Source organism: Tenacibaculum halocynthiae, assembly GCF_964512825.1.
Taxonomy (GTDB): domain Bacteria; phylum Bacteroidota; class Bacteroidia; order Flavobacteriales; family Flavobacteriaceae; genus Polaribacter; species Polaribacter halocynthiae.
This window is the reverse complement of sequence record NZ_CAZELG010000040.1, coordinates 1-57,671: the sequence shown is the minus strand read 5'-3', so window position 1 is coordinate 57,671 and position 57,671 is coordinate 1. Positions and strand designations below refer to the sequence as shown.

At 29.3% G+C, this 57,671-nt stretch carries 54 protein-coding genes and 3 tRNA genes (1 of these 57 running past the window's edge); 27 read left to right on the top strand and 30 right to left on the bottom strand.

Annotated elements, in window-relative coordinates; translation table 11 throughout:
• The 4 genes from ACKTTQ_RS15145 to ACKTTQ_RS15130 all read left to right on the top strand — a co-directional run.
• Positions 1–23, top strand: partial view of a dodecin family protein gene (locus ACKTTQ_RS15145; RefSeq protein ID WP_093869781.1) — the end only. Its footprint begins 178 nt before the window's first position; 23 of the gene's 201 nt are visible here — the last part of the coding sequence; its start codon lies beyond the left edge, outside the window; its stop codon occupies positions 21–23.
• Positions 24–304: 281 nt separating this feature from the next.
• The gene (locus tag ACKTTQ_RS15140; RefSeq protein WP_408049705.1) at positions 305–658 is read left to right on the top strand and encodes a DUF1304 domain-containing protein; all 354 of its coding nucleotides are present in this window, start codon (positions 305–307) and stop codon (positions 656–658) included.
• 73 nt (positions 659–731) lie between these two features.
• Positions 732–1,532: a mechanosensitive ion channel family protein gene (locus ACKTTQ_RS15135; RefSeq protein WP_408049704.1), complete on the top strand. Its 801-nt coding sequence runs from the start codon at positions 732–734 to the stop codon at positions 1,530–1,532.
• 32 nt (positions 1,533–1,564) lie between these two features.
• Positions 1,565–2,245: a hypothetical protein gene (locus tag ACKTTQ_RS15130; protein WP_408049703.1), complete on the top strand. Its 681-nt coding sequence runs from the start codon at positions 1,565–1,567 to the stop codon at positions 2,243–2,245.
• On the opposite strand, the gene tsaB is transcribed toward ACKTTQ_RS15130, so the two are convergent.
• The 10 genes from tsaB to cyoE form a co-directional block, all read right to left on the bottom strand.
• Complete coding sequence (tsaB, locus tag ACKTTQ_RS15125) at positions 2,238–2,918, bottom strand: tRNA (adenosine(37)-N6)-threonylcarbamoyltransferase complex dimerization subunit type 1 TsaB (RefSeq protein WP_408049702.1); 681 nt, start codon at positions 2,916–2,918, stop codon at positions 2,238–2,240. The genes ACKTTQ_RS15130 and tsaB overlap by 8 nt on opposite strands.
• A gap of 92 nt (positions 2,919–3,010) precedes the next feature.
• Positions 3,011–4,336 (bottom strand): TolC family protein, encoded by a 1,326-nt coding sequence (locus ACKTTQ_RS15120; RefSeq protein ID WP_093869777.1) that lies wholly within the window; start codon positions 4,334–4,336, stop codon positions 3,011–3,013.
• A gap of 220 nt (positions 4,337–4,556) precedes the next feature.
• Positions 4,557–4,775 carry a hypothetical protein gene (locus ACKTTQ_RS15115; protein WP_093869776.1) on the bottom strand — a complete coding sequence of 73 codons (219 nt, stop codon included), beginning with the start codon at positions 4,773–4,775 and terminating at the stop codon, positions 4,557–4,559.
• Complete coding sequence (locus ACKTTQ_RS15110) at positions 4,768–5,301, bottom strand: DUF420 domain-containing protein (protein ID WP_093869775.1); 534 nt, start codon at positions 5,299–5,301, stop codon at positions 4,768–4,770. The genes ACKTTQ_RS15115 and ACKTTQ_RS15110 overlap by 8 nt, the downstream gene beginning before the upstream one ends.
• Positions 5,294–5,941 (bottom strand): SCO family protein, encoded by a 648-nt coding sequence (locus tag ACKTTQ_RS15105; RefSeq protein ID WP_093869774.1) that lies wholly within the window; start codon positions 5,939–5,941, stop codon positions 5,294–5,296. Before ACKTTQ_RS15105 ends, ACKTTQ_RS15110 begins: the two co-directional genes overlap by 8 nt.
• Positions 5,942–5,951: 10 nt before the next feature.
• Complete coding sequence (locus tag ACKTTQ_RS15100; protein WP_408049701.1) at positions 5,952–6,599, bottom strand: hypothetical protein; 648 nt, start codon at positions 6,597–6,599, stop codon at positions 5,952–5,954.
• A 67-nt stretch (positions 6,600–6,666) separates the two neighbouring features.
• The gene (locus ACKTTQ_RS15095; protein WP_093869772.1) at positions 6,667–7,008 is read right to left on the bottom strand and encodes a cytochrome C oxidase subunit IV family protein; all 342 of its coding nucleotides are present in this window, start codon (positions 7,006–7,008) and stop codon (positions 6,667–6,669) included.
• A gap of 18 nt (positions 7,009–7,026) precedes the next feature.
• Positions 7,027–8,010, bottom strand: a complete 984-nt coding sequence (locus ACKTTQ_RS15090) for a cytochrome c oxidase subunit 3 (RefSeq protein ID WP_093869771.1) — start codon at positions 8,008–8,010, stop codon at positions 7,027–7,029.
• 56 nt (positions 8,011–8,066) lie between these two features.
• A complete protein-coding gene (locus ACKTTQ_RS15085; RefSeq protein ID WP_093869770.1) occupies positions 8,067–8,657 on the bottom strand; it encodes a cytochrome c oxidase subunit 3 in 591 nt (196 codons plus the stop codon).
• Positions 8,657–9,559 carry a heme o synthase gene (gene cyoE / locus ACKTTQ_RS15080; protein WP_093869769.1) on the bottom strand — a complete coding sequence of 301 codons (903 nt, stop codon included), beginning with the start codon at positions 9,557–9,559 and terminating at the stop codon, positions 8,657–8,659. The genes ACKTTQ_RS15085 and cyoE overlap by 1 nt, the downstream gene beginning before the upstream one ends.
• 167 nt (positions 9,560–9,726) lie before the next feature.
• On the opposite strand from cyoE, the gene ACKTTQ_RS15075 reads away from it, so the two are divergent.
• The 7 genes from ACKTTQ_RS15075 (at position 9,727) to ACKTTQ_RS15045 (ending at position 12,972) form a co-directional block, all read left to right on the top strand.
• Positions 9,727–9,798, top strand: a tRNA-Gly gene (locus tag ACKTTQ_RS15075).
• A gap of 23 nt (positions 9,799–9,821) precedes the next feature.
• A tRNA-Leu gene (locus tag ACKTTQ_RS15070) sits at positions 9,822–9,910 on the top strand.
• A gap of 67 nt (positions 9,911–9,977) precedes the next feature.
• Positions 9,978–10,063, top strand: a tRNA-Leu gene (locus ACKTTQ_RS15065).
• Between the two features lie 113 nt (positions 10,064–10,176).
• Entirely contained in the window at positions 10,177–10,884 is a 708-nt protein-coding gene (locus ACKTTQ_RS15060; RefSeq protein WP_113786116.1) for a DUF547 domain-containing protein, read from the top strand.
• 71 nt (positions 10,885–10,955) lie between these two features.
• Entirely contained in the window at positions 10,956–11,291 is a 336-nt protein-coding gene (locus ACKTTQ_RS15055) for an arsenosugar biosynthesis-associated peroxidase-like protein (RefSeq protein ID WP_408049700.1), read from the top strand.
• Positions 11,292–11,368: 77 nt separating this feature from the next.
• Entirely contained in the window at positions 11,369–12,421 is a 1,053-nt protein-coding gene (gene arsS, locus ACKTTQ_RS15050; protein ID WP_408049699.1) for an arsenosugar biosynthesis radical SAM (seleno)protein ArsS, read from the top strand.
• 26 nt (positions 12,422–12,447) lie between these two features.
• Positions 12,448–12,972, top strand: coding sequence for a rhodanese-like domain-containing protein (locus ACKTTQ_RS15045; protein ID WP_408049698.1), 525 nt, complete (start codon positions 12,448–12,450; stop codon positions 12,970–12,972).
• Here ACKTTQ_RS15045 and ACKTTQ_RS15040 read toward each other — a convergent pair.
• From ACKTTQ_RS15040 to ACKTTQ_RS15025, 4 genes are read right to left on the bottom strand one after another with little or no spacing between them, the layout of a single operon-like run.
• The gene (locus ACKTTQ_RS15040) at positions 12,969–14,231 is read right to left on the bottom strand and encodes a BamA/TamA family outer membrane protein (protein ID WP_113786522.1); all 1,263 of its coding nucleotides are present in this window, start codon (positions 14,229–14,231) and stop codon (positions 12,969–12,971) included. The two genes, ACKTTQ_RS15045 and ACKTTQ_RS15040, sit on opposite strands and share 4 nt — an antisense overlap.
• Positions 14,231–14,962 carry a hypothetical protein gene (locus ACKTTQ_RS15035; RefSeq protein ID WP_408049697.1) on the bottom strand — a complete coding sequence of 244 codons (732 nt, stop codon included), beginning with the start codon at positions 14,960–14,962 and terminating at the stop codon, positions 14,231–14,233. The genes ACKTTQ_RS15040 and ACKTTQ_RS15035 overlap by 1 nt, the downstream gene beginning before the upstream one ends.
• Positions 14,952–15,953 (bottom strand): glycoside hydrolase family 113, encoded by a 1,002-nt coding sequence (locus ACKTTQ_RS15030; protein ID WP_093869763.1) that lies wholly within the window; start codon positions 15,951–15,953, stop codon positions 14,952–14,954. The genes ACKTTQ_RS15035 and ACKTTQ_RS15030 overlap by 11 nt, the downstream gene beginning before the upstream one ends.
• Positions 15,954–15,976: 23 nt before the next feature.
• On the bottom strand, positions 15,977–16,846 hold the full coding sequence (locus ACKTTQ_RS15025) for a transporter (RefSeq protein ID WP_093869762.1): 870 nt from the start codon (positions 16,844–16,846) through the stop codon (positions 15,977–15,979).
• 141 nt (positions 16,847–16,987) lie between these two features.
• On the opposite strand from ACKTTQ_RS15025, the gene ACKTTQ_RS15020 reads away from it, so the two are divergent.
• The 6 genes from ACKTTQ_RS15020 to ACKTTQ_RS14995 are packed head-to-tail and all read left to right on the top strand — an operon-like array spanning position 16,988 to position 24,101.
• Positions 16,988–18,331, top strand: a complete 1,344-nt coding sequence (locus tag ACKTTQ_RS15020; protein WP_408049696.1) for an NAD(P)/FAD-dependent oxidoreductase — start codon at positions 16,988–16,990, stop codon at positions 18,329–18,331.
• 4 nt (positions 18,332–18,335) lie between these two features.
• The gene (locus ACKTTQ_RS15015) at positions 18,336–19,958 is read left to right on the top strand and encodes a 4Fe-4S binding protein (protein WP_093869760.1); all 1,623 of its coding nucleotides are present in this window, start codon (positions 18,336–18,338) and stop codon (positions 19,956–19,958) included.
• Positions 19,948–20,496: a toxin-antitoxin system YwqK family antitoxin gene (locus tag ACKTTQ_RS15010; RefSeq protein WP_233487117.1), complete on the top strand. Its 549-nt coding sequence runs from the start codon at positions 19,948–19,950 to the stop codon at positions 20,494–20,496. The genes ACKTTQ_RS15015 and ACKTTQ_RS15010 overlap by 11 nt, the downstream gene beginning before the upstream one ends.
• A 3-nt stretch (positions 20,497–20,499) precedes the next feature.
• Complete coding sequence (locus ACKTTQ_RS15005; protein ID WP_299133221.1) at positions 20,500–21,192, top strand: glycosyltransferase family 2 protein; 693 nt, start codon at positions 20,500–20,502, stop codon at positions 21,190–21,192.
• Positions 21,192–22,682 carry a cellulose synthase family protein gene (locus tag ACKTTQ_RS15000; protein WP_093869758.1) on the top strand — a complete coding sequence of 497 codons (1,491 nt, stop codon included), beginning with the start codon at positions 21,192–21,194 and terminating at the stop codon, positions 22,680–22,682. Before ACKTTQ_RS15005 ends, ACKTTQ_RS15000 begins: the two co-directional genes overlap by 1 nt.
• Complete coding sequence (locus ACKTTQ_RS14995) at positions 22,683–24,101, top strand: mannosyltransferase (protein ID WP_408049695.1); 1,419 nt, start codon at positions 22,683–22,685, stop codon at positions 24,099–24,101.
• Between the two features lie 65 nt (positions 24,102–24,166).
• On the opposite strand, the gene ACKTTQ_RS14990 is transcribed toward ACKTTQ_RS14995, so the two are convergent.
• From ACKTTQ_RS14990 to ACKTTQ_RS14955, 8 genes are all read right to left on the bottom strand, one after another.
• The gene (locus ACKTTQ_RS14990) at positions 24,167–24,751 is read right to left on the bottom strand and encodes an acyltransferase (protein ID WP_113786124.1); all 585 of its coding nucleotides are present in this window, start codon (positions 24,749–24,751) and stop codon (positions 24,167–24,169) included.
• Positions 24,752–24,796: 45 nt separating this feature from the next.
• Positions 24,797–25,552 carry an energy transducer TonB gene (locus tag ACKTTQ_RS14985; RefSeq protein ID WP_408049694.1) on the bottom strand — a complete coding sequence of 252 codons (756 nt, stop codon included), beginning with the start codon at positions 25,550–25,552 and terminating at the stop codon, positions 24,797–24,799.
• A gap of 110 nt (positions 25,553–25,662) precedes the next feature.
• A complete protein-coding gene (locus ACKTTQ_RS14980; RefSeq protein WP_093869755.1) occupies positions 25,663–26,385 on the bottom strand; it encodes an energy transducer TonB in 723 nt (240 codons plus the stop codon).
• Positions 26,386–26,446: 61 nt separating this feature from the next.
• The gene (locus tag ACKTTQ_RS14975; RefSeq protein WP_408049693.1) at positions 26,447–26,827 is read right to left on the bottom strand and encodes a VanZ family protein; all 381 of its coding nucleotides are present in this window, start codon (positions 26,825–26,827) and stop codon (positions 26,447–26,449) included.
• Positions 26,799–27,179 (bottom strand): glycine cleavage system protein GcvH, encoded by a 381-nt coding sequence (gcvH, locus tag ACKTTQ_RS14970; protein ID WP_093869753.1) that lies wholly within the window; start codon positions 27,177–27,179, stop codon positions 26,799–26,801. Before gcvH ends, ACKTTQ_RS14975 begins: the two co-directional genes overlap by 29 nt.
• Positions 27,180–27,209: 30 nt before the next feature.
• Complete coding sequence (gene sov / locus ACKTTQ_RS14965) at positions 27,210–34,295, bottom strand: T9SS outer membrane translocon Sov/SprA (protein ID WP_299133207.1); 7,086 nt, start codon at positions 34,293–34,295, stop codon at positions 27,210–27,212.
• A 20-nt stretch (positions 34,296–34,315) separates the two neighbouring features.
• Complete coding sequence (gene ruvA / locus ACKTTQ_RS14960; RefSeq protein ID WP_093869751.1) at positions 34,316–34,897, bottom strand: Holliday junction branch migration protein RuvA; 582 nt, start codon at positions 34,895–34,897, stop codon at positions 34,316–34,318.
• 80 nt (positions 34,898–34,977) lie between these two features.
• The gene (locus tag ACKTTQ_RS14955) at positions 34,978–37,260 is read right to left on the bottom strand and encodes an NADP-dependent malic enzyme (protein WP_299133204.1); all 2,283 of its coding nucleotides are present in this window, start codon (positions 37,258–37,260) and stop codon (positions 34,978–34,980) included.
• Between the two features lie 135 nt (positions 37,261–37,395).
• Here ACKTTQ_RS14955 and ACKTTQ_RS14950 point away from each other — a divergent pair, with 135 nt between their 5' ends.
• Entirely contained in the window at positions 37,396–38,004 is a 609-nt protein-coding gene (locus ACKTTQ_RS14950) for a PAS domain-containing protein (RefSeq protein ID WP_093869749.1), read from the top strand.
• A 106-nt stretch (positions 38,005–38,110) separates the two neighbouring features.
• A complete protein-coding gene (locus ACKTTQ_RS14945; protein WP_408049692.1) occupies positions 38,111–38,731 on the top strand; it encodes a PAS domain-containing protein in 621 nt (206 codons plus the stop codon).
• Positions 38,732–38,814: 83 nt separating this feature from the next.
• On the opposite strand, the gene ACKTTQ_RS14940 is transcribed toward ACKTTQ_RS14945, so the two are convergent.
• Positions 38,815–39,234, bottom strand: a complete 420-nt coding sequence (locus ACKTTQ_RS14940) for a prepilin-type N-terminal cleavage/methylation domain-containing protein (RefSeq protein ID WP_408049691.1) — start codon at positions 39,232–39,234, stop codon at positions 38,815–38,817.
• An 88-nt stretch (positions 39,235–39,322) separates the two neighbouring features.
• On the opposite strand from ACKTTQ_RS14940, the gene ACKTTQ_RS14935 reads away from it, so the two are divergent.
• Genes ACKTTQ_RS14935 through ACKTTQ_RS14915 form a run of 5 tightly spaced genes read left to right on the top strand, consistent with a single transcriptional unit; the run spans position 39,323 to position 44,296 of the window.
• Positions 39,323–40,051 carry a hypothetical protein gene (locus ACKTTQ_RS14935; RefSeq protein WP_408049690.1) on the top strand — a complete coding sequence of 243 codons (729 nt, stop codon included), beginning with the start codon at positions 39,323–39,325 and terminating at the stop codon, positions 40,049–40,051.
• A gap of 4 nt (positions 40,052–40,055) precedes the next feature.
• Positions 40,056–40,409, top strand: coding sequence for a hypothetical protein (locus ACKTTQ_RS14930; RefSeq protein WP_408049689.1), 354 nt, complete (start codon positions 40,056–40,058; stop codon positions 40,407–40,409).
• Positions 40,410–40,414: 5 nt separating this feature from the next.
• Positions 40,415–42,592 carry a type II secretion system protein GspD gene (locus ACKTTQ_RS14925; protein ID WP_408049688.1) on the top strand — a complete coding sequence of 726 codons (2,178 nt, stop codon included), beginning with the start codon at positions 40,415–40,417 and terminating at the stop codon, positions 42,590–42,592.
• Positions 42,592–43,785: a hypothetical protein gene (locus tag ACKTTQ_RS14920; protein ID WP_408049687.1), complete on the top strand. Its 1,194-nt coding sequence runs from the start codon at positions 42,592–42,594 to the stop codon at positions 43,783–43,785. Before ACKTTQ_RS14925 ends, ACKTTQ_RS14920 begins: the two co-directional genes overlap by 1 nt.
• Positions 43,778–44,296 (top strand): hypothetical protein, encoded by a 519-nt coding sequence (locus tag ACKTTQ_RS14915; protein ID WP_408049686.1) that lies wholly within the window; start codon positions 43,778–43,780, stop codon positions 44,294–44,296. Before ACKTTQ_RS14920 ends, ACKTTQ_RS14915 begins: the two co-directional genes overlap by 8 nt.
• On the opposite strand, the gene ACKTTQ_RS14910 is transcribed toward ACKTTQ_RS14915, so the two are convergent.
• Genes ACKTTQ_RS14910 through ACKTTQ_RS14880 form a run of 7 tightly spaced genes read right to left on the bottom strand, consistent with a single transcriptional unit; the run spans position 44,293 to position 49,758 of the window.
• A complete protein-coding gene (locus tag ACKTTQ_RS14910) occupies positions 44,293–45,426 on the bottom strand; it encodes a type II secretion system F family protein (RefSeq protein ID WP_408049685.1) in 1,134 nt (377 codons plus the stop codon). The genes ACKTTQ_RS14915 and ACKTTQ_RS14910 overlap by 4 nt on opposite strands.
• A complete protein-coding gene (locus ACKTTQ_RS14905; RefSeq protein WP_408049684.1) occupies positions 45,426–45,890 on the bottom strand; it encodes a prepilin-type N-terminal cleavage/methylation domain-containing protein in 465 nt (154 codons plus the stop codon). The genes ACKTTQ_RS14910 and ACKTTQ_RS14905 overlap by 1 nt, the downstream gene beginning before the upstream one ends.
• A complete protein-coding gene (locus ACKTTQ_RS14900) occupies positions 45,877–46,173 on the bottom strand; it encodes a hypothetical protein (RefSeq protein ID WP_093869739.1) in 297 nt (98 codons plus the stop codon). Before ACKTTQ_RS14900 ends, ACKTTQ_RS14905 begins: the two co-directional genes overlap by 14 nt.
• Positions 46,174–46,220: 47 nt before the next feature.
• Positions 46,221–47,474, bottom strand: coding sequence for a hypothetical protein (locus tag ACKTTQ_RS14895; RefSeq protein ID WP_408049683.1), 1,254 nt, complete (start codon positions 47,472–47,474; stop codon positions 46,221–46,223).
• Between the two features lies 1 nt (position 47,475).
• Positions 47,476–47,937 carry a hypothetical protein gene (locus tag ACKTTQ_RS14890; RefSeq protein ID WP_408049682.1) on the bottom strand — a complete coding sequence of 154 codons (462 nt, stop codon included), beginning with the start codon at positions 47,935–47,937 and terminating at the stop codon, positions 47,476–47,478.
• Positions 47,938–47,940: 3 nt separating this feature from the next.
• Positions 47,941–49,356, bottom strand: a complete 1,416-nt coding sequence (locus ACKTTQ_RS14885) for a GspE/PulE family protein (protein ID WP_408049681.1) — start codon at positions 49,354–49,356, stop codon at positions 47,941–47,943.
• A complete protein-coding gene (locus tag ACKTTQ_RS14880; RefSeq protein WP_408049680.1) occupies positions 49,357–49,758 on the bottom strand; it encodes a hypothetical protein in 402 nt (133 codons plus the stop codon).
• Between the two features lie 239 nt (positions 49,759–49,997).
• On the opposite strand from ACKTTQ_RS14880, the gene ACKTTQ_RS14875 reads away from it, so the two are divergent.
• From ACKTTQ_RS14875 to ACKTTQ_RS14865, 3 genes are read left to right on the top strand one after another with little or no spacing between them, the layout of a single operon-like run.
• Entirely contained in the window at positions 49,998–53,555 is a 3,558-nt protein-coding gene (locus tag ACKTTQ_RS14875) for a hypothetical protein (RefSeq protein WP_408049679.1), read from the top strand.
• Between the two features lie 7 nt (positions 53,556–53,562).
• A complete protein-coding gene (locus tag ACKTTQ_RS14870; protein WP_408049678.1) occupies positions 53,563–57,111 on the top strand; it encodes a DUF6443 domain-containing protein in 3,549 nt (1,182 codons plus the stop codon).
• Positions 57,111–57,464: a hypothetical protein gene (locus ACKTTQ_RS14865; RefSeq protein ID WP_408049677.1), complete on the top strand. Its 354-nt coding sequence runs from the start codon at positions 57,111–57,113 to the stop codon at positions 57,462–57,464. Before ACKTTQ_RS14870 ends, ACKTTQ_RS14865 begins: the two co-directional genes overlap by 1 nt.
• Positions 57,465–57,671: the final 207 nt, after the last annotated feature.

Sequence of the window (57,671 nt, the reverse complement as noted above, 5' to 3'; positions counted from 1 at the left end):
AAGTTACTTTTGAAGTAAAGTAACTACATAAATACTAACTACTATTGGTGCGATTTTGTATTTACAAGGTCGCATTTTTTTGTTACGAAGAATTTAATCTAGCTATTTGACTTCATAAATAAGTAAGCTCATAATATTTCTCTGACAAATATTATATAGAAATACAACTCAAAGTAATAACTCAATTTTAAAAAATCGTGACAAAATAACAAAAAGCTTTGTGTATGTTTGTATAAACAGCACTTACAAGCTTTTCTTCCTGAAAAATAAAAAAGCAACTATTTTAAATTAAAAACAATTAAAAATGAACTATTTATCACTCTTCTTAGTTGGCTTTATCGCCGTAATTCACATTTACATAGTAATACTAGAAATGGTACTATGGACAAAACCTAAAGGTATAAAGGCTTTCGGTTTAAAAAACAAAGAGTTTGCAGTAGAAACTAAAGTTTTAGCAGCAAATCAAGGTTTATACAATGGTTTTCTTGCCGGTGGTTTAATATGGTCTATAATCTCTCAAAGAACAGATGTAGCAATCTATTTTATAATCTGTGTTTTTATTGCTGGAGTTTATGGAGCGTATTCTACTAAAAAATCAAAAATATTTTTTATACAATCAATACCAGCTTTAATTGCTCTTTTAAGCATATTTATCTAAATTTTGAATATTACCTAACTACTACTATTCACTAAATATTATTTAAACTTAATTATTAAATTTATTAAAGAAAATGGAACAGTATACTGAAAAATTTAAAGAACTGTTAATTAACTACACTCCGAAACTTTTAACAGCACTAGCAATCTTAATTGTTGGACTTTTTGCTATAAAACTAATTGTAAAAGGGAGTAAAAAAATAATGAAGAAGCAAGATGTTGACATAACGCTTCAAAAATTTTTAGGCGACTTATTTAGTTGGGCTTTAAAAGCATTACTTTTCGTTACAGTTATTTCAAAATTAGGAGTAGCAACAACATCATTTGCTGCAATTATTGGTGCAGCTGGTTTAGCCATTGGTTTAGCTTTACAAGGATCTTTATCTAATTTTGCTGGTGGTGCCTTAATAATGATATTTAGGCCATTTAAGGTTGGTGACTTAATTGAAGCTCAAGGCATTGTTGGTGTTGTAAAAGAAATTCAAATTTTTACAACTCACATTAATACTCCAGGTAATAAATTAGCTATTATACCAAACGGCTCATTGTCAAATGGAAATATCATAAATTATACAGCTGAGGGAAAACTACGTGTTGATTTAACTTTTGGTGTTTCTTATGATGCAGATATTAAAAAAACCAAAGATGTTTTAATGAATGTATTAACTTCAAATCCAAAAACATTAAAAGATCCTGCTCCTACAGTAAATGTATCTGAATTAGCTGATAGTTCTGTTAACTTTGCAGTGCGTCCATGGGCAAATACAGCTGATTATTGGGATGTATATTTTGAAACTACTGAAAACGTTAAAATCGCATTAGATAAAGCAGGTATAGAGATACCATATCCACATGCTGTTGAGATACAGAAATAATTCTTACATTTGGTTAACTAAAAACATAAATTATGAAAAAAAGATATATACTATTTATTTATTTACTTTCATCTGCTTGTATTTGTTTTTCTCAAAATGAAAGTGACACCAGAACGAATTCAAATTTCTTTTCTGAAATGTCAAATAATTCATTGTCAACATTTGCAAACTACGACAAAAAAATCAAAGGCTCACCATATATACAAAAGCACTATTCTCCAATTAAAATAAGTGGTTTTTCTAATAATGATTTGTCAGCAAAATATAATGCTCATCAAGATTTTTTTAAAATAATTAAAAACGGAACTGTAAAACATTTCACAACAAATAACTCACAAACAATAACATTTACATCAAATAACAAATCTTATAAATCATTTCTTTTTGAAGATAAAAAAACTTTTTTCGTCTTGAATTATGAAGATTCAAACTTCATTGTTTTAACAAAAGAAACAATAAGTTTAACTGACGCTATAAAACCTCAAACAGGTTACGACTCATATACACCTGCTAAATTTCATAGAAAAAAAGATCGATACTATATGAAAATGAAAAATGAGGACGTCATTAAAATTGATCGAAGTAAAAAACGATTTTTAAAAAATTTTAAAGACAAAAAAAAGTTAGTGAAAAAATATATAAAAGCAAACAAACTTAACCATAAAAATGAAAAAGACTTAATTGGAATACTTAAATATTATTACACTATTTAAACTTTTTCTTTTCTGGTATGGCAACAAAATCTTTTAAATAAAAAGGTTCAAAATAAGCGACATCTTCGATGTCGTTTTTTTTATGCTTTTCAAAACTCAATAGTGCCATTTCTTTTGCTGAAGGGAACTTTTCATCAATAAAAATTGCATTTCTATGAGTTATGATATTTTTACATTTTTCTGAACCGTCTCCTAAAAAATAAACTTTATTGTCTGTTAACAATTCTTCGAATGAATTTTCATCAATAATTTCAGCCCTTATTTCACGTACTTGATTGTAATTTTTATCATAAATAGCAGAATATACTTCCATTCTTCTTGCATCAATCATGGGTACAATTAAGCCTTCATCTATATTAGCATTCATAGAAAGAGATTTTAATGTATCTATTGCAATAAGTGGTACATCAAAAGAAAAACATAAACCTTTAGTAGCAGAAACTCCAATTCTTAATCCAGTATATGACCCCGGGCCTTTACTTACTGCTACAGCATCTATTTCATCTATACTTATTGAAGCCTCATTTAAAACATCTTGAATAAAGGGGTGTAATTTTTCAGCATGAGAATAATTTCCATTATTTAATTCTTTACTTGCTAAAACATCTCCATTTTTTGCTATACTAACTGAGCAATTTTTTGTTGCTGTTTCTATGTTTAAGATTATTGACACGATAAAAAAATATTTTCAACAAAGATACATTATAATGAAAAACCTTACCAAATTGGTAAGGTTCTATATCAATAATAAATTATCCCCTGATATTAATCTAGAATTGATTCTCCAAAATAAAATTTTAACACTTTTGTTTTAAATACATAATCGTATTTAGCTCTTATCATGGCTCCTTCGGCATTTACTAATCTATTTCTTACTTGATCAAAATCAAACTGTGTCATAGAACCATAATCGTAACTTACTTGTGCGTTTTTAAAAGCTTCATTCTGTGCTTCTAAAGATATATTAGCTGCTTCATATGTTTTTGCTGCTGCTTTAGCATCTAAATAAGATTTTTCTATCTCTTGTTGTAATTGCAACTTCTGACTTTCTAATGCTATTTCTGAAATCTCTTTATTGATAACAGATTTAGCTACTCTATTTTTTGTTTGAAAACGATTAAATATTGGAATATTAAGTGATAAACCAGCGCTATAACTAATTCTATCGTTTATTTGTCTTAAAAAGTAATCATTAGGACGGATTAAATTATTAAACTGGTGAAAAAATGAACTACTAACACCTAATGAATAAGTTAAAGTAGGTAAGTACGCGCCTTTAGCTAATTGTAAACTTATTAAAGAATTTTCTACATTTAATTTAGCTCTTTCAATTTCTGGTCTATTAGTCAATGCTTTTTCATAAACTGCATTTGAAGAATTATATAATAAACTAAGAGATGGTGAGTCAATATTAATTTTTTCAACATCAAAGTTATCTGATGATATTTGAAGTAACTGAGCAAGTCTAAGCAATGCTAAATTCAATGTGTTTTCTTGTAAAACAACGTTTTGCGCATCATTTGATGCCGTTGATTGTACATTTAACAAATCACCTTTAGGAATTGCACCTGCATCAAATTGAGCCTTTGCCCTTGCTATTTGTTTTTTACTAATTTCAGCTTGAACAACCGCTACTGCCAAATTTTCTTTTGCAAATAACACATTTAAATATGTATTTACAACATTTAATGAAATGTCATTTTCAATTTTAGCTAAATCTAATTCATTTCCTTTAACCCCAAGTACAGCTTGTTTTTTAGAATTAATATTTCTAAACCCATTAAAAATTGTACCTCCACTTGATAAAGAAAACGATGAGTTAAAGTTTTGAGTATTCTGAAGTATTCCATTTCTATCTTGAGAAAGTCCTGATGAAAAATTTCCTCTTGAAGATCCATTTAAATCTGGTAAAAAATTTCCTTTAGCTATGTCAACATCTTTTTCAGCAAGTTTTACATTTAATTTATTTTGCTTAATTGTGATGTTGTTTTCTAATGCATAATTAACACACTCTTTAAGTGTCCATTTCTTTTGAGAATAACCTCCCAATGCTGATAATAAAGTAATTAATAATACAATTTTAGTTTTCAAGACGTTTATTTTTTATGTTCAATTAGTTATATTCAATTGGTATTCCAATTAATTAAGAAACAATAAATACCTGAATAACAAATACCTATAATTTAATTAATTAAAAAAACTAAAAAAAACGAACACAACATGTTTGATTATGAACAGTATTTTTTAAAGCTTCCTCGTATATGACGACTAAAATTAAAATATGTTACAAGAAAATAATCTTATTGAAGTGTTAATTTTTATTTTTTTTTCTATGTCTATAAATAAAATAGAATAATACCCCAACTAAGATATAAGGAAACACCATTAAATAGGTAATACCATTATTAACACCTTCAGCCATACTTACATCACCACCTTCAACAACAGCCTTACACATAGCACATTGTGAAAATGACTTCTTTCCTGTAAAAATAATTACTAAGAATGAAATTAATATCTTTTTATACATAATAAGGTGAAATCATTAAATACACTATTACTCCAGTTATCGCAACATATAACCATAATGGAAATGTAATTTTTGCAATTTTTTTATGTTCAGGAAAATTACCTAATCTAGCTCTCATAAATGTTATTAATACAAATGGTATAATAACGATCGATAATAATATGTGCGTTATTAAAATAAAAAAATACAGGTATTTAATAACTCCTTCTCCTCCAAACTTAGTAGAATTAGATGTCATGTGATAAGCTACATACATTACTAGGAAAAGTGCAGAGCAAATGATTGCAGTTGTATTTAATTGTTCGTGCAACTTTTTATTTCCTTTTTTTATAGCAACTATAGAAGCAACCAGTAAAACAGCCGTAATTCCATTTATACTTGCATATATAGGAGGTAAGAATGACAAAGGTTCTACATTAGGGATTTTTATCCCAAATAAAGCTGCTACTGCCAAAGGAATTACCACAGATACTATTGTAATTAACCTTTTATATTTTTTTTCTTCTAAATTATTAACCTTACTCATTTAATAATAATTTAATATCTTGTTTTAATTCTTGTATTTGATTTGAAAAACCGTGTTCATCTAAAGCTCGATAATACATAATTGGATTTCCATGCTCATCGTATCTTGAACGAATATATCCATCTTTATCAACTAAAGCAAATAACCCTGAGTGTTCAAAACCACCATGACTATCTTCCCCTTTACCTACAAATAATTTAAATCCTTCGTTAGATAAATCATACACAATACTCTCATCTTTACCTGTTAGTAAATGCCAATTTTTATGATTTATTCCATGTATTGCAGCATAATCTTTTAATTTTCTAGGAGTGTCAATTTCTGGAGTAATAGTAAATGAAGCAATTCCAAAATTAGGATTCCCCATAAATTCATTTTGTATATCAACCATTCTTCTATTCATAATTGGACAAATGGTAGGACAAGTAGCAAAGAAAAATTCTACTACATAAACCTTTCCTTTGAAATCATCATTTGTGATGGTTTTCTTTTCTTGATTTACAAATTCAAAAGATGGAACTTTATTAAATTTATGCAAATCTGCAGTTTGAAAATGTTTTACAATCTTTGGAACCGCATAAATTCCAAAAAGTAATATAATAAACGAAATCCCTATATATGAATAATCCTTTTTTTTCATTTTTTAATTATTAAATTTCTCTATCGGCATTATTTTTTTTGAGAGCTAAACGATACTCAGCTAAAACAACTTTAACATCATCTTTCATTTTATTATTTAACTCACTAACAGATTTCATATTATAACCAAATAACTTTCCTCCTGCTGCATCTTTATCATCATCTCTTCCTCTTAAACTGATATCTTTATCTATAATAAATGCTTTAGATGTATGCACATTAGAATCTAATGATTGATTCGTATTAAAACTTTCATACAATACCTTTATTTCAACCTCATCGGCAAAAATAAAATTCCACTTTATCATATTTGTAAAAGCTCCAATTTCTTTTTTAAGTTTTTCAACCTTTTGTTCTGTACCTTTTAAAGCAACAACAATCATTTGAAAATCTTTAAACCCATAAAATGGTTTGTATATTTTCTCAGTTAAATTAAATAACTCACCTTTTGCTAATTGAATATCATTACCTAAAAAAGTAACTATTGATATTTTCCTATCAAATGTAGCTTTTTTAGTAATAGCAGATATATCTGTTACATTTTTTGTTAAAACTGGTAGTTTAGCAAAGTTATTAATACCAAGTGACAAGAATATATAAAATAATAAAGGCACTATAAAAAGTGCAAACAATACTATAAACTTTTGTTTTTTACTCATAACAGTTCGTTCTTTTTAGAGATAAAAAAAGGTGGTTAAACACCACCTCTTTTTTAATTTTATAAAATTACCATTTTACTAATGGTGCTAATGTATCGTATAAATAGCCTCCTTCAATTAATATTAACGCTATAAGGTAGCATATTAAAAAGGTAGCTGTCCAAACTATAGATCGTCTAAACCATGTTTTCTCACCTTCTAAGTGCATAAATGCCCATGCTATATAGTATGCTTTTACAATTGTTAAAATGATAAACATCCAGTTTAACCAACTAGTTCCTATACCATGTAAATGTAAAGCATCTGGCTTAATAATACCAAAAGCTACTTCTACTGTTGTTACTATAGTTAAGATTGCTAAAACAATCCAAATTCTTTTTGTATTTGATTCGTGTGCGTGACCTGCCATTTTTTTAATACTTTAAAATTATACTAAGTAGAAGAATGTGAAAACAAATACCCATACTAAATCTACAAAGTGCCAATATAAACCTACTTTTTCAACCATTTCATAATGTCCTCTTCTTTCATAAGTACCTAATACGACATTAAAGAAAATAATAATGTTTATTAATATACCTGAAACTACGTGAAAACCATGAAAACCTGTAATAAAGAAAAAGAAATCTGCAAAAATAGGATTCCCATATTCATTTACATGCAAATTAGCTCCTTCAACCACCATATTAGCTTTGGCTAATTGAGCTAAACTTTCTTCTCTAGATAATACGATTTTTTGCTTTGTTTCAAGATTAATCTTTTCTGTTCTTATTAGTAAAGAAGGATTATTCTTAAATGCTTCCTGAACTTGTGCTACAGAATATTCAGAAATTGTTCCCTCTTTTTCAAACCATAATCCATTTTCTTTCGCATGCTGAACCCTACCATCTTTCCTGTCATTATGTACAAAATCTGCTAAAGCTATTTGATGACCATCTTTTACAAACTGTAAAATATGGTTGTCAGTAGTTTTAACAGCTCCATAAGAACCGTTAATAAAGTTTTTCCATTCCCAAGCTTGCGATCCTACAAAAATAATTCCAAAAATTATAGTTGCAAACATATACCAAGCTACCTTTTTCTTTTTCATTTGATGACCAGCATCAACTGCTAATACCATCGTTACTGATGATATAATTAAGATAAAGGTCATTAAAGCTACATAATACATTGGTGCATGTACCCCATGTAACCCAGGAAAGTGTGTAAAAACTTCATCGGCAATTGGCCATGAGTCAATAAATTTAAAACGTGTTAAACCGTACGCAGCTAAAAACCCAGTAAAGGTTAATGCATCAGACACGATGAAAAACCACATCATCATTTTACCATAACTAGCTCCAAATGGCTTTTCGCCACCTCCGCTCCAGGTTTCTTTTTTGTCAGAATTTACAGCAATATTTGCTTCCATAAATACTATTTAGTTAATTTTTGTTAAAACAGTGCGCCAAAATTAAGCATTTCTCATCATTTAATAAAATAGAAAAAGAAAAATAGATAAATCCACAAAACATCTACAAAGTGCCAAAAGATTGCACCTAGTTCAAACCCAAGCATATCAGTAGATGAATACTTCTTTTTAAAATGATTATAAATAACGACTAATAACACGACAACCCCTGCTAACAGGTGCAATACGTGCATAAATGTAATTCCTATAATAAAAGATGTAGAAACTGTACTTTCTGGTCCAGTAAAATATAACCCTACTTCTTTTAGTTGATTAAACCCTACATATTGATACCAAATAAAACCTAAACCAAGTATAAATGTTACCAATAAAAGCATAAAAGAGGCTTTTAAATTATCTTTTTTAAGAGTTTTATGTGATAAAAACAGTGTAATACTACTTAAAATGATTAAAATAGTACTTATATAAAACGCTTGAGGCAAATCAAAAGTAACCCAATCTTCACGATTCATACTAACAACATAAGCACTTGTTAACCCTGCAAAAAACATAACCATACTTATCATGGAAATCCACAACATTGGTTTTGCAGATTTTCTTTTAGCTGTTTTTAATTCTTCTTGTAATGTTTGTGTTTGTTCACTCATTAATGTAAAAATTTATCTACTACATATATTATTGGCACAATTGTAATATAAAAAACACTTGCCAACATTAATTTTCTTGCATCAATATTCTCTTCTGACTTATATAATTTAATACCATAAAACAACATTAAGATACCTAATAGTAAAATTATAACAGCAGTAAGTGGGTATATATAAAAGTTCCCTGTTACTTTTAATACAGGAGCTATAGACATTAAAATCATTACACAAGTATAAAAAATTATCTGTACTACTGCACCTTTGTCTTTTTTATCCATTGGCAACATATGCAAGCCTGCTTTATTATACTCTTCAAATTGCAACCAACCTATTGCCCAAAAATGAGGAAATTGCCAAAAAAACTGAATCATAAATAAAAATCCTGCTTCGACACCAAACTGTCCCGTTGCAGCAACCCAACCTAACATGAATGGAATTGCTCCTGGAATAGCACCAACAAAAACTGCTAAAGGAGTAATTGCTTTTAATGGAGTGTAAGCACTTGTATATAAAAAAATAGATACCGCTCCAAATAAAGCACATTTAGGATTTATTGCATATAAAATTGCAATTCCAGCAATTGTAAATAATATTGCAATAACCATTGCTGTAGTTACAGACATTCTTTTGGAAGGTAATGGACGATTTTTAGTTCGCTGCATTAACGCATCTATATCCTTTTCTATTATTTGATTAAAAGCATTTGAAGCTCCTACCATAAAAAAACCTCCGATAGCTAAAAGTAATATAGTAGTATAATTAATTTTATCAGCACCTAATAGATATCCTGTAATTGAAGTAAAAACTACACTTACAGACAGTCCTACTTTAGTAATCTGTTTAAAATCAGAAAATAATACCTTTATAGATGTTTTATCTTGTATTGTTGAAACAGTACTCACCTTGTTATTTAAAAATTTCTGCAAAGATATTTCTTTCTTATAGAACCACCATACTTTTTAAAATTAATTAAAAAAAATTAAAAACTTTTTTTGTAATTCAAAAAAGGGTGTTATATTTGCACCCGCATTCAGAGTAATGCACGTTCTTTAAAATAATTTTTGACTACGCGAAAGTAGCTCAGGGGTAGAGCATCACCTTGCCAAGGTGGGGGTCGCGGGTTCAAATCCCGTCTTTCGCTCTTAACCTTTTAAAAGAGATTATGCTGAAGTGGTGGAATTGGTAGACACGTTGGACTTAAAATCCAATGGACTGTAATGTCCGTGCGGGTTCAAGTCCCGCCTTCAGTACCAAGCCTCGCTTTAATTAGCGAGGCTTAATTTTAAAAGTAGTCAAAAAAAACATATAGCATAGTATTATGCTGAAGTGGTGGAATTGGTAGACACGTTGGACTTAAAATCCAATGGACTGTAATGTCCGTGCGGGTTCAAGTCCCGCCTTCAGTACAAAACCTTAACATTTATTTGTTAAGGTTTTTTTGTTTTATAATTCTGGAATATTTTTTGTAATGTATTAATTAATTACCCGTCTAAATCACCAGTTTAAAACAATATGTAAAATGCGAAAAATATTTTTAATCCTTAGTCTTTCTTTTTTTATAAATTCATTTAGTCAAACAGCTGTTTTTAATTCATTATTAAAAACACATGTTGATAGTAAAGGAAATGTGAATTACAAAGCATTCAAAAAAGATGAAGCTAAACTACAAACCTATCTAGATTATTTAGCTAAAACTTCTCCTAAAAAAAATTGGTCTGCTAATAAAACCAAAGCTTTTTGGGTAAACGCTTATAATGCCTATACTATTAAATTGATTTTAGACAATTATCCTTTAAAAAGTATTTTAAAAATTAAAAAGAAAGGTAAAGATGCTTGGAATATAAAATTTGCTAAAGTTGGTAATAAAACATATACTTTAAATCATATTGAACATAAAATATTACGTAAACAATTTAACGATCCAAAAATTCATGTTGGAGTGAATTGCGCTTCTGGCTCATGCCCTCAATTGGGTAACTTTGCCTTTACTGAAGATAATTACGAAAGTAAAACAACAGATTTAATGAAAAAATTCATTAATGACCCTAAGCGAAATAAAATATCTGAAAAGAAAATTCATTTATCTAAAATCTTTGAATGGTTTGAAGGAGATTTTACCAAAAATGGGAGCTTAATTGATTTTTTAAACAAATACTCAAAAACTAAAATTAGTAACAAAGCCAAGATTAGTCATTTACAATATGATTGGAATTTAAATGGAAAATAGCAGTACCTCTAGTAAAAGCATTTGTGAAAACAATTTGTATTTTTACTTTTCAACCAAAAATAATTAAACAAATGTCTAAAACATATTACGACCCAGCCGACTTAAGAAAGTTTGGTAAAATAACGGAGTGGAACGAAGAATTAGGTGCTAAATTTTTTGATTATTACGGAAAAGTATTTGAAGAAGGAGCTTTAACTGCACGTGAAAAAAGCTTGATTGCTTTAGCTGTTGCTCATACTGAACAATGCCCTTATTGCATTGATGCTTATACTAAAGATGGATTACAAAGAGGTGTAACCAAAGAAGAAATGATGGAGGCTATTCATGTTGGTGCAGCTATTAAAAGTGGAGCTACCTTAGTGCATGGAGTGCAAATGATGAATAAGGTAAATAAATTAGAAATGTAATATTTCTATAAAAAATTACTTCGAACATAGCTATTATATAATATTTAACTACGTTCACCCCGACTCAATATTAAAGTATGACTAAAAAATCGCTTTTAGCAAGAAATAATGATTTAGCAAATACACAGCGTCAAATAGAGATTCTATCAAATGGAATTTTTAAAGATGAACTGCCTACTTTTGCTAAAAAAATTAGAGAAACAAACCAATTTCCTCTTCGCCCTAAAAAGTTAGAGGTATTACAAATTAATTTAGGCTACATGTGCAATCAGGTGTGTGCTCATTGCCATGTTGATGCTGGTCCTGATCGAAAAGAAATAATGACAAAGGAAACTATGCATCAATGCTTAAAGGTCATTAAAACTACTGGCGCCCATACTTTAGATTTAACTGGAGGTGCTCCCGAAATGAATCCTAATTTTAGATGGTTTGTTGAAGAAGCTGCAAAGGCTGGAATTAAAGATTTTATTGTTCGTTCAAACTTAACAATTATAAGAGCCAATAAAAAGTATTACGATTTACCTGAATTTTTCAAAAAACACAATGTTCATGTTGTTAGCTCTATGCCACATTGGACTCGTGGAAAAACTGATAAACAGCGTGGTGATGGTGTTTTTGATAAATCTATCAAGGCTTTACAAGAGTTAAATGCAGTTGGTTATGGTATAGAAAACACAGGATTGAAACTAGATCTTGTTTACAATCCTTCTGGGGCCTTTTTACCTGGAGATCAAGCTTCGATGGAAAAAGACTTTAAAAAAGCTTTATCTGATGATTTCTCTATAACTTTTAATAGCTTATTTGCTATTACTAATTTACCTATAAGTCGTTTTTTAGATTATTTAATCGCTTCAGAAAATTATGAAGATTATATGCATGCTTTAGTTGAAGCATATAACCCAATAGCTGTAGAAAATGTAATGTGTACCAATACATTATCTATTAGCTGGGAAGGTTATTTATACGACTGCGATTTTAACCAAATGTTGAATTTAAAAGTAGCTAGTAAAGTAAAACATATTTCAGAGTATAACGAAGAATTACTTCAAGATAGAAATATTATTATAAATCAACATTGTTATGGATGTACAGCTGGTGCTGGAAGTAGCTGTCAAGGCACAGTAACTTAAAAAGTTATGTTTTATATCAACTCAAAATGAAAAATTTAATTTACATCTTTTTATTCTCTTTAGCTTTTTCTGTTAATGCACAGAAAAACTTAAATGAATTGTTAAAAAAGTTTAATACCGAAAACATTCCTTACATCACAAGCAACGATTTAAATAAATTAATACAGCAATCTATTATCTCTACTCAAAATAATGATCAAATTATTTTACTTGACTCTAGGGAGCCTAAAGAATATAAAGTAAGTCATATTAATAATGCTATCTGTGTTGGATATGATCATTTCAATATAAGAGAAACTATAAAAAAACTACCCGTTAACAAAAACACGAAAATCATAGTTTATTGTTCATTGGGAATTAGATCAGAGGATATTGCTGAAAAACTAAAAAAAATAGGTTATACAAACATTTATAATCTTTATGGAGGCATTTTTGAGTGGAAAAACCAAGGCAACCAAGTAGTAAACAAACAACAAAATACTACTGAAAAAATACATACTTTTAATAAAGAATGGAGTAAATGGCTTTTAAAAGGTGAAAAAATTTATTAAAAATACTGACCTATCCCAAAAACAATTCCTTTAGATGCGTTTTTAGTTAATCCGAATCCATAATCTATTCTAAAAACTGCATTGAATATTTTTTTATTAATAAATCGCAAGCCTATACCTGAGTAAACTCTAATATTTTCACTTTGGTAGAAATCACTTAGGTCTCCTCCTGGCTCTCTCCAAGAACCAAAATCAGTAAATGCATTTCCTTGTAATACAAACCATTTCTTTTCAAAAAGAGTATATCTATACTCTGTATTCCAAACTATACTTCCAGTACCTCGATCTACTAAAATACCTACACCTCTCAAATTAACATTATTATCTAATGCAAATGGAGCGAAAGGGCTTTTTAAATTCGATGACAGCCCTACTCGTAAACGATTAGCCCAGTTTCCTTTTTCACCAATTCGTTTAAAGTAAAATAAATCATTCCATGCTACTAAAAAATCATCTTGATATGCATTTTTACTAGTAACATACTGACCATAAAACTGGCTTTTAAAACCATCTATGTAATGATAATAATAGTCCAAATCATCATAAGTATAAACTAGCTTAAGTAATTTTTTATTAATATTCAGTTTTTGAGGTACATTACTTGCTGTATGACCGCTCAAGTAATTATACCTTTCTTTAAAAAAATTTATTCCAAACTGGATGTTATTCTTAAAATCTATTTGACACAGAGCTAAAATTTCATAAGAAATATTTTGATATTTATAGTTTGCAGATTTATCATCAAAATACAAAGGCTCTTCACTGCTCCAATTCTGATGGTTTACAGCTAACCCAAAATGCTTTGAAAACAATGTAGGTGCTTTAAAATTTACCCCATAAGAATCAAACCCATTTTGTTGATAAAAGGCACCTAGAGTCATATTTCTACCTAAAAAATTATAATCATACAATCCTAATTTATATGCTAATCTTTTATTCGTTGTTGTCCATAAATTTACTTCAGGAATTATTGTAAAATTTTCTTCAATATGTATAAAAACATTGTAGTAATTTTCATGAGAATGAAAAACTTGAAAATATGCATGAGAAACAGCAGGTAACCTTTTTAAACGAATAATATCTTTTTCTATTTGTAAAGAATCTAATAAATTACCTCTCTTAGTATCTAACAGTTTTAAAACTGTTTCTTTTTTAGTTTTTTTAATTCCTTTTACTTTTACATCAACAACTATTTTCTTTTGAGAAAAGGTTGAAAATGAAAACAATAAAACAATTAAAACTGCGTACAATTTTTTCATTATTTCCCTATAAATTGCTTTTGAATAACCAAGTTTACCCAATTATCTTCACTCACTCCCATCATTGTAAAATGGTATTCTTTATTTTTTATTAAAATTGGCGGACTATCTCTAGTTACATTTAAAACCACATTACCTGTTTTATAATATTGAAACCATTTATCGTAAGTATAGGTTCCAGATAATAAATCATTATCTGAATTTGTTACTACTTGAAAATAAATAGCATTTTCTTTTACTTTTCCGTCTCCCCAAGAAAACTTTGGCATTAAAGGGGTACTTGTATCTATTGAAACACTAGTAGACCATTCAGTAGGCTTTGAACTATTTTTTAGCCTTATTGGATTTGAAATATGTAGCTTATTATTAGATTCATAGGTTACAATACTCCAAACTTCATTTTTACTTTCACGAACAAATCTTTGTAAATACCCATTAAACACATCTTCTTTTTCAAGTGAAACCTTATTATATAAGGTAAAATCATTTTTATCTGAATTTACACTCTCGGTTTCAAAATACTGAATATTGGTTGCTCCCAATATTGGATAATAAAAAATATAAGAAACATCCGTATTGTTTTTATCACTTGCAGCACAAGCAATAACTTCATCCTTTGCTAAATGACTTTTTTGAGTTATATATGTTTGTAAAGTATCTGTTGTAATTTCATTTTTTGAACACGACAAAAGTAACAACACTAAAAAAAAATATATTATTTTATTGTTCATACGCCTTTTTTATTATCAATTCAGCAGGTTTATTTTGTGGAGTAAATCTATTGTTTTTGATCCCTCCTACTTTAGTATGATCATGAAACCACTTCCATAAAAAACCACCGGCAAACCAATTCTCTTTCCAAAACTGTTGATAAATTGCTTCTAAGGCATTACTCTGATTTTTTAAATCTACATTACCTTCTACCCTATCTGAATTCCATGGTTCTTTACCTGTATAATGAACACTTCTGTATCCAAATTCTGTAAATAAAACAGGCTTATTTACCTTTTCCCTAACTTTAATTATTTGATTTTTATGCGATTGCCATCCATCAATAAAATCTTGAATTGTTGGTGATTTTTTGGTACTTAAAGGAAAATAAGCATCAATCCCTATAAAATCTACATCACCCCAAAATGGCACCCTCTTAAATTCATCCCAGTTAGCGGCATATGTGAGTTTTCCTTTGTAAACTTCTCTGATTTTAAGAATTAATTTACTCCAATAATCTGGTCGATTTTCAACAAATTTTTCTAACTCCGTACCAATACATAATATTTCTGCATTTATTTTTTGAGCTAATTTTGCATACGTTAAAATAAATTCTGAGTAAGATGCCTCTAAAATCTTCCAGTTTTCTTCTGAATTCATTCTTATAAATCCTGTATATTCTCCTCTCCAGACCCATAACTGAGGCTTCAACATTACTTTAATATCATTTTTTCTAAATTCAGTTGAATATTGCTCTATTCCTTTTTCAGTTTCACCAAACCATTGTCTTGAAGAATTAAAAGTAATCTTAGGAGAATTCAAATCTTTAATAAAACCAAAAGGCATCAACGTAACATAATTCGCTGACACCTTTTTTATGGGTATAATATTATCTTGATTAATTTTGTTTGGGGATGCAACAAAACTAATTCCATTTATTTTTTTTGTTTGGCCATCACAAGACCAATATAAAAAAACAACACTTATTAAAATGAGCCATTTATTTTTCATAGCTCCAATTTACATTTTTTCCATTAAAACAAAGCTCTAAGTCCAATATTAAAACTCTGACCTAATCCAGTATTTTCTCCTCTAACAAACTTACTATACAATGCTTCTAAATTAAGTGTTTTAGATAATTGATATTTTCCTCCAAAACCTAAAGCTGTATAATTTTGTGTAAAATCACCGAAGCGTTGAGCATGTTGAACAAAGGCTAATACAGTAGATTCATCCGATGGGAAATAACTTAAAAAAGCTCCTGGAACCAATAAAAAAGTGTTGTTTGCAAAACTTTTTTCTTCTCCAAAATTATATTCAGTATTTAACTCTGTAAACACTTGCCATTTTCCACTATCAAATGTGTAATCATAAAAAAATCTATTTTGAAATGTCCATGCTGTTTGATCTAAAAACACTCCATTTGCATCAGACTCATCACTTACTAAAGGAATATGTATTGCAGACTGAATAGAGAAGTTACCTACACTTTCAAGTGGCTGAAACTTTATAGCTGGTGCAATTGACGTGATACCTTTTCTATCTGTATTTGTATCTTCTAAACTAAAAACAGATAAAGCTTGACGACCACTAATTGTATTTGATCGGAACTCTACTATAGCTCCAACATTTATTCTATTATTATCAGAAATACCAGTAAAGGCTTCTACTGTAGAAGTAAAGTAATTTTCTCTAGGTTTATCAGCTGTAACGCCATTAAAATTACCTTTTGTTTCTGTATATAAGTTATTAAAAAACTTAATATCCCATTGTCCTTTATCTAATAATCTTGATGGTGTATACGTTTGAATATTGCTTTTTGTATTCTCCTCTTCTTCTTGTGCAAAAGATTGAAAACCTATTAATACCAAAGCAAAAAATAAATACTTAGTGCTATTTCTCATTATAAATTATTTTAATTAAAGCTTAGGTCGATAAAAATAAAACCTACTTACATTAACCTTTTATTTATACTGATTCTAAATTTAATACTCAAATTAAGTTCTTAACTTTAAGTGCGACCTAATTTGCAAATCAACTTATTTATGGAACACGTTGTAATTATTGGTAATGGTATTTCTGGTGTCACTGCTGCTAGACATATTAGAAAACTATCCGACAAACAGATCACTATCATATCTTCAGAAACAGATTTCTTTTTTTCAAGAACAGCCCTAATGTATGTTTACATGGGACATATGAAGTTTGAACACACACAGCCTTATGAACCTTGGTTTTGGAAAAAAAACAATATCAATTTAAAAAAAGGGTTCGTTTCTAAAGTTCATTCATCAAAAAATGAAATTGAACTTAAGGGTGGTGAAACCGTTAATTACGATACTTTAATTATAGCTACGGGCTCTAAACCTAATAAGTTTGGTTGGCCAGGACAAGATGCTAAAGGAGTAATGGGAATGTACCATAAACAAGACCTAGAGAAATTAGAAAAATATGCTCCTGATAATGCAACATGTAAAAGAGCTGTTATTGTAGGTGGCGGGTTAATTGGTATTGAATTAGCAGAGATGCTTCACAGCAGAAACATTCCAGTTACTTTTCTTGTTCGTGAAACTAGTTTTTGGAATACTGTTTTACCTAAACAAGAATCTGCTATGATTAATAATGAAATTATTGATAATCATATAGATTTACGTTTAGGTGTTAATTTAAAAGAGATAAAAACTGATCAAAACGGCAAAGCCACCTCTATTGTTATTGCTGAAACTGGTGAAGAAATTTCTTGTGATGTTGTTGGTTTAACTGCTGGTGTTTCTCCAAATGTTGATTTTATAAAAGATTCTGAAATTGAAATTGGACGTGGAGTAAAAGTCAATCGTTTTTTAGAAACAAATATCTCAAATATATATGCTATTGGAGATTGTGCCGAACAACATGAATCTATTGGGCAAAGACGTCCTATTGAAGCAGTATGGTATACTGGAAGAATGATGGGAGAAACTGTTGCTCAAACAATTTGTGGTAATCGCATAGAATACAAACCTGGACACTGGTTTAATTCAGCCAAGTTTATTGATATAGAATATCAAACTTATGGTTGGGTTTGGGCTGAACCTAAGAAAAATGAAAGTCGTTTTTACTGGGAACATGAAAGTGGAAAGAAGTGTATTCATATAAATTTTAACAAAAAAACGAATGAATTTATTGGTATTAACACCTTTGGAATTAGGATGAGACATGAGTTTTTTGATCGAGTTTTAACTGAAAAACAAACTGTTGAATACGTTCTTGAACATTTATCAGATGCTAACTTCGACCCTGAATTTTACAAATTACATGAAGCTGAAATTGTAGCTAAATTCAATCAAGAAAACAACACCAACATTCAACTAAAAAAGAAAAGCTGGAAACGAATCTTTAGCAAAGCTTAAAAATATGAAAACAATAAAACAAATAGGATTAATACTATTCTTAATAGGACTAGCCATTTTTACAGGAACCATTTTTACAGGTTCTTTTAGTTTAACTGAATCGGAATTGAATTCTTTTATTAACGAAAAAGGTTATAAAAGTGAAGTCATAAAAAAAGAACTTAGCAGTGCTATTGTTACAAATGAAGATTTAAATATTTTTAAATTTTCTAGTAGAGTTAGAAATGCATATAAAAATTCTAATGATCATTATGATCAATTGATTTCAAAATATGATTCAGAAAAAAACTGGGCAAAAAAAGGAGAACAATATCAATTCAAAATATATGGAAAGCCACATACTTTAAGTTATGAATTAGCAAAAAAAGCTGGTAAAGGATTAATGAAAAATAATGCTGGCTTACTTTGGCTACTTACTTTTGGATTAGGTATTATAGGGGCACTTTTATTTATACTTCCTAATTTTATTCTTTTAGGAAATGAAGGAATTAAAAATAACGGAATTTACTTAGACTCTTCAACTAATAAAGGTTGGATAGCATGGTTGGTACTTATATATCTTGTATCATTCTATTTATTATTATACTTCTTACCAGATTATGTGGTTAATTGGACTTATATTTTAGATCCGATTAGTAAATCACTTAATGGTGGGCCAGCTAGTCAATGGTTTGTATATGGTTTTTTATATTGTGTTATTATGCTTGTTATGGCTGTAAGAATGTATATAAAATACAGACATAATAAATATCAAATTATAAGAACGACTTCAGTTTTATTTTTTCAAATTGTATTTGCTTTTTTAATTCCTGAAATCATGACTAGCCTTAACATGCCTGGATATGATTTTAAAAATGCATTTCCTTTGGATTATGATTTTTTCTTTGAATGGAATTTAGATAGCTTAACCAGTAGCGGGTCAATAGGTATATTTATTTTAGTTTGGGGAATACTACTTACATTGGTAATTGTTCCTGTAATGGTATATTTCTTTGGAAAAAGATGGTACTGTTCATGGGTTTGTGGTTGTGGTGGTTTAGCTGAAACTTTAGGGGATCCTTACAGACAACATTCAAATAAAAGTATGAATGCTTGGAAACTTGAACGTTGGTTAATTCATTCTGTTTTAGTATTTTCTTTAGTTATGACAATAGTAACTTTGTACTGTTATTTTACTGGTACACAATCGTTTTTAGGCATAAAATCTCAATGGATTAAAGATACTTATAGTTTTTTAATTGGAGCTTGGTTTGCTGGTGTAATTGGAACTGGGTTTTATCCAATTTTCGGAAACAGAGTTTGGTGTCGTTTTGGTTGCCCTTTAGCAGCATACATGGGACTGGTACAACGTTTTAAATCTCGTTTTAGAATTACTACCAATGGAGGTCAATGTATTTCTTGTGGTAATTGTTCTACGTATTGTGAACAAGGAATTGATGTACGATCATATGCCCAAAAAGGAGAAAATATTGTTAGAGCAAGTTGCGTAGGTTGTGGTATTTGTTCAGCAGTATGTCCTAGAGGTGTTTTAAAACTAGAAAATGGCCCAGAAGAAGGTCGTATTAACCCAACAGAAGTTTTATTAGGTAATGATGTTGATTTAATGAAACTAGTTAATGAGAAATAAAAGGTTACATGCTATTTATTCTTCTAAAAAAAGGAAGAGTATTTCATTACTGTCATATAAAAAAAGAATTATCATTTTTATAATATTCTTTTCATTGACTTCTATATTATATGCTCAAAAAAAATATTCTAAAGTTTACTATAATAATGGAAATTTAAAAGAAGAAGGCTGGTTAAATAATAATAAAAAAGTAGATTTTTGGAAGTTTTATTACAAAAATGGTGTTTTAAAAAAACAAGGACACTTTAAAGCTAATTTTCCAGTAAAGTATTGGTACTTTTACCGTAAAAATTCATCAAAAGAAAAAGAAGGGCATTTTATAGGAGGTAAACAAAATAAATGGTGGTTATATTATGATAAAAAAGGTACTATAAACCATAAATGCCAACTTAAAAACAACAAAAAACATGGGTATTGCCTAGTTTATAAAAAAAAGGAATTAGTAAAAGCTGTGAGGTTTAGAAATGGTAAAAAAGTAAATGAATGGACGGATTTTTCTTCATTTAAAGAAGAAAATAATTTGACGGATTTAAAATAAAAGATGAATCAACTAATAAAAGTTATTATTCCTGCATATAATGAACAGGATTCAATAGCTAATGTCATTAAAGACATCCCTTCTGTAGTAGATGAAATTATTGTTGTGAGTAATAACTCAACAGACAACACTGAAATAAATGCTAAAAATGCTGGCGCAACAGTATTACTAGAAAATCGAAAAGGATATGGATATGCTTGTTTAAAAGGAATGGAGTACATTGCTAATCAAACAAAAAAACCTAGAGTTGTTGTTTTTCTTGATGGGGACTACTCTGATTATCCTGAACAACTTACAGAAGTTATTGCACCAATTATAAATGATAATATTGATTTTGTAATAGGATCACGAGTAAAGCGACTACGTGAACAAGGTTCTATGACTCCACAACAAATATTCGGCAATTGGTTAGCAACCTTTTTAATGAAACTTTTTTTTGGTGCAAACTTTACTGATCTTGGTCCGTTTAGAGCTATAAAATATGAAAAACTACTAAACTTAAATATGGAAGACAAAACATATGGATGGACAGTAGAAATGCAATTAAAAGCATTAAAACAAAAATTAACGTATGTTGAAGTTCCTATGAAATATCGTAATCGTATTGGTATTTCTAAGGTTTCTGGAACAGTAAAAGGCAGTATATTAGCTGGCTTTAAAATTTTAGGTTGGATATTTAAATACAGTTTTAAATAATGGTTTTACAATACACAATAATTACATTATATACAGTATCATTGATTCTTATTTTAATGTATGCGTTAGCACAATTAAACTTACTCTTTAATTATTTAAAAGCTAGAAAAAAGCAAGATGACTCTCCTAAACTTGATTTAAGCAATCCTAATGAAATTCCTTTTATCACTATACAGCTTCCTGTATATAATGAGTTATACGTAATGGAACGTTTGTTAGATAATATTGCAAAAATTAAATATCCTAATGAAAAATTAGAAATACAAGTTTTAGATGATTCTACAGATGAATCAGTAATTTCTACAGAGAAACATATTAAGAAACTTCAAGAATCAGGACTAGACATTCAACATATTAGAAGAGAAAATAGATCTGGCTTTAAGGCTGGAGCTTTAAAAGAAGGGTTAAAAATTGCAAAAGGAGAATTCATTGCTATTTTTGATGCCGATTTTTTACCAAAACCTTGTTGGCTAGAGAACACAGTTCCTTTTTTTAAAAATCCAGAAATAGGAGTTGTACAAACTCGCTGGGGACACATAAATAGAAACTATTCTACTTTAACAAAAATTCAAGCGTTTGCTTTAGATGCACATTTTACACTAGAACAAGTTGGAAGAAATAGTCAAGGGCATTTTATCAATTTTAATGGTACTGCTGGTATATGGCGTAAAGAATGTATTTATGATGCTGGAAATTGGGAAGGAGATACTTTAACTGAAGATTTGGATTTGAGTTATAGAGCTCAATTAAAAAAATGGAAATTTAAGTATTTAGAAAATGTTGAAACTCCTGCTGAATTGCCAGTTATTATCAGTGCTGCTCGTTCTCAACAATTTAGATGGAATAAAGGTGGAGCTGAAAACTTTCAAAAGATGTTAAAAAAGATCATTGTGAGTAAAAACATTTCTTTTAAAACTAAAGTTCATGGAGTTTTACATTTATTAAATAGCTCAATGTTTACTTGTATATTTTTGGTTGCAGTTTTAAGTATTCCTATGTTATATATAAAAAACGAATATGGACATTTAAGACTTTACTTTCTAGTCATGAGTTTTTTCGTTGTAAGTACTATTATTTTTTTTATATGTTACTGGTATATGTACAAAAAAACGTACGGAACTGGATTTTTTAATTTTATAAAATATATCGGAGCATTCTTTTCATTCTTTTCTATTGCAATGGGATTTTCTTTACATAATACTATAGCTGTTTTTGAAGGTCATTTTGGTAAAAAAAGTGAATTTGTAAGAACACCAAAATTCAATATTAAGTCACTTAAAGACAATTGGAAAAACAATAAATATATACGTGCAAAAATTTCACCAAATGTTATTATTGAAGGCCTTTTGGCTATTTACTTTGCTTTTGGTATGTATAGCGCTTTTATAGTTGGCGATCAGGGTGGTGATTTTGGTTTATTTCCATTTCACTTAATGCTATTTATTGGCTTCAGTTATGTGTTTTTTAAATCAATTTTTTCTAAAGCATAAATGTGGAATTACAAAAAATATAATTACATAATTTTAACAGGTTTTGCACTAATCTTATATTTTTTATTTGCTTATTTATTAGAAAGAACATCTTTTTATAAATTACTTTTTTTATGGATTAGTTTATTTAGTTGCTCCTATTATTTATACAGAAGTAGAATTACAGATTTTAGTTTTTTAGTTTATATTTCTATTTTATTTAGATTCATTTTTTTATTTTCAGATCCAAATTTATCTCAAGATTTTTATCGATTTATATGGGATGGACGAATGCTTTTAGAAGGTTATAATCCATATTTATCATTACCTGAAACATTTATTGAACAAAGAAACTACCCCATTAACCAGGCTGTAGAATTATATAATGGTATGGGAGCAATGAATGGTAGCCATTATACAAATTACCCTCCTATTAACCAGCTATGCTTCTTTATTGCTTCATTGATTGCTAATAATAGCATCATAGGGTCAGTCATTGTTATGCGATTAATTATAATCCTAGCTGATATTGGTATTTTATTTTATGGTAAAAAACTGTTAGAAAAACTACAATTACCAGCATCTAATATTTTTTTATACCTATTAAATCCATTTGTTATTATTGAACTAACAGGTAATTTACATTTTGAACCTGTAATGTTATTCTTTTTAGTTTGGGGTTTATATAAGTTGAATCAAAAAAATTGGGTACTAGCTGGTGTCTTATTTGCTGTTTCAATATCTGTTAAGTTAATCCCTCTGCTATTTCTACCTATATTTTATCAATTATTTATAAAAAAAGAGGAAACAATTTTTAAAGGCTTAAAAAAACTAATTGGATTCTATCTTGTAATTTTTGTAACTATATGTTTATTGTTTCTTCCATTTTTTTCTTCTACGTTTATTAGTAACTACAGTAAATCTGTAGGATTATGGTTTAAAAATTTTGAATTTAATGCTAGTATTTATTACTTAGCTAGAGAAATAGGATATTTGTTTAGAGGGTATAATGAAATCGCTATTATTGGTAAAATAATGCCAGCTTTAACAATAGTTTTTCTAAGCTTAATTAGTTTTTACAAGAAAAACAACTCAATGAAACAAATAATAACCTCCATGTTATTTGGTTTATCTTTCTATTATTTTACAACAACAACCATGCATCCATGGTACTTATCGACTCTTATTATACTTGCTGTATTTACAAAATACCGTTTTCCAATTATTTGGAGTTTGGTAGTTATTTTAAGTTATCAAGCTTACGCCAATACTCCATGGAAAGAAAACCTATGGTTTATTACCTTAGAATATTTAATTGTATACGGATTTTTAATTTATGAAGTGTTTATAAAAAACAAACCCACTCAAAAATTGAGTGGGAAAAATTGCTATGAAAAAGAAAAAGAAAGTGGTTTGTTCAACCACAACTCAAATATATAAATATTTTTATTTTTTACAAAATTTTTTTACAAAAAAATAACTATTTCATAATCAAGACTATTTTTCTAGTTCATTTTATCAACTAATCCATTATCTTTTATATACTTGTCACCTGACTCAACGCACTCAGCAATTCCATTTTTATCAAAAATTAAACGATGTCCAAATTCACTAACCCAACCAATTTGTTGAGATGGATTCCCTACCACTAACGCATAGGGTAGCACATTTTTCGTTACTACTGCTCCAGCTCCTACAAAAGCATATTCTCCTATTGTGTTACCACAAACAATTGTTGCATTAGCTCCAATACTAGCGCCTCTTTTAACATTTGTTACTTGAAATTCATTTTGTCTTTTTATTGCACTTCTTGGATTTATTACGTTTGTAAAAACCATAGAAGGTCCTAAAAAAACATCATCTTCACAAAACACTCCAGTATATATAGAAACATTGTTTTGAACTTTAACATTATTTCCTAAAACTACTTTTGGAGAGACAACTACATTTTGGCCAATATTACAATCGTTTCCTATAATACAGTCAGGCATTATATGACTAAAGTGCCAAATTTTAGTTCTTTCACCTATAATACATCCATCATCAATAATAGATGTTTCATGTGAAAAAAATCTTTTTATTTTACCCATATTACAAAAATAAAAAACTCAACTTAAAAAGTTGAGTTTTTAAAATTATTCTACCATGAATGTTATGGGCAGTGTATATCTTACTTTTACTGGTACATTATTTTGTTTACCTGGTGTAAACTTAGGAATTTTATTTACTAAATTTTTAACCTCCTTTTTTAACTTTATATGTGGTGCTCTTATTTTTAAATCTACAATATTTCCTTCTTTATTGATTACAAATTGTGTTGATATTCTATACTTACCAGATCTCATCCCTAAATCTTGCGCTATTTCTGAATTAAAGTATCTTTGCACATGCTGTTTTATTTTTCTTTCCAAACACTTTCTACCTTGTTTCTCACTTAACCCTTCACAGCCTCTAAAAATTGGTGCATTTTGTAAGTTACGCATAGTTACAGGATCATCATTTTTATTAATTATTTCATCCTCATCAGACTCTGGCAAATCAGTTACATCTATTATAGGCTCATTATCTGTTACAGGTAAATCAATAACATTTTTAATTACTTCATCGTTATCAACCTTTTTAATTTTTGTTAAGTCAAGCTTTACTTGCTTTTTTGGTGCTGTTTTAATAGCACTCTTCTTTACTTGCTTAACAAATATTTTAGGTAATTCGTCAATTGAATAATTCTTAGGTATTTCTTCTCCAAAAGTAACAGGCATATTTCCTTTTTCTTTAGTTTCATATTCTAAAGCAAAGTATACAATAGACAAAGAGAACACTAGACCTAATTGCATAAATATTGTTGAAAATTTTTCTAACTGTTTTCTTGGCATTTTTTTTGGCATTTTCATAGTTACAAGTTTTAATGTTAATGCTGTGTTAAAATCAAGAAACGTGCCAATAAAAAAAGCAACTCGAAAATGAGTTGCTTTTTTATATCTATAAGTATATTGTGTCTATGCTATTCTACATTGAAAGTAATTGGCAATGTATATCCAACTCTTACTGGTCTTCCTCTTTGTTTACCAGGTAACATTTTAGGTAACTTTTTTGCTATACGAATAGCCTCTTTCTTTAATCTTGGGTGAGGTGCTCTAGCATTAATTTGTTCGATATTTCCAGTTTTACCTATTTTAAAAACTAAATAAATTTTCTTTTTCCCTGGAGCTAAACCTAACTCATTAGCTAATTCAGCATCAAAATAACGTTGAACGTGTCTTTGCATCTTTTTATTTAAACATGCTTTCTTTTGAGCTTTAGTTCCTGAGCACCCTGGAAATACAGGTACATCTTCAATAATTGAAAATGGAACATCTTCTACAACTTCTTCTTCTTCTTCAGCCTCTTCAATTTCTTCAACCTCTACAGCCTCAGATTCATCAGTTTCAGTAGATTCGATTACAGTTTCCTCAACTTCTTTTTCGTCCTCTACTATCTCAATCTTTTCAGGAGCTGGTGGTGGTGGTGTATTTTGAGGTGGCTTTGGTGCTTCAGGTTGAATTTCGATTGTTTCTTCTTCAATTTCTGATGCCATATTAGCCATCCCTAAATCTCCGTATTCTTTATCGTATGTTTTATTTTCAATTGCTACATATGTAACAAATAAAGCTAAAACCAAACCTAGTTGCATAAACAACTTACTATAATTCTCTAAGTTTGATTTTGGATTTTTTTTGATTTCCATCCTTTCTGTTTTTTAATAGTTCGCTAATTTAATTAATTTATTTCAACTTATACAAGCTAATTTACCAAATAGTATCTTTTTTATAAAAAAAGACGCTAAATAATATAAATGCCAAAAGAACTCCTACTGAATTTGCTATTACATCGTAATAATCTCCAGTTCTATATATCGTAATTGTAGCTTGTAAAGCTTCAATAATTATGCCGTAAATCAAACAACAAATAGATACAATATAGATTTGATATTTTGTTTTAACTAAAGCTAACAACCAAGAAAAAGTAAGAAAGAAATAAGCAATTGAGTGTTCAATTTTATCAATATTGCTAATTGAGATTGGTTGTTTACCTAGCTTTATTAAACTAAGAATAGCGATACTTATTGTAATAAATATCGCTATTATGATTCTGTTTTTCTTATCCTTGAATAAGTTCTTGATAAGCATCAGCACTTAATAAACCTTCTAATTGTGATTCATCTGATATTTTAATTTTAATCATCCAACCTTTTCCATAAGGATCTGAATTCACCAATTCAGGCTCATCTTCTAAACCTTCATTGAATTCTGTAACCTCTCCAGATAAAGGCATAAATAAATCTGAAACTGTTTTTACTGCTTCTACTGAACCAAAAACTTCTTCTATTTCTAATGTATCATCTAAAGAATCTACATCTACATAAACGATGTCTCCTAATTCTCCTTGTGCAAAATCCGTAATTCCTATAGTTACTACGTCTCCTTCAACTTTAACCCATTCGTGGTCTTTAGTGTATTTTAATTCTGATGGAATGTTCATTGTATTGTTGTTTTATATTTTTGTTTGTTTTTAATTTCCTAAGTTATATACTAAATTAATACCAGCATTGATTGATTGTCTAGGGAAAGTAGTTGAAACTGCATAATTAAATGTTTGGTGATTGTAATAAAAAGATGCAGTTAGATTTCTACTTAAATTATAATCTGCTAAAAATTTTATTCCAAATAACCTTTCTCCCCCTGTTACTTGATTGTTCTCTTTATCAACACTTCTTATTAATGTTAAATTGTCTCTTAATGATATATCTGCTCTAAAGTTGATGTCTCCTTTTAATGTTTCTTTTTTACCCGTAAATCTGGTTACAAATTTAACATCTCTTATCTTATATCCAAATCCAATTACATATTCTGTTCCATTTATATCAGTTATTGTATTATTGTTAAAATTTAGTGTTAAACTTCTATCTCTTCTAATTTCACCTTTAAAGGATAATGAATTTTTCATTCTAAAATCAACCTTAATTAATGGTGAAAATTCATCTATTAAAGTTGCCGACGAAATTAATAATTCTGGATGATAATTACCAGAAGTATTTACTTTGACTGATGTTGGACCTTCATACTGTAAGTTATTAGTATAATTACCTATCGTATAAGACGATTTATATCCATGAGACACTGTAAACGAAGAGAATGTTTTCTTAAACCATTTAAACTTCATTAAACCGTTATAACGAAGCGTCCAGTTAGGTATAGGAATGTTTTTAAAGATTCCTGTACTTACAGAATTTGGACTACTACCAGAATAAGCTGCTAAAAAAGCTGGTAACATTGCTTGTTGTCCACTTTCTTTAAACCCATTGACTGGTTGAGCTGTTGTAGCTAATCTATTTGCAATTGTTGTTCTATAATTTAAAAAGTTTTGATACAAAACTTCATTATTTGTGAACATTGTACCTAACATAAAATGACTGATACTATAATTTCCTGTTTCAAAAGATTTAATATTTGGATTTTGTTCAAAACCACCATTTCCATCAGAAATTACATCTAGTTGTTGGGTAATATTACTCGTTTGAATTCTATTACCTCTAAAATCGATTGTTAAACTTTTTAATGGTTTTACAGAAATGGTATAATCTAATTTTCTGTTACTAGTTCTACCATAGTTTTTATTATAATATTCTTGCCCAGGAATACTTCTAATAATCCAATTATTATCAATCGCTGTTCTTAAAATATCAGTTTGGCTACCAAATACAAACCCAAAAGTAGGAGCAAGACCACCATCAAAATTATTTCTACCAAGAAAACCAACAGTTGGTTTGTATCCTTGTAATAAAGTTCCGTTGTTTTGGCTATAATTAATTTTAGCCCTCTTTACTGACGTTAAAACATCATATAACCCTTTCAATGCTTTTTTTCCAAAACCAGCATTCTTTTTTAGTTTTGCTTTTTGAGCTACTTGTTTACTTCCTAATTTTAAAGATCCTTTCTTAATTGGTCCCTTCTTAGCTCCTCTAATTAGCAATTTATCTAGCTTTAATACCTTATAGAATCGTCCGAAATCTATTGTAGTGTTTAAATTATGTGTGTTGGCATTTTGTATCATATTCCCAACTTTATCTACATAACTTTGTGAAGCCGCCTTCCAATCAAAATCTGCTGTATATCCATAATCAGCAGATATAAAACTTAAATAAGGTAATTTATTAATAGGAACCTTATATGTTGCATTTAATTTTTGGTGGTAATTATTAGGACGTCCAATACTAAAAAACTTATCATATATTTCTAAGTCTTCATCCCTACCAAAACTATCATAAATATAATTATTAGTAGCATTGAAGTTTAATTTTAACGACTTTGTTAAATCAAAACCAATAGTATAATCCCAATCAAAAACAAAATTACGTTGTTTAAGTTCAGGCTGTGGTGATAACCCTTCTATTAAATTTCTTGATTGTTGTGCACTATAATTTCTATTAATTCTTGAATTTACTGCAATATTTTTAGGAACAGGATTAATATTTAAATCTTTAATAAATCGTAAATATCTATTACTAAACATTTTTGATTTTTTGAATGGCTCAACTATCCAAGGTTTAAAGTTAAAATTATAACTAGCTCCAGCCATCACATTTTGATTGACATATTTTTGAATATTGTAATCTTTATGAAACTCTTCATTAAACGAATATGAAACTGAAAAATTTTCTACATCATAAAATTTCTGCTTCTTCTTACTTTCAGGGTTTCTATTCTTTTTAACGTTAATGAAACTTATGCTTTTTCTTCTAGTATAATCTTGAGAATTTTTACTGTTAGGGTTTTTATCTAATGCATCTTCAAGTTTTATATCTTGAAATTGCGGATCATATTTAGGATCTCTAAACTCTTCTCCATAACTATAACTCATAGGTATTTGCATGTTCCATTTTTTTGGCATCATTTTTCCTACCTGAACATTTGTTGCTACATTATATTGTTTTACTTCTTCAATACTTCTTTGCTGTACTCTATCTTCAACATTTCCAAAACCAATTGTAGACATTCTTCCGCCTATTGACACATCTGCAACATCAGCAAAATTAGCATCTGCATTTAAAACAGCTGCCCATCCTCCTTTATTATCAAAACCAACAGCTCGCAACTCATTAAACCAAACCTCAATTGTTTTAGGTACAGCAGAATTATTCTTCACACCTAACATTACTGTTCGTATTTGTGCTAACGTTGGATTACCTTTTACCGATATCTTTAACCCATTTGTACTTACTCCAGAAAACACATCAGTTAAAGACCCAGTCCTTTCCAGTTTAAGATTAGCTAACTCTTCTAAGAAAATATCTAAATTATTTTCCTCAGGCCATACCTTATCTGACTCAGGTGTTCCAGAAGTACTAGAGTAAATTAATGGCTTTTCAATTTCATAATAATTTTCATTTAAATCTGTTCCTAAACGAATAATAGCTACACTTTCAGTGTTTTCTCCTTGTTTTGCTATTCTATTAGGATCTTCAGCATGCACAAACATTCGTAAATTTTTATATCTACGCATATCTATACTTATGTTTTTATAAATAGTTCTAAGTGAATCAGCAGGTAAATCAGAAACTTTTAAAGTAACAGATTGTTCATTTTGGCGTTGAACTCTATTCGTTCCTTGCAACTGTTCTCTTTCAATACCAGGAGGTAGAGCATACTTATCACTATTTTGCTCTATATTAACAATTCCTATTTCAAATTTATTAATTTCAGTATTAGGAACATTTTTTGTGTATCTCCTCCAATCACTACGAACCAATTCTAATTCTCCAAAACGTAATACAACTGGTATTCTAAACTGTGTAACAAACATTCTTACAAAACGAATACTATTAAAATCAGTAATTCCATTTACTGGTGTACCACCTTTTACTGGTATTCTAAATTGGTACCATCTAGTTGTTCTTGATTGACCATTTGACAAAGTAACTGTGCTATTTTTAACATCAACTATATTGTTAAATCCAACACCTTTATCTAACTCAGTTTTATTTAAAGGTATTTCATATTCAAAATAACTATTAACAGGATTCATCGTTTGATCCTTATTAATATCTTCTGTATCTGGATATGTAGATGATGATGTAGGATATGCTTCTGTTGACTGCCCTGAAGTAGGTGAGTTACCCTGTGTATTATTAAAATTCTTATAACGAGTTAAAATAGAAGCATTAACAGCATCTAATTCACTACCTCTAAAAAACTGAAAATTATCTCCAGACGGATCTGATAAAGCTTTATATTCAGCTGGAAAAGATGATATACTGTGAAAATCACTTTTCTCTTCGGCATCACTTAGCCCATCTAATCCAACATCTTGATTTGTTCTAGCATTGTCATCTGAAGCAAAAGCATATAAAATGGAAGGATTAATTGGAGTGTAACCCCAAACTGATTCTCTAACATTACTACCATTAGTTTTAATGCCTGTTTCTGGTAACCCATTTTCATATTGCTTACTACCATCACGTAAAATATCTTCTGATATATTTCCTAAATTTATCAATAACTTACCATGGTTAATTGCATCTTTAGGATTTGCTCCAACTGGTAATCCTTCGGATTCAGTTATAGAATAGTTTTCATACGGATCCATTAACCAAAACTGAATATACTCAACATTTGCCTGTTCAAAATTATTTGTTGTTAATGGGCGCATAATACCACCCCAACTTTCTTCAGGTTTTTTAAGTGTTACCTTATCATTTCCTGCATCGATATCAACTTCAGTTGTATTTGTATTAAAATTATAAGGACCTCTTTCATTAGGATAGTACGCTAAATCTAATGTTCTTACTAAATTTTGTTGTGTAATATCTAAATCTACATCGAATAATTCTTCATATCTAATTTGACGAACTTCATCTCTTGACAATTCATTTTCATTGATATTACCTGGTCTATTAGTACTTCCATAAAAAAGTTGATCGACATTATACCAAGCTATCTTAGCTCTTTTATTATTATAAACTAAATTATTCACTTCTTTTCCTTCAACTTCTAACCCTTGTGATTCAGGTGTACTTGCCAAAAACCACTGCTGAGGAGAATTTAAATTAATAGGAATCTGTGATGCTTCAAAATCATCTAAATATGAGGTAGCTGTTCCATTTACATCAATACCGCTAGGTGATCCTGGTAGTAAATACGCCATATCAGCTCTTACTGATATTTTTGAAGGAACATCAGTCTCTACATATGGTAATTTATTTGCTAGTTTCGTAAAATAAGGTACTTCAGATGAATAATCTAAATTGAAACCAATCATTGTGTTATCAATTGGTTCTCCTCCAAAATTAACTTTTGGAGTAATAGGCTTTTCACTAACATTTAAAAATGTACCACCTATAGTAAAGTTCTCTGCAAATCGATGTTCAACATCTATTCCGATAAATGTTTTTCTTTGTTGATTAAAAAAAGTATTGTTTTCTACAGTAGCATTAATAGGTGTTCCTGAAGCTTCTAATCCAGGGTCTAAAACTTGCACTCTCCCTAATTGATAATCTACCACATAATCAATACCTTCTACTAATTGCCTTCCTCCAGCTGTAACTTTTACTGAACCCCTCGGAATATTAAATGCTCCTAATGATATTCCTCTACTTGATTCTGATTTAAAGTATCCTTTTAAAAAGTATTTATCCTTATTTTGAAATTCATTTTTTGCTTGAATTTTAGTTGTCAAGTATAAGTCTTTAAATAGATATTTACTTTTATCGGCTCCAACTAATTTTGAATCTAAATATGAGTTTTCTCCAAAAGGTTCAGGATCTGGAAATATAATATATCCTTTTTGTGAATTTACAGTTGCTCCTTCTATAAAATCAAAAAAACCATCACCTCCTGCTACTTCATACTGACTTTGATCTAATCTATCAATATGTAAAACTTGCATTAAAGGGGTTTCTTTTATACTGGAATTACTGGCATTTTGTAATGTATTTTGTAAAGTTCCAGTTTGATCATCACGATATAATAAATCAAAACGAAAACCTTGTTGCTGTAAAGGATATGCGCCTATCGCATATACATTTTTCATCATTAATCTCCATGTAGGAAATGACTCATCTAAATTAGTAACAGAATTTTTTCTAACCGTAGTTAATATTTCACTTCTAAGTAATTTTACTACTAAATTTGCTGGGGCAACAACTCCATCATTTGAAAACTCCCCTACTTTAAAAACCGTTTCATTATTAGATGCTCCAACTACAGTATATTCATAGGCTACAGCTAAAACCTCTCCATCATTTAATCTTCTATTTAATGATATAAAACCTAATTGTGGATGTAACTTATATTCATTAGCCTGAAGTTTACGTGCATTTTGCAAATATGAAAAATCAGTACCTTGAGTAGCTTTTTGAGGAGCAACAACTCCATCTAAAGTACTATTCATTGTTGCGATATCTCTAAGACCACTAGTATTTGTTAACAACCCTCCAAATTCGTTTACTTCATTATAAGGTATTACTTTTCCGTTAACAGTAACTAAGTTTGGATTATTAGTTACTTGAGTTTTCACCTTATTTTCATCTTTAGATTCTCCAATATCGGCAAGTGCAACAATACTTCTAAAGTCAGTAACACTTTGTGTTCTATTGGTAACCCAAACTTCTACTCTGGTTATATTTATTGAACTATTGATTAAAGGATATTGTTTTAGTGCATCCTTATAGTTTTCTCTAAAATATTGTGATAAAAAGAAGTGACGATCATTATCATAATCAGAAGCTCTTAATTCAAACTCTTCAATCGTAGCTCCACCTTCGGCTACAACTGTTTTTGATTGCGAATTTTGTTGAGAAAATGCAGCTGTAACACGAGTTTTTCCAAATTGTAATTCTGCCTTTACCCCAAATAAAGCCTGAGCACCGTTTATTAATGAATTTTTAATAGGCATACTTATATTACCTGCATCAATACCTTGAATAATATCGTCTTCAGTTGGTGTGTATTCTAATTTTATAAGATTTTGGAAATCAAAAGTAGATTGCGTATCATAATTAGCAGTAACTTTTAATCGTTTTCCTACTTTGGCTTGTAAACTTGCACTTATTTGTTGGTCAAAATCAAAAGTAAAACTACTTTGATTATCTATTGATATTTGTGGATTTTCATTATTTTGATAAACACCCCCTAATTTAATATTTACTTGTCCTCTAGGAATAACCTCAACTTCATTTCCTCCAAAAACAGATTCAAAAAACTTTGAGTTCACATAATATTTTGGTAACAAGTTTTTTCTAGCTTTATTATTTCCTTTTTTTCTTGAATTAGTTGCATCAACTTTTTCTTTAAAATAGTCTTTCATATCGTTTTTTAAACGATACTTTTCATATTCTCTTGGAGTCATAAAAACTGGAGTCCCTATATAATAATCTCCAATTTTTTCAACTATTACAAACTTATTTATAGCTTTATCGTATCTGACTTGAAACTGTGAGGGATTATTTAAAAAAAGTTTTCCTTTTTGACTAAAATTAAAATTATACTTAAGTGGTATAACTGTATCTTTTTTTACTCCTTGTTTATTATTATTCGTAATACTTTGTGAAAACGAAACAACACTTACTAGCAAAGTAAGTGTTGTAAATAATTTATTCATAAATGTCTTTCCCAACTCTATTATAAGTTTTTTAACGCCTGCTTTATAAGCTCTTCTACAGTAGCTTCAGGTGTTACTTTTAATATATTATTAACTACTTTATCTGCTTGTTTCCGAGCAAATCCTAATACCTCTAAAGCAGATAACGCTTCTTCTTTATTTGTATTGTTTTGTTTTAATGAAACTTCATCTAAATCAAAGGTTTTTAGAATTTTATCTTTCAAATCAACAATAACTCTTTGTGCTGTTTTAACACCAATACCTTTAACAGATTGAATTAACTTTACATCTTCAGAAGCTATTGCTTGTTGAATTTCTTCAGATGTCATAGAGGAAAGCATAGTCCTTGCTGTACTCGGTCCAACCCCAGATACTGAAACTAATAATCTAAAAATTTCTCTTTCAGTTTTATTAATAAACCCAAACAAAGTATGTGCATCTTCTCTAATTGATAAATGCGTATATAACACGATGTTCTCATTTTCTGGTAATAAAGAAAATGTATTTAAAGAGATATGTAATAAATATCCAACTCCATTACAATCTACTACCACATAGGTTGGATTTTTCTCTACAAGTCTTCCTCTAATTTGTGTTATCATTCATTAATTTTTTGCGTTGTCTAAAGTAGAAAAAATATTTGTTTTTAAAAACACTCATTTTCAAGGTTTTTCACCCTCTTTTACATTGTTTTTTTTAATGATTTATTTTGTGCATCAACTACAGCAACTGCTGCCATATTAACCATTTCATCAACACTAGCTCCTAATTGTAATATATGAACTGGCTTGCTCATACCTAACAAAATTGGCCCAACAGATTCAACTCCGTCTACCTGCTTCATTAACTTATACGTAATATTAGCGGCATCTAAGTTTGGAAATATCAATACATTAACTCTTTTTCCATTTAATTTAGAAAACGGAAATTCTTTTGCTAACAAATCTGGGTTTAATGCAAAATCAGCTTGTAACTCACCATCAACCACAACATTTGGATAATTTCTATGAATATAAGAAACTGCTTCTCTAATTTTTGCTGAACTTTCTGACTTTGATGATCCAAAGTTTGAAAAACCTAACATAGCTACATTTGGCTTCATTCCAAACATTTTTGCCAAAGTAGACGTTAATTGTGTAATTTTTGCTAAATCTTTGGCCGTTGGATTGATATTAATAGTAGTATCAGCTAAAAACATTGGTCCTTGCTTAGTAAGCATTAGGTTTGTTGCTGCTACTCTAGTAACTCCTTTATCCTTTTCTATTAGTTCTAATATTGGCTTTACTACTGATGAATAAGGCCTAGAATACCCTGTAATCAAAGCATCAGCTTCACCACTATTTACCATCATAGCTGCAAAATAATTACGCTCACGCATTAATTTTTTAGCTTCAAATAGAGTTACCCCTTTTCGCTGACGTGTTTCCCAGAAAAAATCAGCATAACGATTTCTTCTTTCCTCTTCTTCATCTATTTTTGGATCGATAATCTGAACATCACCTGTAAATCCAAGTTCTTCTTTTAATTCCAAAATGACTTCTTTTCTACCTAATAAAATTGGAATACCAATTTTCTCTTCATAAACTCTTTGAGCTGCTTTTAACACATCTAAATGATCAGCTTCAGTAAATACAACTCTTTTTGGATTTTTCTTAGCTCGGTTATGTAATAATCTTATTTCTTTACTTCCTGTACCTGACCTATCCATTAACTCTTCTCTATACTTCTCCCAATCTTCAATAGGCTCTTTAGCAACTCCTGAATCCATTGCAGCTTTAGCAATTGCTGGAGGAATTTCGTAAATTAGCCTAGGATCAAATGGCTTTGGAATAATATAATCTTTTCCAAAAGAAAGACTTATTTCATCATACACTATATTCACTTGCTCTGGCACTGATTTTTTAGCTAAATCTGCTAATGCATGTACAGCAGCCATTTTCATTTCTTCATTAATTTTTGATGCTCTTACATCTAATGCACCTCTAAAAATAAAAGGGAACCCTAAAACATTGTTAACCTGATTAGGATGATCAGATCTTCCTGTTGCCATAATAATATCTTCTCTTGTAGCAACTGCCACATCATAAGAAATTTCAGGATCAGGATTTGCCATAGCAAACACAATAGGATTTTTTGCCATTGATAATAACATCTCTGGAGTAACTACATTACCTTTAGATAACCCTATAAAAACATCTGCATTATGCATTGCTTCTTCTAAAGTGTTCACATCTTTATGTGTTGCAAATTCTGCTTTTTGTGAAGTAAGATTATCTCTATCGTTTCTTATTACACCTTTACTATCACACATAATCACATTTTCCCTTTTAGCTCCTAGAGCTAAATATAAACGAGTACATGATATCGCAGCTGCTCCTGCTCCATTTACTACAATTAGAACTTTAGAAATATCTTTACCATTAATTTCTAAAGCATTTTTTAATGCCGCTGCAGAAATAATAGCTGTACCATGCTGATCATCGTGCATTACAGGAATATCTAATTCTTCTTTTAACCTTCTTTCTATCTCAAAAGCTTCAGGTGCCTTAATATCTTCAAGGTTAATCCCTCCAAAAGTAGGGGCAATTGCTTTTACAGTTTCTACAAATTTATCTACATCAGTTGCATCAACTTCAATATCGAATACATCAATATCTGCAAATATTTTAAATAGTAATCCTTTTCCTTCCATCACAGGCTTTGATGCCTCAGGACCAATATCTCCTAAACCTAAAACCGCCGTCCCGTTTGATATTACAGCTACTAAATTACCTTTAGCAGTATATCTATATACATTGTCTTTATCTTTTGCTATTTCTAAACAAGGCTCAGCAACTCCTGGGGAATACGCCAAAGACAAATCGTGTTGAGTTGCATACTTTTTAGTAGGAACTACAGAGATTTTTCCTGGCTTTGGTTTTGCATGATATAATAAAGCTTCTCGTCGTTTTCTAGATTCGCTCATAATAATGTTGTTTGTATTAACTGACAAATATACATTTTGTTCTGTTGTAAAAACAATTTAGAAACTGATAAAAATCATATTTAATTATCCTTTATTAATAGATTTTTGCGGCAACCAAAATAAAAAAACTAAATTATGGAAACTCCCCCAAAACAAATTATTAACGAAGAGGTAAAATGGGACAAGACCCAAACAATTGTAAGTAAAACGGATTTACACGGAACGATTTTATATGCTAATGATATTTTTACACAAGCTTGTGAGTATAGTGCCATTGAATTAATTGGCGAACCTCATAACATAATTAGACACCCAGATATGCCTAAAGTAGCATTTAAAGTTTTATGGGAAGCTTTAAAAAAAGGCGAAAACTTTCATGCCATCGTTAAAAACTTAACTAGAACTGGAAGATATTATTGGGTTATTACTGATTTTACAGTTGATAAAAATGAACAAGGTGAAGTTACTGGTTATACAGGACGAAGAAAAGCTGTTCCAGAAGGTGTTATTAAAAAAATTGAGCCACTATATAAAACATTACTTGACATTGAAAAATTAAAAGGCGAAAAGGTCAGTGAATTATATTTTGAAGGTTATTTAAAAGAAGAAATAGGCAAGAACTATAACGAGTTTGTTGTTGATTTATTTAAAGAGGAAAGTAAAAAAGAACAGTACGATACTCCAGCTAATAAAGATAAAATTAAAAAAGGCTTAAATTGGTTTTTCTTTGGTGATTTCCTTTAATAAACCACCCCTATTTTAAAAATAAAAAACAGTAACTTTTATTTAAAATTAAGGTTACTGTTTTATTTGTTTTAATTATTTTTGTTTAGACTAAATAAAGTATTAAATGACAAAAATATCCCCCAAACCAATCAAAATTATAAACGAAGAAGTAAAATGGGATAAAACCCAGACAATCATAAGCAAAACGGACATTCATGGTACAATTTTATACATGAATGATGCTTTTGAAGAAGCTTCTGAATACAATAAAATTGAATTAATTGGTGAGCCCCATAATATTATTCGTCATCCTGATATGCCTAAAGTGGCATTTAAAGTTTTATGGAACGCTTTAAAAAAAGGTGAAAATTTCCATGCTATTGTTAAAAACTTAACAAGAACCGGTAGATACTATTGGGTGATTACCGATTTTACAGTTGATAAAAATGAACAAGGTGAAATTACTGGTTATACAGGACGAAGAAAAGCTGTACCAAATGGTGTTATTGAAAAAATTGAGCCTTTATATAAAACACTTTTAGAAATAGAAAAAATAAAAGGAGAAAAAGCTAGTGAATTATACTTTGATGCTTTTTTAAAAGAGGAAACTAAAAAAACTTACGATGAATTTGTTATCGATTTATTTCAAAGTGAAATAAGAGACACCAAAATCCTAGAAGAAGACAACAAAGAAAACAAACTTAAAAAAAGTCTTAATTGGTTTTTCTTTGGTGATTTTCTGTAAAAAGAGGATAACATAATAAAACCTCCAAAGAATATCTTCTTTGGAGGTTTTATTATTAAAAGTTGAATTACTTATTATTTCATTTAATCTTTAATTATTTCTTTCAAATTTTGTTCTTGGTCTATTTCCCAAACATTAAAAACACCATCCCCATCAAAATCCACTATAGCAGTAGCACGCGCTTTAAAAGTATTCGTGGTAGCTTCTATAATTTCATATGAATATTTTGCTTTACCACCATTTTTATTAGTTAAAGGAACAACAAAATCAATAGCATTAAAATCATTTGAATATTTAGAATGCATATAAAAATGTGTACGTTGCATAGACCCCAAATGTTTTAATTGATTCTGAGCCTCAATACTTTTTGCTTTAGAAATCATTGGCATTAAATTAGGCAGCGCTATCAAAATAAGAATTCCAATAATAACAAGAACCACTAACAGCTCTTGCAAATTAAAAGCATCTACTTTTTTAGATAAAGTATTCTTCTTCAATTTCATAGTATATATATATATAAATGTCAAAAGTAAAAATATTTAGTATTTTTGCGCGACAATTTGTTGTTAAATTACGGCTTAAACAAATAAAATGAAAAAAACAATTGCTATAATCACATTAATAATGTGTGTTTCCTGCGGGGTCCTTCCTCAGAAAAACAATTTTCACACTACAAAAACACCCGTTGAGTTAGGTGTTATTGGAGAAAAACAAAAATCTCTTCGAAAAACTGCTTTTCAAACTTTTGGAGTTCCTAAATACGATCAAAAAATTAAGGTTTCTTACTCAATACATCAATTCAAAAAAGACACTTACAAAGAATACAAAAAAGCTATTAGTGGAAAAGATCAGACTCAAAAAATAATTTTTAACGATAGCATTCCAAACAAACCATTTTATACTAGCATCAGTGTTACTGATAAGGTTTCTATTGTTTCTTCAATAAATGAGAATAACTTATCTATTTTTAATTACTTAAAAAAATCACCTGAGGCTACGATAATTACTGGAATAAAACTCACCTCGGGAGCACCTTTTTTAAATCAACTTAAACAAAGTGACGCTATTTATTTACAAACAGATAAATATAAAAAACAAAGACTACTTCTATTTAAAAACGAAAAAAAGATTGGAGAATTAGACCTTTCTAAAGAGGTAATTTTTGGATATCAATTATCTTCATTCTGTTGGAAAACTACTAAAAGAAGAAAAATTAAAATAGCCACTATTGTTAATGAGGGTCAAAATTGCAGTAATACAACTAAAAGAAACGCTCAAGAACTTGAAAATAAATTAACTGAAAATAGTTTTAAATTTTAAAAAAATGAAAAAGTTAACAATCATTGTAAGTATCTGTTTTCTATTAAATTCTTGTGAAGCTATTTTTATTAAAAATATTTCAAATGAAAGGATCATATTACTTGCTCCTAGCAATGGTGCCCAATTAGACGCAGGATTAATTAGTTTTAATTGGCAAACTATTGAAGATGCAGATAACTATAATATCCAAATTGCAACACCGACCTTTAAAAACGCAACGAAAACTTTGTTGGATACCATAATTAACAATAAATCTATAAATAAAGATTTAACAAGTTCACAATATGAATGGAGAGTAAAAGCTATGAATACAGAATATGAAACTAGTTATTCAACAAATGCTTTTATTATAAAATAAAAAAAATGCTAAAAAAACATACAATTAAATTTATTTTAATACTATTTCTAGGAACTCTTAATGGGTTTACTCAAGAGAATATTAACAAAGAAAAAGAACGAATTCAAAAATTAGAACAAAAATTAAACAACCTACTAACAACAATCCCTGGGCTTACAAAAACTGTAGATTTTAATGTAAGTGGTCAAAACCTTCCAGTTTTTATTAGAGCCATTGGAAAAGCAAGAAAAGTTAATTTAAGTGTATCTGACGAGTTGCAAAATACAAACTTAACACACAATTTCTCTAACGCTCAAATTAAAGATATTTTACTTTACTTATGTAAAGAATTTAAACTTACATTCATTGTTACTGGTAATATTATTTCATTAAAAAAACACGTTCCAAAAAAAGAAAAAAAACCAGGATACATCCCAAAGAATATCCCCGTTGAATATGATGTTACTTCTGATTTATTTACTGTTGACTTACAAAATGATTCTATTGCTGTTGCATTTAAAAAAATCACTAACATATCAGGGAAAAACCTTGTTTTTTCATCAGATATAGGTAGGAAAACAATTTCTGGATACATAAAAAACAAGTCTTTTGAGAGTGCTATGGATAAACTAGCATTTTCGAACAACTTAATAGTCACAAAAACAAAAGACAATTATTATTTGTTTGAAAACGCTACAAGCTTTCAACAAAACTCTAATAATCGAAATTCAATTAATAATGGTCAAACTATAAGACCGACTCGCTATCAAAATTCAAATTTGTTTTTTAAAATAATCGATACTGAACATCTACTATTAGATGTAGATTTTGAAAACGCTAAAATTGAAACTGTTATCAACGATATAGGAAATGCTTTAAAAATTAATATTTTTACTAATACCCCTTTAAATAACATAGGTAAAGCTTCAGTAAAAGCATCAAGAATTACTTACGATGAATTGTTATCTAAAATTTTAGAAGACACTAAATTTACTTACAAAAAGAAAAAGAGCATTTACTATTTTGGTCAAAAAGAAAAAAGAATAATTAGAAGTTCTGTAGTCATTCCATTGATGCATCGTTCTATTGAAATAATGAATCAACCATTACAAAATAGAGCACGTAATAGAGTTCAAAACTTTAATGGTAATAGAAATTCACTCACTAATAACTCTAACAATTTTAATAGTTCTCAACAATCATATTCTAACGGAAATAGAAACAATTTTAACAACCAAAGAAATAACAACTATAATAGTAGACAGCAAAATATTCGCAACCCAAACCAATCTTTTGGAAATTATAATTCTAAAGCGGAAGCTTTAAAAAGTATTATACCAAAAGATATCATAGGTAAACTTGAAATAATAACCGATATAGAACAAAATGCTTTTATTGTAAGCGGTGACACACAAGAAGTAGAAAAATTCAAAGAATTTGTAAGTAAGATAGATAAACCGATACCTGTTGTTTTAATTGAAGTAATGATATTAGAAGTTACTAAGTCGGCATCAGTTAGCACAGGTTTAGATTTAGGTATAGGAGACAAACCAACTAAAGATAATGGAAGTATTTTCCCTTCTGCAAATATAAATTTGGGAGCTACTACTATAAACAAAATCATTGGAGGATTTAATGGCTTTGGATCATTAAATGTAGGTAAGGTAGTTCCTAACTTTTTTGCAAAAATCCAAATGATGGAAACAAATGGTGATGTAAAAATAAGGTCTACCCCAAAATTATCAACTTTAAACGGTCATAGTGCATCGTTATCAAATGGAGAGCGCTCATATTATAAAGATGAAAGAACTGATGTTATAGGTTCTCAAAACCCTCAAACAATACAAACTAACCAATACATCCCCATAGATGCTGATTTATCGGTAAACATTAGACCGATAGTATCTGGAGATGAACAAATAACACTTAGTGTAAATGTTTTACAATCTAGTTTTAATGGTAAACGTATTGATAAAAATGCTCCTCCAGGAATGAATTCCAGAGAATTTACTTCTACTATTAGAGTTCAGGATCAAGATGTTATTATTTTAGGTGGATTGGAAGAAAACATTAAAAACGATTCAGGTTCAGGAGTCCCTTTTCTAGCAAGAGTTCCTATTATTAAATGGTTATTTAGTAAAAAAACAAGAACAAACTCTAAAACAAAATTATCTGTTTTAATTAAACCAACTATCATTCGTTAATGTTAAAGAAATGGTTACTATACGGAACAAGTTTTTGTGCTATTGAGCATTCGACAGATAAAAATAATACAGATTTTTATACGGGGCTTCAATTATCTAAAAAGAAAAAAGAACTAACTGTAACAAACAGGCATCAATATAATAGTATAGATGAAGTTATTCCTTTTGTAAAAGCGAACAAACATGCTTTTTTAATTATTAATAATCAACATGTACTTTCTAAAAAGATAACAGTAATTAATGATAATCAAAAGAAGCTTATTCAAGTAGCTTTTCCAAACATTGTAATAAGTGATTTTTACTATGAAATATACTCAAACGATACCGAATCATTCATTTCTATCTGTAGAAAAGAACACATTGACTATGTAATTGATCTTTATTCAAAGAATAGTATTTCTATTGTTGATTTTTCACTAGGAAATTTAGCACTTCAAAATATTCTTCCTTTTATAGGAAATGATAATTTTAATACTTCTAATGCTGAAATAACAATAAAAAACAATAAAATAGCTGTTGTTGAAAAAAAATTTATAGAGGACCATACATATATTGTTAATGATTTAGAAGTATCTAATCATGAATTATTACCGCTAGGAGGTGTTTTATCGTACTATTTTGACCAAAACATGGAACAAATAGGTTTAACTCAAAAAACAGAGGGGTTAAAAAAAACATATCAACAAAAAAAACTTTTTGACTTGGGTTTGAAATTCGGGCTTGGGTTTTTATTTACAATTCTTCTAATTAATTTTTTAGTATATAGTCATTACACAACCAAAGCAGATCAACTGACCATTGATGTACAATTAAATGAGCAAACAAAAAACAGACTAATAAGCTTACAAGAAAAAGTAGCGCAAAAAGAAAAAGTAGTAAAAAACTTACAATCTGTCTCTCAATCTAAAGTTTCAAGACACATAGATGAAATAGCTCAATTAATTCCAAATACTATTTTACTTACAAATATTTATTATCAACCAATAAAATCTCGCGTAAAAAAAGGGAAAACAATTCTTGTTACCAAAAATCAAATTATAGTAAAAGGTGTTAGTAAAAAAAATGAAGATTCAACTCATTTAATTTCATTGTTAGAATCAAAAAAATGGGTTGATAAAGTAACAATTATGAGTTACGGAAAACAAAAAAAAAATATGGAATTTGAATTATTAATACATATAAACAATGAATAACCAACAAAAAAACATTGGCTTACTTGTTGGATTTTTAATCACCTTGTTTGTTGTATATAATTTTGCAATTAAAAATACTTTTGAGGTTAAAAACAAGTATTCAAACCTCTTAAAAGAAAAACAATTATTAAACAACGCAACCAATAGAACCATCTATTTGACTCAAAAAAACAATTTTTTAGATTCTATTTTAAAATCAAAAAATGTTTCACTAAAAAATTCATTTCAACAAACGCTACTTCAAAAAATCACCTCTTTTTCTGAAGAAAAAAAAATAGAAGTACTTGCTTTTGATGAACCGCATGAATTTATTGAGAAAAACACTACCATTACTACTTTTTCATTTGAAGTAAAAGGAGATTTTAGCACTCTTTTAAAATTAATAAATCATATAGAACAACAACAATTAGGCGAATTAATATCTATCCATTTTAAAAAGAAAAAGAACTACAGTAAAAATCGCATTTATTTAACTGCTGCTATTTTTCTACAAAAAATCAAAAACAACTAACCAATAACAGTACTTAGCTTAAACATTGGTAAATACATAGCTATTAATATTACAGCTACAACTCCACCTAAAAATAAAATAATTAGAGGTTCAATTACCGCACTTATTGTTTTAGATTGATACTCTATTTCTTGATTATATTGATATGTTAATCTGTTAAAAATTGTCTCTGTCTGATTCGTTTCTTCAGCCACTTTAATTAACGAACTCATTTTTTTATCAAAAATTGACTGATTACCTATACTTTCATGCAAACTTTTCCCTTGTAAAATATCCTCTTCAACTTTTGATAATGCAATTTGTAAAGGATAAAAATCTATCATTTTTTTAGTTAGCTGAATACCATTTAACAATGGCACTTTAGCACCAACTAATAACGTAATAGCTTGAGTAAATTGTGCTATTCGTACTTTACGTAAAAAACCACCTACAAAAGGAACTTTCAACAAAAAGGCAGCACTCCATTTACGATACCAAATTTTATTTTTAGCTAACTTCATAAAAACAAAAAAAGCTATAATCATTAAAATCACTACCCAATAATACGATGAAAAAACATTTGAAAAACTAATTATTTGTTTGGTAATCCAAGGCAATTCTACTTTGTTTTGTTTAAAAATATCTGCAAACATTGGCACTACATATTGCAACATGAAGCCTACTGCTAAAAATGCAGTACATAAAACAACCATTGGATAAGACAATGCATTTAATATTGTTCGTTTTTGTTCATTTTTTCTTCTAAAAAAAGCACCTAGCTCGTCAGTTACTTTTTGAAGCGTTCCTGTTCTTTCACCTATTTGCAATGAATAATATTCGTATTCTGTAAATTGTTTTTCAAGCCGTATTGCTTCTGATAAATTTTTCCCAGAAATTAACTCATCTACAATTGTTTTAAATAGCACTTTATCTGCTTCTTTTTTTTGTTCAGCTCCTATTAATTCAAGAGCATCTTTTAGCTCTAGACCAGCATTTAACAAAACTGATAACTCTATATAAAAAGCTTCTTTCTTTTTATTAGAAAAAGAGCTACCGAAAAAGTTAATTTCTTTTTTTAGAAGTGCATTAATATCAAAAGAAGTATCCTTCTTTTGTTTAGTTTTTTGTGTATTTTCTAATTTAAAAGCCATTAGTCATTTAAATAGTGCATTGCACTTTTACTTTTATATATAAACATTTTTTTAGATCCGAATTTAGCAGAAGTTTCAATCTGAATTCCATCAATAACACCAGAAGTAACGAAATCGCCATCTAAAAATATTTTTTTATTCATTAGTTGAACGAACATCGTATCCTTTTCTCGTACTATATAACCATCATTAAATACATAACTTATTGAATCAATAGAATTGGTTAAAAACAAGATATCCTTTTCTTTTTGATATGAAACTGCATAGGTATTAAAATCTTGCCATAGCGCTCTTTCTAAAAACTGAATCTCTTGTTTTTTATCTAAATTAGATTGAATGCTTTTAATTTGTTTTTGAACCATTAACAATATAAGAATAGCTAATGAAACTACAATACTAGAAATTACTAAAACAACTAGTAACTCACTCAATGTAAAAGCTTTTATTTTTTTAGTGATTTTCAATGAATATTTCTTTTTTTATCAATTGTTTTTTATGTAAGATATTTACAGCTTCAAAATGAACTACCGAATACACACCTTCTTTTACCTTTAGAATAGAAATTTTCCAATCATCAATTTCATCAGCATATGGGAGTCGTATTTTATTATTTTTATATAAATATCGCAACTCCGTTAACTCAGCTTCAACAGCCTGTGTATTCTTACTAACTGTGCTCTGCATTATGTTATTTAATGTAGCAATGGCAATACCAAAAACCACTACAATAAGTACTGTTGCTACCATTACCTCTGTTAAAGAGGACGCTTTTAATTTTCGGCTGAAAAACGATTTCAATATAACCACTTTGCTACTTTTTGAGTTGAATTCCCTATTTGTAGTCCACAATATTGCTCAGGCAATTTATTAACATTAATAACGCCATTAAAAACAGTATTAATATACACACTTCCAAAGTGTTTTGTGATAAAACTACTAGCGTATACGGAACCATAAACACTTCCTAATAGTTCTAAGTTTTGATTACAATACACTTCTCCTGTTATGGTTGTATTTTTAGATATAACTAATTGAGATTTATAATTTGATCCTTTTTCTTGATGAAAAAGAACAACTCCTTTAATATCACAATTTTCATTAATAGCTATCGAATTCTCTTCTGGTGGATTAATTTCTAATTTTTCATTTGAAAATAATACCAACGCCGAAGGATATTTCAATTTACAACCTCTAGCTACTTCTATTTTTTTTGTAGCCAATACTTGAAAACTACCTATTACATTCCTCTTAATCTTAACAACGGGAGCTATCAAAATAACATCTTCCAGAAGTGAAGTAGCATCTACTACAATAGATTTATTAGAATGAATTATAATATTTCCTTGTAATTGCACATTTCTCAAATAAATACTTTCAGATTCTTGAAAAACAGCCGTCGGCTGCGAAAATGATTGCCTTTTTTGCACGCCCTCTTCTAATTCAAATGAAATCACTTCATCATTCAAATACCTTTTTTGAATCAATCCTTTTATATATTCAAGGTTATCAATAGATGGAAGTGTAGCAGAACTTAATTTTTGGTTTCCAAAAATTAGTTGTTTTCCATAGTAAGAAGTTCCTGAAATATTACCTCCTTTTACACCTCGTTCAGGCAAAGCTACATCTCCTGTAATCTTGGTATCACCAACCAATACTAATGGCTGATTATTATCTTTTAAATATAAAGCATCTCTTTTAATGTTATTCCCTCCTATTAACCCTGTTTTTTGAAAGTTTTCATTTTTAACTGTAGAAGTAACGGTAACTTTATTAAAAACTCCCCAATGATCCTTTAATAAAGTTGTTTTTTCGAGTTCATTATTAGAAAATTGTTGTTCTTGAGGTGTATTATATGGAACATCATTTTGACTAATAAAATCAAATCCAAATTGTACATTTTCAATTGCCTCTTTATAAAAACTATTTTTTAATTGTACTCTTCGTTGTAAATAAATTAATGCAATAAAAGCAAAAACAATAATTGCAATGAGTACCGAAATAACCAAAACATATTGCAACGCCCCCGCTTTTACTTTTTTTAAAAACACTTTATTGTAATTTTATCGTTTTAATAACCGTATTGAAACGAACTTTTATTTGCTCACTATTTGCTTTTATCAGTTTCACTCCTGATAACTCTTCACCAATTCTTAATAACTCCTGCTTACCATTTACTGTAATAGTGTACGATTTTGAATTACCGCCCTCTACAACTCCATTATATACAACAGTAGGAAATGGAATGTTCACTTCTAGTTTAGGTGCAATATTCTTTCTTTTAACCTTTTTCTTTTCAGAAAACATCGTTCCTAAAAAAGGATCACGATACTTCGCAGTAACTACATACGATTTCGATTTATTAATTTTTTTAGGAATGTATTTTTTAGGTATTTGATCACCTAGTATTTCATTTTCAGTAGGGTTTATTTTTTTGAAAAACTGATACCCAATCAAGCCCCAAACAATTAATACAGCAACTAATAAAAAATATGTTTTTTGTTGTTTATTCATTTCTTATGATATCAATAGTGAAAATATTTCATCAACAGAAGTAATTCCTTCAGCTACTAATGAAAGTGCATTGTCTTGTAAAGTAGCAATGTTATTTTGCTTTAAATAACTAGAAATATTTAACTCCTTTTTTTCTATACTCTCTACCAATTCTTTAGTAATAGGAATAATTTCATAAATAGCTTTTCTTCCTTTATAGCCTGTTTGGTAGCACTCAGTACAACCGTTAGCCTTAAAATGAGTGGTTACACTTTCAGGAATGACAACTCCTTTAGGAAAAACATCTATCGTTAACTTTTCTTCTGTTTTACAAGAGGTACATAATTTACGAATCAACCGTTGTGCAACACTCACATTTAAAGTACTTGCTATTAAAAAAGGTGGAACCCCCATATCAATTAACCTAGAAATTGTTGCCCAAGCTGAATTTGTATGAATTGTAGACAATACCAAATGTCCAGTTAATGCGGCTCTAATTGCCATATTAGCTGTAGCAACATCACGAATTTCACCTACCATGATAATATCAGGATCTTGACGTAAAAAAGTACGTAATGTACTAGCAAAATCTAGCCCTATATTCTCTTTTAACTGCACTTGATTCACTCCTTCTAAAGTATACTCAATAGGATCTTCAATTGTTAAAATATTAGTATCATTTGTATTTAACAATTTTAAAGTAGCATACAACGTTGTTGTTTTTCCTGAACCCGTTGGACCTGAAATCAATACAATACCATTTGGTTTTTTAACCGCTATTTTATAAGTGTCTAATTCATTACTTGTAAATCCTAAATTTTCTAGTTGTACAGTTAAGGTGTTTTTAGATAAAATACGAAGTACTAACTTTTCTCCATGTAATGTTGGTAATGAGGATACACGAATATCAAAGTCTTCTTTTCCTGTTGAAATATTAATACGTCCATCTTGAGGTAATCTTTTTTCAGAAATATCTAGCCTCCCCATTATTTTAATCCTATTAACTATTTTTGGATATTCATTTTCTGAAATCACATAACGTTCCAATAGCTTACCATCAATTCGAAAACGAACCCTATGCTGTTTTTCATAAACTTCAAAATGAATATCACTACTTCCTAATTCTTTTGCCTCATGAATCATATTTAGCAAAAAGTCTTCCGAATAATTTAACGATGAGCTCGAGTTTCCTGAAGTTCTTTTTCGGTAATTTTTTTGAAGATATGTATCAATAGTTTGTGAATTTTCTTTTTCTAAAACTATGGTACTACCTAATATAATTTGTAACTCTTGTTGTAAAGAAGCAAGATCATTAAAATCTGTTTTAAAAGTTAACGAAGTTTTATCGCTCTTAACAGGTACGATTCTATATGAATAAGCCTGCTCAGCAGTAATTAACTGAATAGTTTCGGTAGGTATTTCTAAAAGTTCCTTTTTCATTTAAATAACGTATAAATCTACAATGTTAAATAGCCAATTTAGTAATAATAACAAACTTAAAAATAAAGACTGAAACCCTGCTAATGGAACAGTTTTATACTGTAATTTATTTTTCAAAATTAAAAATAAAAGTAATGAAAAAATAAGTGATGTAGAAAACACCACTAAAAATGTACCTATTGGAAAACTACATGCAAATACTATAAACATTAAAAAATCTCCTACCCCTATTGTTTCTAATAGTTTCTTTTTCATAATAAAAGTTGAATACAAAAATAACACTACAGTTAAAACAGCGATAAAGCCTACATTTAACAGTACATTTATTAAAAACTCCTCTAATAATGAGTTTTTATAATGTAAAACTCCTCCTGAAATCACTCCTAAGAGAAATAAATACAATACTACACTTCTGTTTTTAAAATCCTGATAAAAAATCAGCAATAAAAAGAGGATGAAAATAAGTTGTAAATAAAGCAATTTATTTTTTTGTCAAAAATACAAAAGAATTTATTACCCATTCCTATAAAAAAACTTAACACTATTAATTATTAAACATATAACAATCAACATGTAATAAATTTTATATATTTTTGCATGAAGAATGAAAAAAAATTGCTAATTAAAACATCACTCTTATCATGAAAAAAATAATGTTAAGCATTTTCACAATGCTTGTATGTGTATTGGGGAATGCACAAGAATTACCTAAAATAGTACCTCCAGCACCAACTGCTTTTGAGTTAACAAAATACGGAGATTTCCCTGTAGGTTTAAATACAGGAGTAACTGGAGTTAATCTACCTATTCAAGCTTATAAGACAAGAAATTTAAATGTACCAATTTCTTTATCATATAGCTCAAGTGGAATTAAAGTTGATCAATTAAGTTCAAATGTAGGTTTAGGTTGGAGTTTAAATATAGGTGGAGTAATTGCCAGAACTGTAAGAGGAAAAGAAGATGAAAATTACAGGTTAGAACATCCTGTAAAAGAAATAAACAGAGTAGATTTATATCCTATTGAACAATTATCAAGTCAACCAACTTTTAGTGAAAATGTTGATGTAGACCCTGATATTGTTTCTTTCTTATATAATGCTGGTAAAACTGACTATATAGATTCTGAATCTGATATGTTTTCATATAATATGCTAGGTAAATCAGGGAAAATAGTAATAGACAATGAAGGTGTTTATAGAACAGTACCTCACACAAATTTAAAAATAGAACGAAATTTAATTAGTGGACAAAAAGGGTTTGTAATAACTACTGATGATGGTGTAGCTTATCATTTTAATGATGAAGAAATTTTATACTCTAGAAACAAGTGTAATAATGCTGCTGCATCACCTCCTGAACAAGGCTATACAAGTTCATGGTATTTATCTAAAATAGTACACCCAAAGGGAGATATAATTAACTTTGTATATGACACTAATAATAAAGAAGAATCATATACAACAAGTATATCACAATCTTTAGAACTAACTTCTACATATCCTATAGGCAATTCTAATTTCCCTTTAACTACTGGAATTATTGATTGTGAAAACTTTAATAGAGTAATAAGAAAGAGACTTATTGAAATAAATAGTAACCAACCTCAAAGTGGTAAATTGTTAATTGATAATTCAACATTGCACCCTAGTCCTAGTGCTGTTAATTATAGGTTAATTAAAAACATTCAATTATTAGATCAAAGTAATAATTTAATAGATAAAACAGATTTCACATATCATTTTTCATCTAATAAGAGAGTGTTTTTAGAAAATTTGACGTTCAAAAACCCTCAAAAGAAGTTTTCGTTTGCTTATGATGATTTTAATGCTTTTCCTAAAAGATTTTCTTACAGTCAAGATTATTGGGGGTATTATAATGGAAAAACAAACCAATCAATGCTTCCTGATTTAGGAGAAAGTTACCCTGTTTTTGCAAAACAAACATCCCGTTTAGCTAATAGAAATTTGGATACTGTTTATTCTAAAAAAGGATTATTAACAAAAATAGTGTACCCTTCAAAGGGATATACAAATTTTGAATATGAAGGTAATAATTATTATGGTTACGAAACAGAATTAAACTATGAATACAAACCTGGTTTAACTATCGTCGGAGAGCAAATTAAATCTAATACTTTTACTATTGGTGATTACAATGCAGGAAAAAATGTTGAAATTGGGCTAAATTATCAAGTAAAAGGATATGTAAATTCATCTCAAGGATGTTATGATTATCCATTAGATAAGGCAAATGCAATTATTAAAATTTACGATATCACTAACGGTTCAAACAATTTAGTATATGAAAAAGGGTTTAATACAACTCAAGGGTCAATTAATTTTTCAACTATTACTAATTTACCACATAGTAAAAATTATAGAATTGAGATTCTAAATGGTAGCTATACCCCAAATAGATGTGTTGATGCTTCAGTTTCTTTAAGAATTAAAAAATATACTACTAGCTATAAAAACATTTTTACAGGTGGTAATAGAGTTAAATATATAAGAAATTACGATTTTAATACAGATATTTTAAACACCAAAAGGTATTATTATACCGACATGAATGATTTAACAAAATCTTCAGGTGATGCAACCATTAAAGGCTTAGGTCATGTACAAGGTAGAACAGCATTTAAAGACATAGGAAGTCTTGGTTCCAACATTGTTTCTGAAAATTATTTAACCTTAAGATCAACAGGTAGTTTTCCTCTTACCAATTCAGGTAGTAGTAATGTATATTATAAAAAAGTAACTATTAGTAATGGTGGCGATGACTTTATTAATGGTGGAGAAGAACATGAGTTTATAGTTAATAGAGACTCTCCTGGAGAAACACTTTTAGGTGCAAACCGTGTAATAGCAAATTTCACAAATTTTGGTTGGAATCATGGATTAGAAAAAAAGATTCAGTTTTTCAAAAAACCACTATCTAAAAGCTCAACAAAAACCGTTGTAAAAGAAATAACAAATAATTATAAACTTGACAGAACTGTGTCAGAAATATCTAATTATAACATAAGTTCTAATTATAATATCGTTGTTATGCAGCCAGCATATCCTACTTATAAATGTAAAGCTGCTGATTTAATAGGTACAACACCAGTATGGCAATGCCATACGAATCATTCACATGCTATTAGTGGACCAGGCTGGTTAGATCCTGTAACTTATTACTCATCAACAAGTAATGGTAAAGGACCTGTGACCATTGGTCAAATAAAATGTAAAAGTCCAGGCGCTACTAATATAAAAATTAGAGATATTAAACATAAATGTTTTGGGAAAAATGTAAATGACTTAGTTTCTTTTCCACAAATAATAAGGAATTTAAATGTTCATAAATATAAAACATACTCTTATTGGTCATACCTAGATAAAACTATAGAAAAACAGTTTGATATAAATGGAAATAATCCAATAACAAATACTATTAATTATTTTTACGATAATATAAATCATCTACAACAAACTAGAGTAGAAAAAACCAATAGTAAAGGAGAGGTATTAAAAACTAAAATGTATTATCCTGATGATAAAAGCCAATTATTAGGGATAAGCCCAGGAGCTTTAAAAGCTATTGATAGTTTAAAAAAACAGCATCGTATAGCAACACCAATACAAACAGAAAGTTATAAAAATGTACTGGTTAATTCTGAAACCGGGCAAAGAACTGATAAAAAATTAAGTACGCAACGTACTAATTTTAAAGACTGGGGTAATGGTATCATTGAAGCAGATACTATTCAAACAGCAAAAGGAAATGGAAATTTAGAACCACGTATTGTATATCATAAGTACGATAGTAAAGGAAATCCAACCGAGGTAAGTAAAGTAGGTGGTACCCATATTGTCTATTTATGGGGGTATGATTATTCGCAACCTATAGCCAAAATTGAAAACGCTACCTATGCACAAGTAATGACTGCTTTAGGAAAAACAAATACTGAAACATTAAGTTATTTACAAAACTATACTGAAAGCCAGATTCAAACAGAGATTCAAAAAATACGTAGTGCAATTAGTACCGCACAAGTAACTACTATTACTTATATACCTTTAGTTGGAGTGAGTACTATGACAGATCCAAGAGGAGAGAAAATCACCTATCATTATGATAACTTTAATAGGTTAGAATTTGTAAAAGATACTCAAGGAAATATTTTAAAAGAAAACAAATACAACTACAAAAATTAATAAGACTATGAAAAAGCTATTATTTATTTTATTATGTATTTCAATAAGCTCTTATGCACAAGTTGTACAAGATGTTGAAAAAACCAATTACCAAGTAACTGGAACAGCACACTTAACTGCAAGTAGAAGTATTACCCTAAAACCATTAACTTGGATAAAAGCAGGATCTACATTTACCGCAAAAATTATAAATGACCCATACATACCATTAAACCTTAGTAATGAAAACTATGTGTTAACTAGAAGTTTTCAAACAGAAACTAAAACTGGAACAGTTTCCAATAGAGAAGATGTAGTAGAACAAATAACCTATTTTGATGGATTGGGGCGTGCTAAACAAAGTATTGCTATACAACAATCACCAACCAAAGAAGATATTGTTACCCATATAGCCTACGATGAACTTGGAAGGCAAAATGAAGAATATTTACCCTATGCTGTAACTAGTAATAATGGAGGAATTATTTCAGGAGCTGAGTTAGGAACAAAAAATTATTACAAAACACAGTACGCAGCTGATTTTCCAGGTGTAACAGATGTAAATTTAATAAACGCTTATTCAAAAAAAGAGTTTGATAATTCACCGTTAAACAGAGTTTTAAAACAAGCAGCACCAGGAAAAGCATGGGAGCTTGGGGGTGGCCATGAAATAGAGTTTGACTATCAAACAAATTCGGCTGCCGATGCTGTTAAACTATTCAAAGCTACGACTACTGTAAATGGAAATGTATACACACCTGCTTTATCAACTACATCGTCTAATTATTTAGCTGGAGAATTATACAAAACAGTTACAAGAGATGAAAACCATAGTGGAAGTACTAAAGATCACACTACTGAAGAATTCAAAAATAAAGAAGGGCAAGTAGTTTTAAAAAGAACCTATAATAACAATGTAGCGCATGACACGTATTATGTATACGATGATTATGGGAATTTAACCTTTGTACTTCCTCCAAAGGTAAGTACAGCAGACGGAAGTGTATCAACTACTGAACTTTCAGAGTTGTGTTACCAATACAAATACGATCATAGAAATCGCTTAGTAGAAAAGAAAATACCAGGAAAAGGAGAAGAGTATATTGTGTATGATAATTTGGACCGTCCAGTATTAACACAAGATGCTAAGCAAAAACCAAACAAAAAATGGTTATTTACCAAATATGATGCTTTAGGAAGGGTAATTAACACAGGTATTTATACGCACAGCACAATAAGTTCACAGCCTGCTATGCAAAGCTATTTTAACACCAATAGCTCAACGGTAACAACAGGTGAAGTATTAACCATAAATTATTACGATACCTACCCAAGTGTACCAAGCGAACTATCAGCTCCGTCAAATGTGTATAGCAAAGCGGTAACAACCAATACTCAAGGATTAGCTACGGTTAGTAAAGTTAAAGTATTAAATACTAATAATTGGATAACTACCGTAACCTATTATGATGCCAAAGCACGCCCAGTATTTGTAGCTAGTAAAAATGACTACCTAGGAACTACTGATATTGTTGAAAGTAAGTTAGATTTTGTAGGGAAGGTATTAGAAACAAAAGCTACCCATAAAAAGGGAAGCTCAGAGATTGTAACCATAGATGTATTTAGTTATGACCATGCAGGTAGAATGACTAAACAAACCAATAAGATAAATAACCAAACAGCTGAAACTATTGTTGAGAATACCTATGACAAACTAGGGCAGTTAAAAAACAAAAAAGTAGGAGCAGGTTTACAAAAGGTTGATTATGCATACAATGTTCGTGGTTGGTTAAAAAATATTAACCAAGATAGTGATGCTAATGATAATGATTTGTTTAACTTTAGCTTAAAATATAATAACCCAACCATGGGAACAGCATTGTTTAATGGAAATATCGCACAAACTAACTGGAACTCACTAAGTGTAAACACGGGTAGTACAGTAAGTAACCAATACACTTATAGTTATGATGCACTAAACAGAATCACCCACGCAGTGGGGTCTAACACTTCAAATTATAACTTAGGGCATGTTAATATTCCTGTTACCTATGATAAGAATGGTAATATTACAAGATTGTATAGATATGGTCATACAAATACTGGAGCAACTTCATTTGGAGCGATGGATAATCTGTATTATACATATGATGCAGGAAATAAGCTTTTAAAAGTTACCGATATAGCCAATAAAACCCACGGTTTTAAAGACGGTACCAATACAGGAAACGATTATACCTATGATGCCAATGGTAATATGATTGCTGATGCTAATAAAGGCATTACTAATATCACTTACAATCACTTAAACCTGCCAACTAGGGTTACTATTGGAGGGCAACATATTGATTATACTTATGATGCTAGTGGTTCAAAATTAAGAAAAACAGTAAGCGGAATAACTACTGACTATGCAGGAAACCATATTTATAAAAATGGAGCGTTAGAATTCTTTAACCACTCTGAAGGATATGTAAAACCTGTTATTTCGAGCGGTAGCACAGCAATCTCATCATTTGAATACGTATACCAATATAAAGATCATTTAGGAAACGTTCGCCTATCATACACAGATAATAATAAAGACGGTGTTATTACTGCAAGTAGTGAAATTATAGAAGAATCTAATTATTATCCCTTTGGACTTAAACATAAAGGTTACAATAATATTACTAACTCCCTAGGAAATAGTACTGCGCAGAAGTATATGTTCAATCAAGGAACAAGTAGTAAAAACTTTCAAGGTAAAAAGGGTAAATCTTTCAAAGTAGAGAGACAGGAAGAATTAGGACTTAAACTCGATATGACTAAATTCAGAATGTATGATTATGCATTAGGAAGATTTACAAGTATTGATCCTTTAGCCGATGCAAATCCTCAAGAGAGCTGGACACCTTATCAATATGCGTATAATAGTCCTGCACAGTATAATGATCCTTACGGAGATTGTCCTTGGTGTTGGGGTGCAGTTATAGGTGGAGTAGCAGAATATCTAGGTCAAGTGGCAGTTAATCTTTCAAATGGTGATTCTTGGGATGATGCTATGTGGTATAATGTTGATGGAGCTGATATTGTTCTGTCTACTGTAGAAGGAGCCTTAACGGGAGGAGCAAGTACTTTAAAAAGAGTTGGTATAACATTAGGATCTGAAGTTGCAAAAGCTAGTGTGGATTATAAACTTAATGGCGAATCTGATGTTATATATACTAAGGGAAGTAAGAAAAAAACTAATACAGCAATTGTTGATGTGATTACTGGAACAATAGGTGCAGAAATTGGAGGTAAGGTAAATAGAGTATTAGATAAGTCTTCAAGTGTTAAAGCATTAAAAACAGCAAAATCAAAAGTACTTGCAACGTCCAAAAATTTGGACAAAGCTATCAATGTAGTAAAAAATGGTGCAAGAACTACCAAAGCAAAAACTACTAGTGAAGCATTTAATGCTTTTAATAAAGCGAAAAAAGGACAAGATGTAACTAGAATATTGTATATGATGGTAGGGAAAAAATCAGAAACAGGAATAAGTGCCCTTGAGGGGTTCCTTACAACTAAAACAGTTGATGAAACAAGAAAATAATGAAAACTCATTTAATTAAAAATAAAAACAGTAAAAGAGAAATTTATTTTATTCTTATAACAATAATCGGATTAGCGACATTTGGTTATTATCTTGGTTTAGAAAAAAAAAGACAATTAGAGAAAAGTCATTTATATACTATTGGTACTATTATTAAAAAATATAGAATACCCAAAAGAGGCTATCGTATAAGATATAGATACTCAATAAACGGTTCTTCTTATGAAGAAAACCAAGATTTAACAATAAAAGTAGACTTGGTCAAATTAGGGGATAAATTTAAAGTTAAATATTCTGAAGAAAATCTGACTGTGAGTAAATTAATTTTTGATAAAAGAATAAAGAATGAATAAATTATTAAATATAGCTTTCTTATTTAGTGCTCCCCCGCTATTCCTAGAATGGCTACTGCTAGTTTTTAACTAGTAGCGGGAAAGAGTAAGAAATACAAATGAGACCCCCCCGCTCCCGCATTCTATGGATAAAAACAAATAAAAAGCAATAAATTTTAGGCAGCAAAATTATGAGTATTAACATAAGGTTGCTGTCTTTTTATTACT

Excerpts from the sequence above, each read along its gene's own strand:
- ACKTTQ_RS14940 (WP_408049691.1), bottom strand. The coding sequence starts at position 39,234 with ATGAAATTGAAGAAGAATACTTTATCTAAAAAAGTAGATGCTTTTAAT.
- ACKTTQ_RS14950 (WP_093869749.1), top strand. The coding sequence starts at position 37,396 with ATGGAAACTCCCCCAAAACAAATTATTAACGAAGAGGTAAAATGGGAC.
- ACKTTQ_RS15015 (WP_093869760.1), top strand. The coding sequence starts at position 18,336 with ATGAAAACAATAAAACAAATAGGATTAATACTATTCTTAATAGGACTA.
- ACKTTQ_RS14990 (WP_113786124.1), bottom strand. The coding sequence starts at position 24,751 with ATGGGTAAAATAAAAAGATTTTTTTCACATGAAACATCTATTATTGAT.
- ACKTTQ_RS14975 (WP_408049693.1), bottom strand. The coding sequence starts at position 26,827 with ATGCTTATCAAGAACTTATTCAAGGATAAGAAAAACAGAATCATAATA.
- ACKTTQ_RS14900 (WP_093869739.1), bottom strand. The coding sequence starts at position 46,173 with ATGGTAGCAACAGTACTTATTGTAGTGGTTTTTGGTATTGCCATTGCT.
- ACKTTQ_RS14885 (WP_408049681.1), bottom strand. The coding sequence starts at position 49,356 with ATGAAAAAGGAACTTTTAGAAATACCTACCGAAACTATTCAGTTAATT.
- ACKTTQ_RS14985 (WP_408049694.1), bottom strand. The coding sequence starts at position 25,552 with ATGAAAATGCCAAAAAAAATGCCAAGAAAACAGTTAGAAAAATTTTCA.
- ACKTTQ_RS15095 (WP_093869772.1), bottom strand. The coding sequence starts at position 7,008 with ATGGCAGGTCACGCACACGAATCAAATACAAAAAGAATTTGGATTGTT.
- ACKTTQ_RS15000 (WP_093869758.1), top strand. The coding sequence starts at position 21,192 with ATGGTTTTACAATACACAATAATTACATTATATACAGTATCATTGATT.
- ACKTTQ_RS14995 (WP_408049695.1), top strand. The coding sequence starts at position 22,683 with ATGTGGAATTACAAAAAATATAATTACATAATTTTAACAGGTTTTGCA.
- ACKTTQ_RS15115 (WP_093869776.1), bottom strand. The coding sequence starts at position 4,775 with ATGTATAAAAAGATATTAATTTCATTCTTAGTAATTATTTTTACAGGA.
- ACKTTQ_RS15085 (WP_093869770.1), bottom strand. The coding sequence starts at position 8,657 with ATGAGTGAACAAACACAAACATTACAAGAAGAATTAAAAACAGCTAAA.
- ACKTTQ_RS14910 (WP_408049685.1), bottom strand. The coding sequence starts at position 45,426 with ATGGCTTTTAAATTAGAAAATACACAAAAAACTAAACAAAAGAAGGAT.
- ACKTTQ_RS14865 (WP_408049677.1), top strand. The coding sequence starts at position 57,111 with ATGAAAACTCATTTAATTAAAAATAAAAACAGTAAAAGAGAAATTTAT.
- arsS (WP_408049699.1), top strand. The coding sequence starts at position 11,369 with ATGACTAAAAAATCGCTTTTAGCAAGAAATAATGATTTAGCAAATACA.
- ACKTTQ_RS15090 (WP_093869771.1), bottom strand. The coding sequence starts at position 8,010 with ATGGAAGCAAATATTGCTGTAAATTCTGACAAAAAAGAAACCTGGAGC.
- ruvA (WP_093869751.1), bottom strand. The coding sequence starts at position 34,897 with ATGATAACACAAATTAGAGGAAGACTTGTAGAGAAAAATCCAACCTAT.
- sov (WP_299133207.1), bottom strand. The coding sequence starts at position 34,295 with ATGAATAAATTATTTACAACACTTACTTTGCTAGTAAGTGTTGTTTCG.
- gcvH (WP_093869753.1), bottom strand. The coding sequence starts at position 27,179 with ATGAACATTCCATCAGAATTAAAATACACTAAAGACCACGAATGGGTT.
- ACKTTQ_RS14980 (WP_093869755.1), bottom strand. The coding sequence starts at position 26,385 with ATGGAAATCAAAAAAAATCCAAAATCAAACTTAGAGAATTATAGTAAG.
- ACKTTQ_RS14935 (WP_408049690.1), top strand. The coding sequence starts at position 39,323 with ATGAAAAAAACAATTGCTATAATCACATTAATAATGTGTGTTTCCTGC.
- ACKTTQ_RS15110 (WP_093869775.1), bottom strand. The coding sequence starts at position 5,301 with ATGAGTAAGGTTAATAATTTAGAAGAAAAAAAATATAAAAGGTTAATT.
- ACKTTQ_RS14955 (WP_299133204.1), bottom strand. The coding sequence starts at position 37,260 with ATGAGCGAATCTAGAAAACGACGAGAAGCTTTATTATATCATGCAAAA.
- ACKTTQ_RS15030 (WP_093869763.1), bottom strand. The coding sequence starts at position 15,953 with ATGAAAAATAAATGGCTCATTTTAATAAGTGTTGTTTTTTTATATTGG.
- ACKTTQ_RS14930 (WP_408049689.1), top strand. The coding sequence starts at position 40,056 with ATGAAAAAGTTAACAATCATTGTAAGTATCTGTTTTCTATTAAATTCT.
- ACKTTQ_RS15005 (WP_299133221.1), top strand. The coding sequence starts at position 20,500 with ATGAATCAACTAATAAAAGTTATTATTCCTGCATATAATGAACAGGAT.
- ACKTTQ_RS14890 (WP_408049682.1), bottom strand. The coding sequence starts at position 47,937 with ATGAATAAACAACAAAAAACATATTTTTTATTAGTTGCTGTATTAATT.
- ACKTTQ_RS15060 (WP_113786116.1), top strand. The coding sequence starts at position 10,177 with ATGCGAAAAATATTTTTAATCCTTAGTCTTTCTTTTTTTATAAATTCA.
- ACKTTQ_RS15140 (WP_408049705.1), top strand. The coding sequence starts at position 305 with ATGAACTATTTATCACTCTTCTTAGTTGGCTTTATCGCCGTAATTCAC.
- ACKTTQ_RS14945 (WP_408049692.1), top strand. The coding sequence starts at position 38,111 with ATGACAAAAATATCCCCCAAACCAATCAAAATTATAAACGAAGAAGTA.
- ACKTTQ_RS14915 (WP_408049686.1), top strand. The coding sequence starts at position 43,778 with ATGAATAACCAACAAAAAAACATTGGCTTACTTGTTGGATTTTTAATC.
- ACKTTQ_RS15020 (WP_408049696.1), top strand. The coding sequence starts at position 16,988 with ATGGAACACGTTGTAATTATTGGTAATGGTATTTCTGGTGTCACTGCT.
- ACKTTQ_RS15040 (WP_113786522.1), bottom strand. The coding sequence starts at position 14,231 with ATGAAAAAATTGTACGCAGTTTTAATTGTTTTATTGTTTTCATTTTCA.
- ACKTTQ_RS14870 (WP_408049678.1), top strand. The coding sequence starts at position 53,563 with ATGAAAAAGCTATTATTTATTTTATTATGTATTTCAATAAGCTCTTAT.
- ACKTTQ_RS14875 (WP_408049679.1), top strand. The coding sequence starts at position 49,998 with ATGAAAAAAATAATGTTAAGCATTTTCACAATGCTTGTATGTGTATTG.
- ACKTTQ_RS15100 (WP_408049701.1), bottom strand. The coding sequence starts at position 6,599 with ATGAGTAAAAAACAAAAGTTTATAGTATTGTTTGCACTTTTTATAGTG.
- ACKTTQ_RS14920 (WP_408049687.1), top strand. The coding sequence starts at position 42,592 with ATGTTAAAGAAATGGTTACTATACGGAACAAGTTTTTGTGCTATTGAG.
- ACKTTQ_RS14925 (WP_408049688.1), top strand. The coding sequence starts at position 40,415 with ATGCTAAAAAAACATACAATTAAATTTATTTTAATACTATTTCTAGGA.
- ACKTTQ_RS15130 (WP_408049703.1), top strand. The coding sequence starts at position 1,565 with ATGAAAAAAAGATATATACTATTTATTTATTTACTTTCATCTGCTTGT.
- ACKTTQ_RS15055 (WP_408049700.1), top strand. The coding sequence starts at position 10,956 with ATGTCTAAAACATATTACGACCCAGCCGACTTAAGAAAGTTTGGTAAA.
- ACKTTQ_RS15045 (WP_408049698.1), top strand. The coding sequence starts at position 12,448 with ATGAAAAATTTAATTTACATCTTTTTATTCTCTTTAGCTTTTTCTGTT.
- ACKTTQ_RS15010 (WP_233487117.1), top strand. The coding sequence starts at position 19,948 with ATGAGAAATAAAAGGTTACATGCTATTTATTCTTCTAAAAAAAGGAAG.
- ACKTTQ_RS15025 (WP_093869762.1), bottom strand. The coding sequence starts at position 16,846 with ATGAGAAATAGCACTAAGTATTTATTTTTTGCTTTGGTATTAATAGGT.
- ACKTTQ_RS15105 (WP_093869774.1), bottom strand. The coding sequence starts at position 5,941 with ATGAAAAAAAAGGATTATTCATATATAGGGATTTCGTTTATTATATTA.
- ACKTTQ_RS15135 (WP_408049704.1), top strand. The coding sequence starts at position 732 with ATGGAACAGTATACTGAAAAATTTAAAGAACTGTTAATTAACTACACT.
- ACKTTQ_RS15035 (WP_408049697.1), bottom strand. The coding sequence starts at position 14,962 with ATGAACAATAAAATAATATATTTTTTTTTAGTGTTGTTACTTTTGTCG.